Genomic DNA, 56,306 nt, shown 5'->3' with positions numbered 1-56,306 from the left:
TATTTTCTTCAACCATCGTCAATCGGTTGTATCGCTCGAGTCGAGGCATTCCTCGGTTGATCAATATCCTTTGTCACAAGATGTTGTTGCTGGCTTATGGCGAGGGGCGAGTGCAAGTCACCACACGCCAATTCCGGTTGGCAGTCAAAGACACGACTGATGCCGAACAACCGCGATTGTGGCGGGGGGTGTGGTGGATGTTACTGGGGTTAGCTGCGGTGGCTGCTGCCATCGGTTGGTATCAAGGGTGGTGGCATGAGTATTATTAATAAAATGCTCCGCGATTTAGATGCCCGTGGTGAACCGAGCGAAGCAACTGGCGAGTATGGGCCAGTGTTTTATCAAGACCGTGCTTGGTATCAGCGCCCTTGGGTGTGGCTGCTACTAGCACTGTTAATTGCCGCCGGACTGCTGGTTTGGCGACAATGGCCAAGCGCACAACTGCAACCCGTTAAGGCGTCACAGGTCAGTAAAAATTCCGCTGAGGATGTTGCAGCCCCAAACCAACAGGCGTCAGCATCCTCACCCGCAACGGCTAATGAACCACTGGCGGATACCCCAACGGCCGCAAAAGCTGCTATTGAAGCGGAAACGCCAGCGCTGAGGGACCGCACGGAACCCGCGGCGGTAACAGTGTCGGCATCTAAAGCTGAACCAGAACCGAAACCAAAAGCGGAACCAAGAGCGCAAGATAACCCTGCAGTCGATGAACAAGTGTCAAGCAAAAGCACGGAGCTGTCGGTACAGCGGGTGCAACTGACTACGGCAGAGTTACTAGAGAAATCACTACAACAGGCAGAGCAGGCTAAGCAAGCAGGTGACCTCGACAAAGCCCTGCAATACTTGCAGCAAGCGGTCAGCGTTGCCCCTGATAATAGCAAGGCACGCGAGCGCTATGCTGCCTTGTTATATGGTCGCGGCTATGGCATTCAGGCACAGCGCGTGTTGGCTGAAGGCTTGCAACGTCATCCGGATAATATCCGTTGGCGGATGATGTTGGCGCAGTTAGTTGCTGAGAATCAAGGGGAGGGTCCGGCACTGGCGATTCTGAAGCAACAACAACCAGCTATTGCAGAAGAACAAGGCTTCTATCAGTATCGAGCGAAGTTGGCACAAAGCCAACAAGATTTTCAGCAGAGCCTAGCTGACTATCAACAACTCGCCGACTTTCAACCGCAGCAACCGCGTTGGTGGCTGGGGGTGGCGATTAGCGCAGACCGTCTGCAACAGGTGGATACAGCGCGGGCAGCGTATCAGCAAGTGTTGGCGTTGTCGCATCACGCGCCAACCAGAGATTTTGCTAGCAAACGATTAGCGCAATTGCGAGGCAAATAATGCAACGTCCACGTTTAAAAATGCGCTTAGGGGACTTACTGGTTGATGAAGGCATCATCAGCCACGAACAGCTGACTCAGGCGTTACAGGTACAGCAAGACTCTGGGCGTAAACTCGGTGCCACCCTGATTGAATTGGGCTACTTGTCGGAGTCGCAATTGGCCGACTTCTTGGCGCAACAGTTAAAGATCCCGCGGATTGACTTAAGCCAACGAAAGGTCGACAAAGAAAGCCTGCGATTACTGCCAGAAATTCAAGCGCGACGGCATCGTGCCCTAGTGATTGACCATGATCAAGCATCCGCCACCGTAGCAATGAGCGACCCCGCAGATTTATCAACATTGGATGCTGTTGCTCAGTTGTTGGCGCCGCGCGAACTGGTCGTTAATGTGGTGCCTGAGACCGAATTGCTCCAAGCGTTCGATGTGTTATACCGCCGTACCCAAGATATTGAACAGTTTGCCAGCCAGTTAAGTGACGAATACCAAGAGGCGACAGAGTTTGATTTAGGCAGTGAGGTGCTTGCCGATGATGAGGGTGAAGCGACCGTCGCAAAACTGCTGCAATCGATTTTTGAAGATGCTGTACAGGTACGTGCCTCGGATATCCATATCGAGCCAGACGAAAAATTGCTACGAATACGCCAGCGTATTGACGGGGTGTTGCACGAAAACGTGTTAGACGAAACCGCTATTGCTGCAGCGTTGGTACTGCGGCTCAAACTGATGTCCGGTATGGATATTTCAGAAAAGCGTTTGCCACAAGATGGACGCTTCAATATGAGGGTGCGCGGTCACAGTATTGATGTGCGGGTTTCGACCATGCCTGTCCAGTATGGTGAGAGCTGCGTACTGCGTTTGCTCGACCAATCTGCCGGCCTACTGGCGTTGGAACATACCGGGATGCCAGACAATATTGTCGCACGTGTGCGACAGTTGATTAAGCGACCACACGGGATGCTAGTAGTAACAGGCCCTACCGGTTCCGGTAAAACTACGACGCTCTACGGTGCATTAAGTGAGTTGAATACCGAAGGAAAAAAAGTCATTACCGTAGAAGATCCAGTGGAATATCGTCTACCACGAATCTCCCAAGTCCAAGTCAACCCGAAAATCGGCTTGGACTTTTCTCGCGTGTTACGGACGACGTTACGACAAGATCCCGACATTATTATGGTGGGTGAGATGCGTGACAAAGAAACCGTAGAGATTGGTTTGCGTGGATCTATTACCGGTCACTTAGTGTTATCGACTTTGCATACCAACGATGCCATCACCAGCGTATTGCGATTGATCGATATGGGGGCTCAACCTTATCTGGTGGCCGCTGCATTGCGCGGTATGTTGGCGCAACGGTTGGTAAGACGGTTATGTGAACATTGCCGCCAACCGCACCAACCCGATGAATTAGAGACGCAGTGGCTTGAACATATCGATAGCGGCCTTTCAAAGCGCGCGACCTTTTACCATGGCAGTGGCTGTCAACGCTGCAACCATACCGGTTACAAAGGCCGTATCGGGGTGTTCGAACTGTTGGAAATGAATGGCCCCATGACGGACGCTTTGCGGGATGGCAATACCCGAGAATTTGTCGAGTTGGCGCGAGTGAGTAAAGGCTACCGACCCATGGCGATGGTCGCTTTAGATTATGCAGAACAAGGTATTACCAGTTTGGATGAGGTGTTATTCCTTGCTGAGAGTGTTGAAGACCCGTTGGTACAAGCGTCCACTAGTGAGTCGCATTAGTTATGGCCAAGTTTCGCTACAAAGCACGTGACCCGAATGGACGCCTCCGTAACGGTGATATAGACGCAAACGATGCTCGGCAAGCGGCTGAACAATTGGTTCGGCGCGGCTTAGTACCAGTAGATTTAGTGGCGACAAGGGACAAACCCAGCATAACCGCAGAACAGGTTTGGGCTAAGTTGACAGCGCGACCGGTGAAACTCGATGATTTGATCATCTTTTGTCGGCAAATGTATGCACTAACCCGCTCGGGTGTGTCATTACTGCGCGCTATTGAAGGTCTAGCAGATAGTGCCCAGAACAAACAACTGAGTGTGACCCTGCGGGATGTCGCCGACCAGTTAGAGAAGGGGCTATCGCTATCGGCAGCCATGGCACGCCATGCGCGCGTATTTCCGCGGTTAATCATCGCCATCGTTCATGTCGGTGAGAATACTGGTCAACTGGAGCAATCGTTTCAGCAATTGGCCGAGTATTTAGAAAAGGAACAAGACACCCGCAAACGTATTAAGGCAGCAACACGCTACCCCAGCTTTGTGGTTATCGCCCTGGTTATCGCGATGTTTGTGTTGAACCTGTTTGTTATTCCCACCTTTGCCAAAATGTTTGACCAATTCGGTGTCGACTTGCCGTGGGCTACGCGTGTACTGATTGGTACCTCCACGTTTTTCGTCAGTTACTGGCCATTATTGTTGCTGGCGCTCGTTGCCGGAGTGTGGGGTATCCGCAGTTACATTGTCAGTCCGCTGGGACGCGTCGTCTGGGATAGATTGAAGCTTCGAGTACCGGCGGTGGGTAGTATTTTAGAGCGCTCGATGCTGGCGCGTTTTGCCCGCAGCTTTGCCGTTATGGTCGCTGCCGGGGTGCCGCTCACACAAGCATTATCCTTGGTCGCCGAAGCGGTGGATAATGCTTGGATGGAACGCAAGATATTGGATATGCGGCGAGGCATTGAACGCGGCGAAAACCTTTCGCGGGTAAGCAGGCAGTCGGATTTATTCACGCCGTTAGTCATGCAAATGGTTGTCGTTGGTGAGGAAACCGGACGTTTGGACGATTTATTGCTGGAAGTTGCGGGCTATTACGAGCGTGAAGTTGACTATGACTTGAAGACACTGACCGCCAGAATTGAACCTATGCTGATTGCGGGCGTAGCGGTCATGGTGTTGATTTTGGCATTAGGTATTTTTATGCCAATGTGGGATATGATGAGCGCCTATCAGGGGCGCGGGTAAGCGTTAACATGCGCCGCAACGAATCTGCCGAGCGCCGCGACATAACGCTGTTCCAATGGATTGTGCTGGCGCTGGCAATATTAGTTTTAGCCACCTATCTACTGCGGAGCTGGTTACTCGATGATGCGTCGTGGCGTTTGACCGAGCGACAAATGTGGACGGAGCGTATGCAACGCAATGTCATGTTGGCGCATGTACAGTGGTTGGCGCGGGGTCGGCCAGCAACTATCCACTTCAGTGCCGAGCAGGGGAAAATGGCATCGCCGATCATTATGACCAAGCGCGGCTGGCCGATGGCGGACTGCGAAAATCTGTGGCAACGCTTGGTGACTGTAGAGAGTCCCGCCAATATTGCCGTTGCAGCGACTGATGGTGGCTGTATTTGGTCGCTCAAAGGGATAAAGCTGTTTAGTTACACTGAGGCAACGGGGCAGGTGAGTCGCTGAACAGCGGTGGATTTATCTGTTGAGGCAATTGTTTGAAAAGTGTTAACATTATTTAACAAAGATGAGAGGCAACGGTGAATAAAGCGATGATGAATAAGCAGCAACAACGCGGATTTACGCTGATTGAACTAATTATCGTTGTTGTCATTTTGGGGTTGCTGGCGGCATCGGCGTTGCCGCGTTTTACTGATGTTACCAGTGATGCCGAAGACTCTGCCCTCGAAGGGGTCGCTGGTGGGTTTGCCAGCGCGGTCGGTATTGTTCGCGCGCAGTGGGAACTTGCAGGTAGACCACGTGGCGGAGCGCAAGGCGCTGGCGCACAAGTTGAAATGGACGGTGTGCCAGTGATGGTCGATGGCAGTACCGGATATCCGGTTTCTGGCACGGTGGGTAACAATGTCACTGACCAATCGTTGGCGAATGAGGATTGCCGCACCCTAATGGTGGCTATTCTGCAAGGTGCACCAACGGTGACCACAGACTTTTCTGCGTTAGCAGAGAATCGCTATTATGTATACCAAACGGATAATGGCACCAATCGTTTATGTGTGTACTATTTAGCGAATACGATAAAAAATGAAACCAGTGCACCGACAGGCACGCAGTACCAAACGCTTGGTAATGCGTTTGTCTATAACCCACGTACGGGTGGTGTGAGTATTTACAGCAATAACTAAGTTTTAGGTGGAAAATTAATGCGTAAACAACAAGGCTTTACCCTCATCGAATTGATCATCGTTATCGTGATCCTAGGCATTATTGCGGTAACCGCAGCGCCGCAGTTTATCGGTTTTTCAACCGATGCTCGCAAGGCAACGGTTAATGGCTTGCTGGGCAGTGTAAAAGGCGCTTCACAGTTGGTGCATGCACGGGCGTTAGCTGGCGGTGCGGCGGACGTTGCTGATACCTCAACTACGCCAGCGGTACCGACAGTTACCACCGAGACGGGTACCGTAACCTTGAACTATTTATATGCTTCGGCCAGTACCTTGCAACAGGCGTTAGACATTACTGTCGGTACGGACGCTGATTGGAACCTGCTATTACTAGACGGTACGGCAGTTGGCACACTAGGCGCCGAAGCAACAGGCACGGATGCAAGCCAAACCGTGATTTATCCGCAAGGTGTAAACTCACCCATTGCCGCAACCGATGCAGGCACCTGCTACGTGATCTACCAAGAGGCCACTGACACGTCAGCACCAGTGATTCAGGCTAAAACTGACGGTTGTTAATCTTTCTCGCGATTAGCATGAAAAAGCATATGTTAAAGGGTCTCGGAAAGGGGCCCTTTTTTGTCGCGGCAAGCCGCAACCACGGCTTCACGTTAATTGAACTACTGATCATTGTGGTTGTGATCGGTATTTTGGCAGTGAGCGCTGCACCACAGTTTATTGGCGGTCGCACCGTTGACGCTTACGGCGTAGCACAACAGCTGCGTAGCGCACTGGCATTGCAACAGCAGCGTGCGATGCAGGATGCTGGGCAGTGTTATGCACTGCGCATTGAAGCTCAGCGTTTTGCCAGTGTCAGTTGTAATGCCACCACAATAAGTGAACCATTCTCGGGGGCAACGGTGGGTATGAGCAGCACGGAACTAGCAAATGCTGGAATCACATTAACAGCCATAGGCACGCTTAACTTCAATGGCCAAGGCTGTTTTCCCAACACCATCTCGCCCACCACTTACGTAGAGTGCGATAATCAAGACCGTGAAATTGTCATTAGCGATGCTTCCAGCACGGCGAAAGTTTGTATCGAGGGACAGGGGTTAATCCATCTTGGAGCCTGCCAATGAACTCACAACGCGGTTTTACGCTGATAGAGCTCATTATTGGTATTGTGCTGTTGGGCATTGCCGTTGCTGGGTTAGCAAGTCTAGTATTCTCTCAAGCTCGCCCCTCAATAACGCCGCTTTACCAGTTACGCGCATCAGAGCTTGCCACTGCACTAATGGATGAAATTTTAGCAATGTCGTTTGATGAGAATAACCTGACTTTAGCGGCGAATAGCCGGTGTGGCTCAAGCCCATGCACTGCGCCAAACGATTTAGGCTTTGAGGTAGGGGAGAGTCGGCAAAACTATGACGATGTCGACGACTTTAACGACTTTTCGATTAATGGTGCATTGCTTGTGGACGAGCCGTCACTATCGGAAATCTATCGGAATTTCACTTTAACCGTAGAGGTCTGTTACGTCACTGAGCCATGGAACAATTGTAGAACGGATATTGTGACGATGTATAAACGCATCACCATAACGGTTAATGCAGCTGATCAGGGAAATGTGGTAGTCACCAGTATTCGGAGTAATTTGTAATGTTTAGGCTCCGTAGCAACGCGGGTTTTACGCTCATCGAATTGCTCACCGTTGTAGTGATTCTGGCGGTTATTAGCCTAACGGTACTACAGTTCATTTCGTTTGGCGGCAACATCTACCAAGATGTGACGCAGCGCGATGCATTGCTTACGCAAACGCGTTTTACTATGCAGCGGTTGAGCAAAGAACTCAGTTCTGCATTACCCGGTAGCGTCCGAACGAATAATCAGTGCATTGAGTTTGTTCCTGTTAAAGCCGCTGGGTACGTGGTGACCGCACCCACAACGGATAACGATAGCGCGCCATTCACCGTCATCAGCCCCTATGGTTACACACTGGCGACTGGCGATGAGGTGGCAATTTACCCTCGCAATTCAACTCACGTGTACGGCGCTACGCCAAGGCGTAAAACAATTGCGAGCCCTCCTTCAGCGCCAGACACTAACGACCGTGTTACTCTAGATATTGATGCGGGTACGTACCCTGTATTAAGCCCAAGTTCACGCTATTTTGTCGTTCACACGCCGGTCAGTTGGTGTATAGATAATGCACAGCAGGGGTTATGGCGATTTTACGGCTATGGCTGGCAAACAAATCAACCGAGTTATAACACGTTGTTAGGTTTAGTAGCGCCGCAACCTATGGCATTGCAACTTATAGCAAACCCCGCTACGCCAACGTTCTCGTATACGTCAGAACGAAGTCAGCGCTATGGCATAGTGCAAGTGGTTATTACAGCAGCCGATGCGTTATCAAACACACATTTTACCTTGCAGCACGAGGTGCCTCTTGTTTACCAGCCATAAACAACAGCGCGGTAATGTGCTGATTATCGCCGTTACCGTTATTGTGCTAACAGCGCTATTGGCGACAGTGCTAGTGCGGTTATCTGTGAATCAGTCAGCGAGTATTATTGCTGAAGCGATTGGTCAGCGCGCGCATTATGCCGCACGTTCGGGAAGCCAAATAGCGCTCTACGCTATCATTAACAAAGTCGGCTATCGAGCGCGGTGTAGCGATAACTCGCTACAAACAATAGACTCCGATAGCTTCACTGTAACGGGTTTACAAGGCTGTAGTTACCAGGTGAGTTGCCGTTCAGTCGACCTGAATACGAAAATACATTTTCGTACAGTGACAACCGCAAGCTGCACAGTGGATGGCGAAACTGCACAACGTAAAGTTTTAGCCGAGGTAGTGAAATGAAAAACATACTCGCGTTGGTGATGCTACTGCTAAGTTTTGCTAGCCATGCCCGCACCTATTCCTTGCCGGCTGATGCGGGGAGTTTCCGCCTAAGCAGTTGTAGCTTTTCTAGTGGCGTTGTTTATTGTAGCTCCAATGTTATTTTGCAGAACAACGATGTGATTAATATCACTCAACCACTGACATGGGAAATGGCGCAAGACTTTACCTTTGGCAATAACTTGCGGGTAAACGAGTTCGGCAATACTAGCGACCTCGACATTATTGTACAGGCAAATATGAATCCAGGTAATGGTGCGCTTATCAATGCAAACCTTACGGTGAATGGATCAATTAATGCCGCTAATAATGCCAGCTTAACCGGTGATATTCAGATCAGCGGTAATCTTAACTTAGGTAACGGAGCGACCATTGAGGGCAATATTACTGTCGATGGCTCACTAAATATGGGCAATAACAACACTATCAGCGGTGATATTAGTGCTACCAGTATGAACATCGGACAGGGAAACGATATTTACGGAAACCTTGAAGGCACTAATATCAATATTAATGGTAACAACACTACAATTTACGGGAATGTAAACGCGACGGGTACGGTGAACAACAATGGCACGATTACTGGCTATGTGAACGCGCCAAACGTTAACGATAACAGTGGCGGTATAGAGGGTGAGACTTGTGATTTTAATGGTAATGTTGGTCCTTGCGGGAGCGGTGCCGGAGTTGATCACTATGCGTTGAGTTATGATGGCTCTGCACTTACCTGTTTAGCCGAGCCGATTACTGTTCGAGCCTGTGCAAACAGTGATTGTTCCACGTTAGCAGCAACAACCGCGAATTTTTCAGTAATTGCTGGTAGCTTTTCGGTTTCCTCAAATTTTGATGGTAGCGGACTCGCGCAAGTTAACTTGCCCGTTGCGACTGCGGGTACTTATGCTCTAGCCATTAACAGTTCCGCTACGGCAAATTTTGCCGACCAGTGTGTTGTCGCGGGGAGTCCTGCGGTGTGTAACATTACCTTTGTCGATAGTGGCTTTTTAGTCGCGTGGCCGCAATCCGTGGTTGATGCAGGTGATGAATTTAGTGCGCAAATTCAGGCAGTGCGAACCGATACCAACACAGGCGCTTGCGCGGCGGCGTTGACAGGCTCCCAAACTGTCAATGTAACCAGTGACTGTACCAACCCTGGAAGTTGTGCGGTTGCACCAAGCTCGGCAGGGACACCTTTACCAGAGGGCACGGCAACGCCTGTGACGCTATCGTTCGATAACGCAGGAATGGCGACGCTTCCGTTGGTGCATAACGATGTTGGCAAACTCCGTGTCGGCGTAAGTTTTAATGCAGCAACTGGCGCCTCGTTAAATGGGCAAAGTAATGATATAACGGTCAAGCCTGCGGCGTTTGCTGTAACCACAACACCGGCTGCGGCGGTGAATGTTGGAGACTTACCCGGTTCGCCAACCTTTGTTGCCGCTGGCGATATTTTTACCGTGCAAGTGGTGGCGATGACCAGTAACGAAAAGATGGCGCCCAGTTATGGTCAAGAATCACCTCCTCAACAACCACAAATCATCGCGACGCCCAGCGTTGCTAAACCGGCCCCTAGCGGGGTGTTGGCCTCTACAGGTTGGACATATTTGGGGGCTGGTAACGGCGGCTATGAAGATACGCAAGTGAGTTATAACGCAGTCGGTGTTATCAAAATACGTGTTCAACAGAATAACTACCTGGGCTCGGGGCAGGGTAGCGAGGGTACGAGCGGTTGGGTTGGACGGTTCATTCCAGCCTACTTTGCTAACACATCAACGACTACGGCGACGCTTGATAATGCGCAAGACGATTTCACCTATATCGGCCAGCCGCTCGTGTTTGCAGAACCATTTCATTTACAACTAACGCCAAAAACGCGTCAGGGACAGGATATTCAGAATTATCTTGGTGACTACTTTGGTTTTACCGCGTCGCAAAAGTTTGTTAACCGCGAGTACAGTGATAGCGCCTCCACACTCACGCTATCGACGGCAGCAGCGCAGCAGCCGACAACCACGCAAGATGTGGTAGATGCGCTTGATACCGACGCCGCGTTCGATATTGAGATAGAGGATAACGATGTGCGTTATAATAAGCCTCTGACGCCGATTGAACCCTTTGATGCCGCGATAACCTTAACACTGACAGCCGCAGACTTAACCGATAAAGACGGAGTCTGTTTCCAACAAACGGCGGTCGGAAGTTGCGAAGAGTTAGCAATAGATAACGCAACTGGAACAGAGTTACTTTATGGGCGCTTACGATTAGAGCCTGCGTATGCATCAATTAATCAATCCATTATGCTTGAATTTTCTGCAGAATATTTCACGGCCAGTGGCTACTTTGTGCAGAATCTTCGAGACCAAAGTACCGCCTATAGTGACGCATGGTTCAGTGCGGGGGCTGCAAGCGTAACGGGAGATTATGATTTCTCAGACTTCAACGTTACTGCAGTGGCAGCAGAATTGGTCGACGGAACAACAGATACTGCGCAACCGTTGATAGTGACCCCCTCGGTTAGCAGCGCTGGGGAAATCACTTGGAGTGTAAATTTAGACGCGCTGGGGTTACCTTGGTTAAAGTACGATTGGTCACCAGAAGCTATTCCACCAAAGGTTTTTGAGAACCCTTCAAGCGTTATTGAATTGGGCCCTTACCGAGGAAATGATGATATAATCCTGCAATCAGAGATTGCATGGTAGACGATTATCAGACATTCTCTTATAAACTGACTTGCGCTTTGTGTCGCAAGTCAATAGCATAAAGCAGTATTCTTTTCGAAAATCAGCGGCAAGAATCGCGATAAGTTGTGGTGCTGACGAGCACTCAATAACATGATAATAAATACAATGCGTGTCTGGTGATAGTGATCAACACGTTACGTTATTTCAGGCTTGGAATGGAACAATGATGCGATTGGCTCGAATGGCCTTTTTATTGGCCTCAACTTTGACTATCGCTTCAACGATGGCCGCCGAAGAGGCGCAATCGGTTGAAGATATCTCAAAGCAAATCAACTCTCTGCAAACGCAGTACGAGAACTTTTCCGGCAATATTGCTCAACTGGAACAACAAAAACAAAAATTGGAAGACCAGTTGGCAAATCTTCGGAAGCGTAATGATGAGTTGGAAAATGCTCGACAAGCAGCGCTGGACGAAATGAACAAGCGTTACCAGTTGTTGGTTGAAGATCCCACCATTGATATTGTGTCAGCACAAAATGCTTATAAAGAAGCGGTGATGGCGCACCAACAAAATAAAGAAAATATTAAGACGCAAGTCAACTTGCTCGAAGCGAAAAACAAAGAGCTGCAGCAAGCGCGCGTTAGTAAACATAGCTTGATTAATGAAATCGAAGTGCTGAAAGAGCAACGCAACCTTGCACGTGTTGAACGGATTCAACAGCAATTTAATCAGAAAGGCACCATTGAAGTTAGCCAATCCATTGTTTGTGACCGTGAAGAGACATTGAGCCAGTGTGAGACGCGCGGCAAGCTATTGGCTAAGCAAAAAGCGTCGAAACAGTATTTAAGCCAGTTATTCGACCAATTGTCGGAGTCCGAGTTAGCGCGCACAAACCGTGAAAAAGCCAGTCCAAACGTACAAATTTTGGGCTCGCAAGTTGTGAGTAATGGTTTCAGCGGGCAAGGCAACTATGGCGTTAAGCTATCGGTAGAGTTACGCGGACAGCTACAGGAAACGCAAGCCTGCACGTTGCTAGATGTCGATCTGCGCTACTGCGTGGTAGAAGCAAAAAAGGACGAAGGGTCGGCTGATGGTGAAACGGCCGCCTCAATCGACCCGTCTGTAATGCATAAGTTGACCGTTCGTTCGAATGTCTATGATGACGAAGTATTGATTGATGGCGTAAGTTACGGCTCAACACCTCTCGAGGTAATGCTTCCTGCAGGCGAACATGAGGTAGACGTCGTGAAGTTCGGCTATAGCGGCTATAACAACACGATTATCTTGAAAGATGCGAATGTGATTCGGGTTGAGCTAGAAAAAGCCGCCTATTCGTTCACTAAAGGCGAAAAAATCCAAGACGTTTTATACCGTGATGTGCGTGGTCCTGAGTTAGTGGTTGTTCCAGCGGGTCGTTTCAAGATGGGTGACTTGAGCGGTAATGGTTTACCTAACGAACGTCCAGCGCAAACCAAAGAAATTGAACAGTCATTTGGTATTTCAGAAACTGAAATCACGGTTGCCAGTTTTCGCAACTTTGTTGAAGACACGGCTTATGTGACAGATGCCGAAAAATCGGGCACTTGTGCGGTATTATCTGAAGGCAAGCCGATCTTTAATGCCAATATTAACTGGCGCGAGCCAGGCTTCCAACAGAAACCAGAGTCGCCGGTGGTTTGCGTTAGCTACAACGACGCCAAGGCCTATGTTGATTGGTTGTCACAAAAGAGCGGCGCAAAATATCGCTTACCAACTGAAGCTGAGTGGGAATATGCTGCCCGCGCTGGTACCGAAACTGACTATTGGTGGGGGCAGAATGTTGGTGTCGACAAAGCCAACTGTCGTGCTTGTGGTACGCCTTGGTCGAATGTCAGTAGTGCGCCAGTTGCCTCGTTTAAACGCAACCCGTGGGGCTTATTCGACACGGTTGGTAATGTTTGGGAGTGGGCAAGAAATGAAGCTGATGGTACTAGCTCAGTGCGCGGTGGCGCATGGAACTTTGCACCGAGCTTAGCGCGAGTGTCCACACGGATGGAATTACCAAGCGATTTTGCCTCTAATTACATAGGCTTCCGTGTTATTCGTGAACAATAATATCCACTTGTGGAAAAAAGCTGTGCCTTGGCACAGCTTTTTTTTTGTAAAAGGGCTGTCAAAAGCCGTGACGACGCTTGCCGAGCCTATGTTACGTTGGTAAAGTGGCGTTAACGAATAAGAATGTTCTAAGTAGGGATCAACCCACCCATGTTTAAGAAAATCCGTGGTCTGTTTTCAAATGATTTGTCTATCGACTTGGGAACGGCAAATACTTTGATTTATGTCAAAGATGAGGGCATCGTCTTGAACGAGCCTTCCGTCGTCGCTATTCGCCAAGAGCGTTCAGGCGGTCCTAAAGCTGTTGCAGCGGTTGGTACTGCGGCAAAACAAATGCTAGGTCGCACACCAGGCAATATCAAAGCCATTCGCCCGATGAAAGACGGTGTTATCGCCGACTTCTATGTGACTGAGAAAATGCTGCAGCACTTTATCAAGCAAGTGCACGACAGCCATTATTTCCGTCCAAGCCCTCGCGTACTGGTGTGTGTTCCTTGTGGCTCAACCCAAGTCGAACGTCGCGCAATTCGTGAATCGGCCTTAGGCGCTGGCGCACGCGAAGTACACCTTATCGACGAGCCGATGGCGGCAGCAATTGGTGCGGGCTTGCCAGTCTCTGAAGCGACGGGTTCAATGGTGGTAGATATTGGTGGTGGTACTACCGAAGTCGCCATTATCTCTTTGAATGGCGTGGTTTACTCATCGTCAGTACGCATCGGTGGTGACAAATTTGATGAAGCAATCATTAATTATATCCGCCGTAACTTCGGCGCATTGATTGGTGAAGCAACAGCAGAGCGTATTAAGCACGAAATTGGCTCTGCGTTCCCAGGCGATGAGCTGAAAGAAATTGAAGTGCGTGGCCGCAATTTGGCCGAAGGTGTACCGCGTTCATTTACCCTGAATAGCAACGAAATTCTCGAAGCACTACAAGAGCCGCTAATGGGTATCGTTAGCGCTGTTATGGTAGCGCTAGAGCAATCTCCTCCAGAACTTGCCTCCGATATTTCTGAGCGCGGCATGGTGTTAACCGGAGGTGGTGCGTTATTGAAAGATTTGGACCGCTTGTTGATGGAAGAAACCGGCATTCCAGTCATTATTGCCGATGATCCGCTCACTTGTGTGGCGCGTGGTGGGGGTAAAGCATTAGAAATGATTGATATGCATGGTGGTGACTTATTCAGCTATGAATAAGTTAAGTGAAATCATCACGGGAAGACGCTGATGAATTCGCTGTTTACGAGAGGCCCCTCCCTAAGATTCAGGCTAGTGCTTGCACTAGCCTGTTCGTTTTCTTTAATGTTTATTGACCACAGGCTGCAGGCACTGCAAGGTGCTCGGTTATTTCTTAATTCGTTAGTCGCACCTGTTCAGTATCTCGCCATCCTTCCCGAACAGCTCTTGGACCAATTGTCTGAAACGATGCAGACGCGCGAGCAGTTGCAGCGTGAAAACGAAATACTTAATAGGCAGCTATTAGATTTACAGTCAAGATTGCAACGATTTCATTTTTTACAGAACGAAAATGCCCGTTTACGAGCGTTGCTTGGCTCTGATGCCCGCCAAGAAAATCGCCGTATGGCCGCGGAGGTTATTGCTGTTGCCTCAGAACCGTTTAGCCACCAGTTGGTGATCAATAAGGGCACTCTGAACGGCGTTTACGAAGGGCAACCGGTGCTTGATAGTAAGGGTATTATTGGTCAAGTCTTGAATGTCGGCAGCACTACTGCGCGGGTACTGTTAATTTCAGACCAGAGCCATTCCATTCCGTTACGTGCAGAGCGCAATGATATTCGGGTGTTAGCGCAAGGAACGGGCGATTTACAGCGGCTAGAATTAATGTTTATTCCGCATAGTACGGAATTAAGAGAGGGCGACTTACTAATGTCTTCTGGGCTAGGAGGAGTATTCCCTGAAGGCTATCCCGTCGCGGTGATTAAAACCATCAACCGAGATGAGTCATTACCGTTTGCGCAGGTATTCGCGCAACCGGTATCCGCACTCGACCGGGTACGGAATGTTTTGCTGCTGTGGCCACCCAGCGCCGATGAGCAGCCGTTGTACCCTGAACAAGAGCGTGCTGGAGGCGATAGCAATGATTAAACAGGGGTTAATTCCATTGCTACTGATATTCCTCGTCGCTTTGGTACTGATGGTTATCCCGATGCCGGTGGTATTTGACATGTTGCGGCCCGATTGGGTGACGCTGGTGCTACTATATTGGGTGTTGGCACTTCCGCACCGGGTGAACATTGGTACGGCCTTCGTGCTGGGTGTCATGTGTGACGTCCTGCTAGGCTCGGTGATGGGGGTGCATGCCATTGGTTTGTCAGTGGTCACTTACTTCGCCGCCCGCCATTTTCAGAGAATCAGAAACTTCTCTATTCCACAGCAGGCGATCATTGTGGGTGTTCTGGTGTTAGTTAAACGTGCGGTGATTTTCGAGGTGAATGTGGTGCTGCACGCCGCTGATTTCACTTGGGCTTATTTCTGGCCGGTACTGACCTCAATGATTTTTTGGTTGTGGCTGTTTCCGCTGTTGCGCAAGCTACGCAGACAATTGGCGATTTCATAATGGCGTTGTGTTTGGCATCGGGCTCGCCGCGACGTCGCGAGCTGTTAACCGCTTTAGGCTATTCATTTACCGCTATCACCACTGCCATAGCCGAGGTGCCTGCTGCTGGAGAAAGCGCCTTAGACTATGTTAACCGCTTGGCACGAGAAAAGAGCGAGGCGGCGATCGCACAGCAGAAACCCGGGGATTGGATACTTGGCAGTGACACATTAATCGCCCTAGATGATAAGATTTTGGAAAAGCCCAACGACGTTGAACATTTTTGTTGGATGATGCAGCAGCTATCGGGGCGTAAACACTGGGTTCATACCGCGTTAGCGCTAACCGAAGTGAGCGCCGCGCATGATGTTGCTGCGCAACAACAGCGCTGCGTAACCACAGAAGTCAGTTTTAAACGCCTTACCGACGCTGAAATCATGCATTATTGGCATACCGGGGAACCGCAAGGTAAGGCGGGCGGTTATGCTATTCAGGGCTTTGCTGAGCGCTTCGTGACTCGCCTTAACGGCAGCTACAGTGGTGTTATTGGACTACCCTTATACGAAACCGAGCAATTGCTGCGGAGCGTAGGATTTTTGCCAAATTGGGAGCGTGTAGATGAGTGCTGAAATATTGATGAATGTCACCCCTACAGAAACCCGCGTGGCACTCATTGAAAACGGTATTTTGCAGGAAGTGCATATCGAGCGCCAAGCCAAACGTGGATTGGTTGGTAACATCTATATGGGCAAAGTTTCCAGAGTACTGCCTGGCATGCAGGCTGCGTTCATTGATATTGGCCTCGAGAAAGCGGCTTTTTTACACGCCAATGACATTATGACCGAAGTTGAGCAAGTGCAAGAAATCGACCGTAGCCAAGTGCCACAACGTCACATTGCCGAGTTGGTTCGACCGGGGCAATACATTATGGTGCAGGTTGTCAAAGATCCGCTGGGCACTAAAGGTGCTCGACTAACCACAGATATTACTTTGCCTTCGCGCTATATGGTGTTTATGCCGCAGAGCGCACACTTGGGTATCTCGCAGCGTATTGAAGACAGTGAAGAGCGCGAACGCTTGAAGCAACTGGCAGATAATTTTGTTGCTGAGGAAGGCAGCTTCATTGTTCGAACCGCAGCAGAAGGTGCATCCAAGCATGAGTTAGAAACGGACGCGCGATTTTTACGGCGGGTGTGGGATACGGTCAAGCAACGCAAAAAACATCACCGTAAAATCGGCATTCTGTATGAGGACTTAAACCTTTCTTGTCGGGTTTTGCGAGACTTTGTGGGAGAGCCCATCGAGCGCATTCGGGTTGACTCTAAAGTGACCTACGACTTACTCAAAGAATTCACAGAAACCTTTACCCCAGAGCTCAACGACAAAGTCGAAAACTATACCGGTGAGCGGCCAATATTTGATTTATTCGATGTCGAAAATGAAATTCAACGGGCGTTAGATCGTAAAGTCGAATTAAAGTCGGGGGGGAGTTTGATCATCGATCAAACCGAGGCAATGACGACCATCGACATTAATACTGGCGCCTTTGTTGGGCATCGTAATTTGGAAGAGACTATCTTCAATACCAACACCGAAGCCACGCAGGCAATCGCGCGGCAACTGCGACTGCGTAATTTGGGTGGTATTATTATTATCGACTTTATTGATATGCAAAACGCCGAGCACAAGCGCCGTGTCTTGCAAAGTTTAGAGCAAGCACTGGCAAAAGATCGCGCCAAAACCACAATCAACGGATTTACCTCGCTAGGCTTAGTGGAACTCACCCGCAAGCGCACGCGTGAGAGCTTAGAGCATGTATTGTGTTCAGAATGCCCAGTCTGTCAGGGGCGCGGCAGTATGAAGACAGTAGAAACCGTGTGCTATGAAATTATGCGAGAAATTGTCCGTGTTAATCGCGCTTATGAGGCCGATAAATTTGTCGTTTATGCCTCGGCAGCGGTCAATGACGCGCTGCTTAATGAAGAATCACATGCTTTGGCGGAACTCGAAGTGTTTGTTGGGCGTCAAATTACCGTACAAATTGAACCGCTATATAACCAAGAGCAGTTCGATGTGGTAATGATGTAAAAGGAACGTGTGTTGCTCAATTATGTGCTGAAAAAGTTGTGGTTAACGCTAGCCATCGTTCTGGTTATAAGTGCTGCAACACTCACTACTTTACGTTTCGCGCTGCCATATTTTCCGAATTTGGCAGACAACGTCGAGCGCTTTTTCTATCAGCAATATCAGCAGTCGGTCAATATCGAAAGCTTGGCCATGAGTTGGTCTGAACGGGGTCCTTCACTCGTCCTAAATAACGTCGATTTCGCGGCGCCAGAAGACACCCCAGTGGGTATTAGCGTCGATAAAGTTTGGGTCGTGATCGATTTCTGGCAGAGTCTTTTGCAATGGAAGGTGAAGGCCAGTACCTTTATTCTCGATGGCGCAGATATACGCTACGACATGCGACAGTCTTTGGGGGAGAGCTCCGAAGGCTTGTTGGATACTGTGAGCAAGGTATTTTTAGCACAGTTGGAACGTTTTTCTGTTCGCGATAGCCAGCTTACCGTCACCAATTTGCTGGGTGAAAGACGGCGAATTGCTATAGAGCGTTTGGGCTGGTCCAATAAACAGGCGCAACACCAAGGGGTTGGCCAATTCCGTGTTGAAGGCTTTACCACCAACAGCTTGGATTTTATTCTGAAACTCAACGGTAATGACTGGGCGACCATGAACGGTCAGCTCTATATTGATTCGCGCAATATCGATTTAACGCCCTGGTTAGAACAACAAATTACTGATACCCATATCGACTCGGCCGAATTGAATTTCACTGCTTGGTTAGAGCTACGCGATGGCAGCTTGAATGAGGGATTATTACAGCTACGTGATAACCATGTGCGCTGGCAGGCCGACGACGCCCAACACCAGCTAAAGCTTAGTCGTGGAAATATCGTGTTGCGCCCGCAGAGTCAGGGCTGGTTGCTTAACAGTGAACCCATGCAACTGAGTATCGATAACGAGCAGTGGCAAATTCCACCATTATTGTGGCAACAAATCGACGGCAATAACTTCGCCAGCTTGACAGGTCTCAACGTTGCTCCGTTACTGCAACTGACTAACATGTTCGGGTTAACCAGCGAACAAACCCATCGCGCGTTACAACAAGCAGACCCGCAAGGCCAAGTGGATGTGTTTTTGCAAAAGAAAGTGCGCCAACCTTGGCAATGGACGGCGAGAATAAAGCAGCTTACGCTGAGTGCTTACAACAACATTCCCAGCCTTTCCGGTTTATCTGCGCAGTTTTCCGGGCAAGGTTCGCAAGGCCGTTGGCGTATTGCCATTGACGGTAGCATCGAGCAACAGCAATGGCTAACAGATGCTCCGCTGCAATTACGCACGGATTCACTTCAGGGAACCTGGAAAATCCAAGCCGATGGTTGGCTCGTGACACTGCCTCAGGGCCAATTGGTTATCAATGATTGGCCACTGAATATCGCTGGCAAACTTTATCATTCCGGTACAGAGCCCAACCACATTGCTGTAAAAGTGTGGAGTGATAAATCTCTCGCGGCCACCAAGGCGGCTGAGTTATTACCGCGCGCGATGGGTGAGAGCACTCAACAGTACTTGGTCAACGCTCTGGTCGGCGGTGAGCTTGACCATATCACCGCCGCTTGGCGGGGCGATGTTGGGCAATTTCCTGAGCAGTTCGCGGATGGCGTATTTTCTGCGCGCGCCAGTTTTTCCCGTCTCGACTTCAAGTTTCAGCCTGACTGGCCAGCCATTGAAAACGCTCCGATGCAGTTAGACTTCTATCAAGACGGCCTCTATATGCATACCCAAGGTGGCACTATGAGTGCGGTGCGGCTTGATAAGGTGGATGCGCAAATACCTAATCTAGCCGATGCGCAACAGGGGCTTTATGTGCAAGCTAGCGTCAGTGGCGAAGCTCACGATTTTCATCAATTATTCTCACAATCGCCGCTTACCGAAGTCAGTGATACCATGGAGCAAGTGACACCGGCCGGTATGCTAGCGGGACAATTCAGCTTGCAGGTACCATTCGATGAAGCGCTGTTGCCGCATGCGGAGGGTACGGTTCGCTTTGACCAAAATCCTATCGAAATTCAGGCTATCGATGCGCACTTTGATAGCGCTAGTGGAACGTTGCGGTTTAACGACAGCAACATTAGCACTGACGATCTCAGTTTGACGTGGTTTGGCATGCCGATTCCGGTCACCGTCAATGGCTCACAACAGGGCAAGGGCTATCAAGTAAAAGCCGAAGCGCTGATAGACTGGCAAACGGATAAGTTATTCAATGCAATGCCGCAGAATGAATGGCGCTCGTTATTTTATGGCGCGATAAATGGGCGCGGTGATTTAGACCTGATGCTAACGGAAAAGGGTTATAGCGTAGATTGGAACAGCCAGGTTGATTTAACCGGGTTACAAACGCAGCTACCAGCGCCATTGCAGAAGGAATTTGGTGAGGCGTGGCAATGGCAGTTCTCTCTCTCAGGGAATGAACAGCAGTTGCAGGCGAGCAGTGAAATCCCCGATCACCTGCAATGGTTCTCGCAGTGGAAGCCCGGAGCAAAACAATGGGATGTCGCGCGTTTACGCATTGGTGAACCGTTGCTAAATAGTCAAATGACGAAGCAGGATCGTTTTATTGTCAGCGCGGCATTGCCGCTCGTTGATGTGGCATCGTGGTTTACCACTATTAACCAAATTCAACAGTCTATGCCGACTGCAGAAATGCCAGTCGACAACAACTTTAGCCGTCCTGATTTGATTCAAGTCACGACTCCCGATTTGCGCTGGTTAGGGCAGTCGTTAACCGATGCGATGATTCGAATATGGCCACAAAATGGGCTTTGGCATGTGCGGATGGACTCCAATGACGGCGCTATCAAAGCCGAAATTCCGAGCGACTATCAGAGCAAAGGTATTCACGTGGTTGCCAACCGCTTAGTCCTGAACAGTTGGAACGAAAAAACCACATCGTTTGAGCGGTCACCGGAACAATGGCTGCACCAAGTTCCGCCGCTAAATATTGAGTGTCGTTATTGTCGCTATCAAGAACATGAGATTGGCGAACTTCGTTTGATGTTGTCGCCGTTAGATAATGGTCTTTCGTTAGATGACCTGCGCATTAGCAATGGTGACAACAGGTTAGCAATGAGCGGTAAATGGCTATATGACGGCGAGCAACCGAGTACCCATATTAGTGGTACCTTGAAGAGCGATGACCTCGGGCAACTGCTGAACGAATACAAAATGAATACCATTATTAAGGATAGCCCAGCCGATATTCGCTTTGACCTGTCATGGCAGGACCTCCCGTATAAAGTAGATGTCGAAAGTCTGGATGGCGAAGTAAAATGGGATTTAGGTAAAGGCTATCTTGCTGATGTGTCTGATGGTGGAGCGCGGCTGTTTTCTATCTTTAGTTTAGAAAGCATTGTGCGCAAATTAACGTTGGATTTTCGTGATATTTTTTCTCAGGGAATGTTCTATACCGACCTCACCGGGTCGCTCCAAATCAAAGACGGTATCGCCGCCACCAGTGACACTAAAATGCAAGGTTCAGCGGGGGATATGGCGCTAACAGGCACCACCAACCTCACTAACTCGCAATTGGATTACCGCTTAACCTATGTGCCAAAAGTCACTTCAAGTTTACCTGTGATTGTGGCGTGGATGGTAAATCCACCTGCGGGGCTTGCGGCATTATTACTCGATAAGGTTTTGCATGACGCGCAGGTGATCTCGCGGCTTGAATATCGCATAACAGGTACTATTGATGATCCGAAAGTGAGTGAAGTTTCTCGAGACAGCCGTAAAGTTGATTTACCCAATCAAGCGAGCGAACCAGCCAGCAAACAACCCACTTCCGAGCAGCCGGAGGCTTCTAATGAAGGCAGTACAACTAACCGCAATGCAGTTGAACAGCCAGCCACAACCTCAGGAAAATCTGAAAAAGGTTGAGCATTGGCTGCAGCAATTGCCCGACCAGCAGCCACAATTGGTGGTATTACCTGAGGCATTTAGTTGCTTCGGAGCCGGTGATAAAGCACAGTGGCAACAATCACAGAACGCAGAACAAACGCATCAAGCGTTGACAGAGTTAGCGCGAAAATACCGCGTGTACCTCTGCGCCGGTACTGTCCCCACGCCTAACGGCGATAAATTTTATGCTACCAGTTGGTTGTTCGGCCCAGATGGCAAAGAGCTGGGCAATTATCAAAAAATTCATTTGTTTGATGTTGATGTTGCCGACAACACTAAACAGTACCGAGAGTCTGCATGGGCGACACCCGGGCAAAACGTCGTAGTGGTCGATACCGAGTTTGGCCGAGTTGGCTTAGCAGTATGTTATGATGTGCGTTTTCCAGAGCTTTTCCGGCTGCTGAGGCAGCAGGGTGCAGAAATTATTGTGTTGCCGTCCGCCTTTACCCAAGTCACCGGGGCTGCGCATTGGCAAACATTAGTGACCGCCAGGGCTATCGAACAACAGGTTTACGTTGTCGCCGCAGGCCAAGTTGGAACACATGCCAATGGCCGGCAAACCTACGGTCATTCAATGGTGATCGATCCCTGGGGTAGGAACCTTGCTGAATTGGCTGATGGTGAAGGCTTAGCAAGTGCATTTGCTGAACCCGAGCAACTCGCAGAGATTCGTAACAATATTCCGGTGGCGGACCACAATGTATGGAGTATAAAGAGGAAGTATGACAGCAACTAGTGTCAATACACTGTTACAGCAACACCAGTTATCGGAAGCGCATCTACACGACGCTCTGACCCACTTATATCGTGGCTCTATCGATTTTGCCGATGTGTACTTACAAGCGAGCCGGAATGAATCTTGGGTTCTCGAGGACGGTATCATTAAAGATGGCTCATTCCATATCGAGGCTGGCTTGGGTGTGCGTGCCATTCAAGGTGAGCAAACCGGGTTTGCTTACGCCGATGAAATTACTGCAAAAGCGTTGATGCGCAGTGCCGACGCGGCCCGGGGGATCGCGCGCGAAGGTTCTGCGAGTGCCAAAATTGCGTTAAGCCAGCCGCACTGGGACAGTCGTTACTCCAGTCACGATCCTTTAGCGAGTTTAACCGAGTTAGAGAAGATTGCCTTATTGAAAGAGGTCGATGCTTATGCGCGGAGTTTAGATACGCGTATTCAGCAAGTTATCGTTAGCCTCTCTGGCAGTTACGACGAGGTTGTGGTTGCCGCTACCGATAATACCTTAGCTTTTGATGTGCGCCCATTAGTGCGCTTGAATTGTTCTGTGATTGCTGAGCAGGACGGCCGCCGCGAGCGCGGTAGCGCGGGTGGTGGTGCGCGCGTCAGCTACGATTACTTTACCCTAGAACATAACGGCGAACCGCGTTGGAAGCATTTTGCTGAGGAAGCTGTTCGGCAAGCCTTAGTGAATTTAGCCGCACAGCCTGCGCCTGCAGGTACAATGCCGGTGGTTCTTGGCGCAGGCTGGCCGGGCGTGCTATTGCACGAAGCCGTAGGGCATGGGCTCGAGGGCGATTTTAACCGTAAAGGGGCGTCAGCGTACTCGGGTAAAGTCGGACAGCAAGTTGCCTCACCGTTGTGCACTATTGTTGATGATGGCACCCTCAGTGACCGTCGTGGTTCACTGGCAGTGGATGATGAAGGAACGCCAGGCAGCTACAATGTACTGATAGAAAACGGTGTGCTAAAAGGCTATATGCAAGATAAGTTGAACGCCCGTTTAATGGGTGCCAAGGCGACCGGTAATGGTCGCAGAGAATCCTATGCGCACCTGCCGATGCCGCGCATGACCAACACTTACATGTTGGCTGGAGAGAGTGAGCCGAAAGATATCATCGCTTCTGTTGAACGCGGTATCTACGCGCCGCAATTTGCTGGCGGACAGGTGGATATTACCTCGGGTCAGTTCGTATTTTCCGCGTCAGAAGCTTATCTGATCGAGAATGGCGAAATCACCACGCCGATAAAAGGCGCGACACTCATTGGTAATGGACCTGAAGCCATGGCTCAAGTGTCAATGGTCGGAAATGACTTGGCCTTAGATGAAGGCGTCGGTGTGTGTGGTAAAAATGGTCAGAGTGTGCCAGTTGGCGTAGGGCAACCGACACTCAAATTAGATGCCATGACCGTAGGCGGGACAGAATAAGTTACTCGCTGGACGAGTTCTGCATAAGCTCGCGCAAATAGACAAACAGTTTACGTGAAGCCATTGGCGGTTGTTTATTGGCTTTTTGTTGCTCGGCCTGATGGCGCAATTCATGGATACGATGGGCATCGGCTTGGGGGAATTCGCTAAGGAACGCCGTTAACTGCTCGGTTGAGCCAGTGAGCAGCGTCTCACGCCATTGCTCAAGCTGATGAAAGCTATCGGTTTGTTGCTGATGATGAGCGTTGAGTGCATTGATCGCATCGGCTATTGCATTGATATCGCGTTGCCGCATCAGCTTGCCAATAAACTGTAGTTGCCTGCGCAACGCTTCATGTTTATTGGCAATGCGACGGGCAAGGGCAACCGCTTCGGCAAGCTCTTCGTCCATGGGGATGGTGGCTAACTCTTTATCACTGAGTTTCACCAATTGCTCGCCCAAGTTTTGCAGCGCCTGTTGTTCGCGTTTACGCGCGGATTTGCTAAGCGGTTCTTGTGGGTCTTGGTCGAAACTGTCGTGTTGCATGAGCGATACTGTCCATTAAATAGATTTATCATAGTTTACCAGTAGCCCGTGCGCGGGAACAGTCAGTAAAGGAGTTAAGCATTGATTCCACAGTCGAACGATCTTGAACAACAAATGGCCATGGTCAAACAGGCCGTGCAAGATGCGTTGCAGCAAGCGAAGCAAGCCGGTGCAAGCGCCGCGGAATGTTCAATGAGTCAGAGTAGTGGTATTGCCGTGGGTACTCGTATGGGCGAGGTAGAGACGGTTGAATTTACCCAAGACGGCGCCTTAGGGATTAGCGTTTACCGCGACCACTGTAAAGGTTCAGCGTCGACCACCGACCTCTCGCCGCAAGCGATCAAGGCAACCGTAGAAAAGGCCTGTGAAATTGCCCGCTTTACTTCCGCCGACCCCTATAACGGATTGGCACCTGCAGAGTTGATGGCACAGCACTACCCTGATTTAGCCTTGTGCTACCCGGGTGATCAAAGCCCAGACTACGCTATTGCACAGGCATTAGCCTGTGAGCGCCATGCATTGGCCCAAGACCCGCGAATTACGAACTCCGATGGCGCCCATTATGGCTCGCATTGTGGATTTCGAGTGTATGGCAACAGCCATGGATTTCTGGGCGGTTACTTGCAGTCGCGGCATGATTTGAGTTGCGTAGTGATTGCCAGCCAAGATGACAAAATGCAGCGCGATATGAGCTATTCTGTTGCGCGTAAAACGTCAGACTTACTGGCGCCTGAGCAAGTCGCCGAAGAAGCAGTAACGCAAACCCTTGCTCGCCTAGGCAGTCGCAAAGTGAAAACAGCTAAGGTGCCGGTCATTTTCCGCGCCGATGTTGCTGGTAGTTTCTGGGGACATTTGGTCAGCGCGATAAGTGGCGGCAGTTTGTATCGTAAAGCCAGCTTCTTACTGGACCGCCTTGGCGACAAGATATTTCCCGAGTTCCTTACCATTCATGAAGATCCGCACATCGTTGGCGGCCTTGCGAGCTCTCCGTTTGACGCTGAAGGAGTACAAACCCAAGCACGCGAGATCATTAGTGATGGGCAGTTACAGACCTACCTATTGACCAGTTATGCGGCACGGAAGTTGGATCGACAAGTCACCGGTCATGCCGGTGGTATCCACAATTGGCAAATCAGTCACGGCGATGACGATTTAGCGGCGCTCTGCAAGCAAATGGGAACCGGGTTGTTGGTGACTGAACTGATGGGGCAAGGGGTCAATCTTGTCAATGGTGACTACTCTCGAGGTGCAGCAGGATTTTGGGTTGAAAACGGAGAGATTCAGTATCCTGTTGACGAAGTCACTATTGCGGGTAACTTGAAAGATATGTTCGCCAACATGGTAGCCGTGGGTAACGACATCGATCCGCGCCATGCAGTGAAGTCAGGTTCCATTCTGTTAGCCGAAATGAAGGTCGCCGGACAATAGCCGGCGACTTGCAGTGACGCGCGAGTTAGCCCAACAGTAGGGTAGCGGTACCTAAGAACGCAAAAATCCCAACCACATCGGTGACCGTGGTTAAAATCACGCCGCCAGCAAGCGCTGGATCAATTTCAAATTTTTTCAACAGCATCGGCACGGTGACCCCAGCGAGTCCTGCGGCGAGTAAGTTTGCCATCATCGCAAAGGCAATAATCACGCCGACCATCCAACTTTGCTGCCATAACGCGACCACTGCGGCAATCAAACATGCCCAGATAAGACCATTCAGCGCGCCAATGGCAAGCTCTTTACCAATCAACCACCGCGAGTTACTCGGCGTGATGTGGCCTAATGCCATACCACGAATAACCAAGGTTAGGGTTTGGCTACCAGCAATGCCTCCCATGCTGGGGACAATGGTATTGAGAATGGCGAGCACCGCCATCTGCGAAAGGATGTCTTCAAATAGCGAGCTGACTGCAGCCGCTAATAATGCTGTGACCAGATTAACCGCGAGCCAAATCGTGCGTCGCCGGGTACTTTTTAATACTGGCGCAAAGGTATCCTCGTCATCTTCCAAACCCGCCATACTCAACATCGAGTGTTGCGCTTCTTCGCGGATAATATCGACAACGTCATCGATGGTGATACGACCGAGCAAATGTCCTTCGTTATCGACCACCGGTGCGGATACCCAGTCATGCCGTTCAAACAGTTTTGCGACTTCCGTCTCATCAAGGTCGGCGGGAATGCCTTGGACGTCTGGCGTCATGATGTCAGATACCAAGCGAGCGGTATCTACGGTTAGTAACCGTGACAACGCTACTTCTCCGATAAATTGGTCATCGCGATTAACCACATACAGTTTATCCGTTGCTTCGGGTAACTGACCTTTCAAACGCAAGTAACGCATGACAACATCAACGGTAACATCGGGACGAAGGGTAACGGTGTCGGTATTCATGATACCGCCTGCGGTATCTTCATCGTACGACAGCGCCATTTCAGCCCGTTGCCGATCCTGCTCATCCATCGATTTTAAGACTTCTTGATAGACCGGATCAGGTAAACCGCGGAGTACGTAGGCGAGATCGTCGGTATCCATGCCTTCGGTCGCAGCTGCCAGCTTTTCTGGCGCCATCTGCCGAATAATGGATTTTTGCACTTCCTCTGAGAGTTCTTCTAGAATTTCGCCGTGTTCATCGGGGTCGACTAATTGCCAAATGACCGCACGACTTTTCGGCGGGGAAGATTCGAGTAATAGCGCAACGTCGCATGCGGGGAGGTTGTGCAACATACGGCGAGCGGCAACATACATACCGCTAACGAGGGCGTCATTGACTTCTTGAATGCGTTGAATCGCATATTCTTTGTCAGATACTTCTGCAATCACTGCCGCCCCCTAGTGCAAAACCTAATAGGCACCAGTGTAGCGTAACTTTTACAAAGAATCAGTAAGTAATATCAGTGACTTATTCGCTTTCGTCGAAGCGTGACTCAATCAAATCGGTAACTGCGGCTAAGGCGGCTTCGGCATCATCACCCTCAGCGCAAACCTCAATGGATTTACCTTGCTGACTGGCGAGTAGCAGCAAACACATGACGCTAGACGCGTCGACCATTTGCTCTCCCTGTTTGATTTTTATTTCTGAATCAAACTGTTGAGTAAGCTGCGCAAGCTTGGTGGCGGCGCGAGCATGGAGTCCGAGTTTATTGCGAATGACCAGTTGCTTGCAGATCTTTGTCATGCCCCTAGCTCCCTGTGACGCACTTGCACGCCATACTGCTCATTAAAGCGCCCGGCAAGCTGTTCAGCGATGTAGACCGAACGGTGTTGGCCACCGGTACAACCTACGGCAATGGTGAGGTAGCTTCTATTGCTGCGCTGAAAGTGGGGCAGCCAGGTCGCTAAAAATGTTTCGATCTGGTGGATAAATTTGGTTACCAGCGGTTGCTGCTGAAAAAAGTGCTGTACGTCTTTATCTTTCCCAGTGAGACTCTTTAATTCCGGTTGCCAGTGCGGATTAGGCAGAATGCGTGCGTCAAACACAAAATCTACGTCTTTTGGCACGCCGTGCTTAAAACCAAACGACTGGAACACAATAATCAATTTCTTTTCGGCCTTACCCAGTACCCGTTCAGTCACTTGCTCGCTTAGCTGGTGTAGGCTTAGGTCAGTACTATCAATGCGCCAAGTCGCGCGTTCCATTAAGGGTTCGAGCAGTTGGTGTTCCATTTTAAGCGCATCAACTAACGGTAATTCTTTGCGCGATAACGGGTGTAAGCGACGGGTTTCACCAAAGCGGCGGAGCAAAACGCTTTCTTCTGAGTCGATGAACAGAATTGCCGGTTTAATTTTTTTCGGCAAGAAATCGAGCGACTCTACTAAATCGTCAGGATTTTCCGGTAAGTTGCGTACGTCAACGCTGACTGCGATTGACTCAAAGCGGTCCATGACGGCGTGAACCAATGTTGGCAATAAACTAATGGGGAGGTTGTCCACACAGTAAAAGCCGAGATCTTCCAGTACCCGCAGAGCAATGGTCTTGCCCGAACCCGAGCGTCCACTGACGACTATTAACTGCATGAGGCAGCTTGCCCCTTACCGACAAAAATATCGTAAAGTGCTTTGTCACTATCGGCTTCGCGCAGCGCTCTGGTACAGCTTTTATCGTTCATCTTGCGCGCGACTTCAGCGAGCGTTTGTAGGTATTGCTCCTGCTCATTTTCTGGCACTAGTAGAGCGAAAACAATATCTACTGGTTGGTTATCAATGGCATCGAAATCAATGGGTTTGGCCATGGTAAGTAGCACCGCGACAGGCTGGCTAGCGCCAGGTAGGCGGCCATGAGGAATGGCAATGCCCAGTCCAATCCCGGTACTACCTAGGCGTTCGCGACTGAGCAAACTTTCAAATACATCAATACGGGTGATGTTACACAGCTTAGGCGCCGCGATTTGGCTGATGATCTCGAGCAGTTTCTTTTTGCTCGTGCCCTCGACTGCACAGCGAGTGCAGTCGGGGCTTAATAAGTCACTGAAATTCATGAGTTAATGACGTTTCATCTTCTCTTTATGTTTAATCACTTGACGGTCTAATTTATCGATTAGTCCGTCGATGGCTGCGTACATGTCCGTATGTTCTGCGTCGGCGAAAATCTCACCGCCGTTTAGATGAAGCGTAGCTTCCGCTTTTTGCGTTAATTTTTCAACATTGAGGATGACGTGAACGTTATTTATATGGTCGAAATGTCGCTCCAGTTTGGAAAATTTTGTATCCACATACTCCCGTAAAGCGTCGGTAATCTCGATATGATGACCGGTCAAATTGATTTGCATATCGTCTTCCTTCTGTTGTGGGTCAATTGTTACAGGAGACTCTTCCGCTGCGAAGAGGACGGTATATTCAGAGACTCCCGGTACTTCGCAATGGTTCTCCTTGCTACTTGGATTCCCTGTTCAGCCATGAGTTCAGCAATTTTGCTATCACTTAAAGGCTTAGCACGATTTTCCGCACTCACCAACTTCTTAATTAAGGCGCGTATGGCCGTCGATGAACACTCGCCGCCCGATTCGGTCGCAACGTGGCTGGAGAAAAAGTATTTCAGTTCAAATACACCGCGTGGCGAGTGCAGATATTTTTGTGTCGTCACTCGCGAAATTGTCGACTCATGCATTTCTACAGCCTCAGCAACGTCGTTTAAGACCATCGGCTTCATGGCTTCTTCACCGTATTCAAAAAATGCCTGCTGGCGCTGTACGATGCACGTCGCCACTTTAAGCAAGGTCTCGTTTCGGCTCTCCAAGCTTTTGATAAACCACCGCGCCTCTTGTGTATGTTGCTTAATATACTGCGAGTCGTTGGCATTCTTTGCGGTTCGGCTCAGCGCAGCATATTCTTCATTCACCTTCAATTTAGGTACGCTGTCGGGGTTCAGTTCGACCACCCAACGGCCGTCCTTTTTCCGAACTGACACGTCTGGCACCACGTATTCTGCCGCTTGACTCATTATCGCTTCGCCAGGGCGTGGATTAAGGGTGTGAATTAACCGTAATACCTCACGCAATTGGTCTTCGGAAAGTTTCATTTTCCGCTGCAAGGTGCGGTAATCGCGGCTTGCTAATAGCCCCATATGCTCACGCAAAATTTGGCAGGCACGCTGACGATGTTGCGATTCCGGTAATGCCATCAATTGCACCGTTAAGCACTCGGCAACATCGCGGGCGCCGACGCCTAAGGGGTCAAAGTGTTGGATACGCTTCAGTACCATCAACACTTCTTCCAATTCTACGTCATCCATATTTACCGCTTCGACGATATCTTCGGCAGTCACGGTTAGGTATCCGCTGTCGTCGATAGCTTCAATGATTGCGGTAGCGATAGCCGCATCTTCTTCACTAAAATGTGACAGGTTGAGCTGCCAATAAAGGTGGTCGTGCAGCGACTCTGAAGTACTGCCTTGGTAAACATCATCGTCGTCAATGCTGCGTGAACTGCTTGGTGCAGAAGTGCCTTGGGTGGAAGAGGTATAGGTGTCATCCCAGGTGCTATCTACGGGTAAGTCATCCGGTAAGTCGTTTTGCTTTAACGCATCGCCAGTTTCTGTTTGCGAGTGATCTTTACTGTCGGCTTGGTGCAGTGAGGCTTCGCCATCGGCGCCAGATTCGTCAGTTTCGACTTCCAATAACGGGTTACTCTCTAGCGCTTCTTGAATTTCGTTTTGCAAATCCAACGAAGATAACTGCAAAAGCCGAATCGCCTGTTGCAGCTGAGGCGTCATAGTAAGTTGCTGACCAAATTTTAGCTGCAGACTTTGTTTCATTGATCGGTCCCGGTACTGCGTTAAAGGGTGAACTGCTCACCGAGATAAACGTCTTTAACTTTCTGGTTGCTTAAAATACTGTCAGCATCGCCGACAGCTATGAGCTCACCATGACTAACGATGTACGCGCGTTCGCATACCGACAACGTTTCGCGTACGTTGTGGTCGGTAATCAAAACGCCGATACCACGTTGACGTAAATGCTCGATAATTTTCTTTATATCAAGAACTGAAATTGGGTCAACACCTGCGAACGGCTCATCCAGTAAAATAAACTCTGGGTCGGCAGCGAGAGCTCGAGCGATCTCGACTCGGCGCCTTTCGCCCCCCGATAGGCTCATGCCCAGGCTGTTCGAAATATGGCCAATATGAAACTCCTCTAACAACCCGTCTAAACGCTCCTCGCGCTCGGCTGCGCTGAGCGATTTACGTGTCTCCAAAATGGCCATCAGATTGTCGCGAACGGTTAATTTACGGAAAATTGAGGATTCTTGTGGCAAGTAACCAATCCCACGCCGTGCTCGTTCGTGCATCGGCAGGTGAGTAATGTCGTTGCCATCAAGGCTGATTTGGCCTTTATCATTATTCACAAGGCCCACGATCATATAAAAGGTTGTGGTTTTACCAGCACCATTCGGACCAAGCAAACCAATCACTTGTCCGCTTTCTACCTCAATGCTGACGTCTTTTACCACTTGGCGCTTTTTATAACTTTTCGCCAGATGTTGTGCGCTCAATATCGCCATTGGGTCCTCAGTGTTTACTGCTCAGATTGCTTATCGTCATTGTGTTCGGACGATGGTTTTTTCGGTGTAAAGATGGTTGTGACGCGTTCTTGTTGGCTATCTCCCTTCTCGACCAGTACTTTTTGGGCGGCCAAATCGTGGGTGATTCTTTCGCCACGCAAGATTGAGCTACCTTGTTCCACCACCGCATCACCTTCCATTATCACCAATTGCTTACTTTGATAATAGATGATGGTTTCGGCTTGCGCGCGAATGCGACTATTATCTTCAAGTGTTTGCTCGTAAAGCGCAGGTGTTCCTCTTGCGATAAAAGTATCAGCATGCTCAGCATCATCGCTACCAGAAGCTTCTAATTTATCGGCTTTTATAAGCAATGAACCTTGCGTTACGACGACGTTATCGGTAAGCACCAGTGTATTGCTTTTGATATCCAGTTCTTCTTGGTTAGCACTCACATGAATAGGCTTCGTAAAGTCCTGCTTGCCTTGTGCATGGACGGGGGACACGAGTAATGTCGCCAGCAAGGTGCTAGCGGCGAGGTAAAAAGACAGTTTCGACATGTCGCTTAATCTCCATGGTTTGCGCTGCAAGGTCGGCTCTCATACCTTCTCCGCGGATAGTGTATCTTGCACTTTCAACCGTCAGAGGATATTCGGTATTCATTGTCTCGCTCAATAGGTCAATGATTAAGTAGTCAGTATTAATCACTTGCTTGACACCGTCTGGCGATACTGAAGTGATATTGACATTATGCTCCAATACTAAGGTCTTATCGTCGTAGAACGAACCCTGTTCAGCGGTAACCGTCCAACGAATCGCCTCATCTTCTGGATACGCCGTATATCGCGGTGAGCGCAGCTCAGTCAGGCCAATTTGGCTGTAATGTTTCATTAATTTTGCTTGCAATTGATGCGCGAGCCGGCCGTTTGGTTCGTAAATTCGTGATTTCATGCCATGCGCAGTAAAGTCAGGCCGCATGGCTGCGAGGTTTTTTTGCTTGGTCGGCGCGTCAGGCGATGAGAAAGGACGCCAGAACAACAGCGCACCAATCGCAAAAAGAATAATCAGCAGGGCAATGACGCGCTTATTCAAATGCTCGCTCCACTTACGTCATGTAATTTGCCGTGCGCCATTAATAGCAGGTCGCTCACTTCACGCACGGCGCCATGCCCGCCTAAACATCGAGTAACATAATCTGCCCGTTGTTGTACAAGGGGATGTGCATCTTGCACGGCAATACCCACACCAACCTGTTCAATTAGCGCGAGGTCTGGAATATCATCTCCCACGTAAGCGACTTGTTGGAAGGTCAATTGCAATTGTTCTAACAGCTCAACAAACACTTTCTGCTTATTGTTAACACCCTGAAAGATGTGTTCGACGCTCAGGTGTTGCATCCTCTGTTCAACAATTTGCGACTGCCGGCCGGTGATCACCGCTAACGAAAATCCAGCGTCAGCCAAAGCTTTTACACCAAAGCCATCTCGCGTATGAAAAGCTTTCAACTCCTCTCCGTGGTTGCCTAAATAAATGCGTCCATCAGAAAACACGCCGTCAACGTCAAACACCACCAGTTTAATGTCGCTGAAACGGTCGAATAATGGCTGACTGATGTCGCCATACCAAGTATTGACATAGTCCATTATAAGACCCCCGCGCGCAATAGGTCGTGCATATTCAGTGCTCCTTGCGGATGCCCCTGCTCGTCAATCACAATCAGACCATTAATTTTTTTATCTTCCATCAGTTTTAACGCTTCTGCCGCTAACATTTCTGCTTTTGCTGTGACACAAGAACGAGTCATTACCTCAGAAATTGTTGCGGTGTGGATATCGATACGACTATCCAATACGCGGCGTAGGTCGCCGTCAGTAAAAATCCCTAGAAGGCGATTTTGGTGATCGACGATAGCAGTCATTCCCAACCCTTTGCGCGACATTTCTAATAAGGCGTCCCGCATTGGCGCGTCAGCAGTCACTGATGGCATTAATTCACCTTGGTGCATTAGGTCGGCAACTCGAAGCAATAACCGTTTGCCTAAACTGCCGCCGGGGTGTGACAACGCAAAGTCATCAGCGGTAAAGCCGCGCGCATTTAGCAACGCAACCGCAAGAGCATCTCCCAATACTAAGGCGGCGGTGGTAGAAGCCGTCGGAGCCAGGCCCAAAGGACAAGCTTCTTGTGCAACAGCACTGGAAATATGGATGTCGGCTAAACTGGCGAGCGTTGATTGCGGCTTGCCAGTCATCGCGATCAAGGTAACGCCCAAGCGTTTAATTACCGAGATGATGTGCAGTATTTCTGCCGTCTCACCGCTGTTGGACAGGGCTAAAACAACATCATCGGCGGTAATCATACCGAGATCACCGTGGCTGGCTTCTCCAGGATGAACAAAAAATGCGGGCGTGCCAGTTGACGCAAGGGTTGCAGCAATTTTGCCACCAATGTGTCCAGATTTACCCATGCCAGTGACGATCACTCGGCCTTTACAATCATACATTGCTTGACATGCGGCATTAAAAGACTCATCGAGGGATTGGTAAAGACCATCGATTGCCGCGCGTTCAATGTCTAAAACGCGCTCACCTAAAGCGGAAAAATTATCGGTCGTTTGTTTCATCTCAAGCCTGCCTTGCAAGTTGTAGGCTAATCATACGTGATACGCTAGCGAAATTCACCGCTTGTGCAAGCCCGACCGATATTGAAAAATAAGAAAAAGTAGATTACTATACCATCCAGACGGTTTATAAATTGGTTTAAGTATGGTCTGTCAGCGAAAATCGAGTGGCCGCCCAAGTAATCGAGAAGTCATTCTTGATGCTGCAGAAAGGCTGGTGGCAGAACGTGGCGCGGGGCATCTAACCTTTGATGCGTTGGTTGCCTGCACTGGCATTAGTAAGGGTGGATTGCTTTACCATTTCGGCAGTAAAGACGCGTTATTGGAAGCCATGATTGAACGCATGGTCGATAAAAAGCGTGAGCTCCGTGACAGTGCTTTGGCGCAAATCGGGGATGAACCAAACGCAGCGCTGAAAAGTATTCTTTTAGCAACACTCAATGCGCACTCTGACTCCGCAGCGCTTAATAGTGCGATGTTGGCAACAGCGGCCAACAACCCGAAACTTCTCGCGCCCTTGCGTCAGCACGTTGGTGAAATATTTGACGAGTTATCACAGTTTGGTGATGGACAGCTGGCAAAGCTATTGTTGTTCTCTGTTCATGGCGCTCGACTTTTTGAACAACTCGGTTTATGTGAGCACTGCTTAGACGAGAGAGAGCAATTTGCCGAGCGCTTGAAAGCGTTAGTTGATGAGAAGTTTGACGGTAAGCGCTGATGCACTTTGCAACAATTTTACAGTATCTGAGTGAACGGTTAGAGAGTAAAATGACTCGCATCTTAAAGGACAATAATGAATGAGGCACGGCACGTGAAGCCATTGGTTGAACTAAGTGGGGTTCACTTTTCCCACGGCGAGCGAACCATATACCGCGACCTAAACCTGAGCGTTCCGCGCGGTAAAGTTGTTGCTGTTATGGGACCCAGTGGTATCGGTAAAACGACCCTGCTAAAGCTTATCGGTGGTCAGTTACGGCCACAGCAGGGTGACATTCAATTCGACGGTAACAGTATTCCAAAGCTTTCTCGCAGCGAGCTTTATCGCGAACGCGAACGAATGAGTATGCTGTTCCAAAGTGGCGCACTGTTCACCGATATGAGCGTTTACGATAACGTCGCGTTTCCGTTGCGCGAACATAGCGCGCTGTCGGAAGAGCTGATTCGCTCAATCGTGTTGATGAAGTTAGAAGCGGTTGGCTTGCGCGGTGCACGCGATCTAATGCCCGCGGAATTGTCAGGTGGAATGGCACGCAGAGCGGCGCTGGCGAGGGCTATTGCTTTAGATCCTGAACTCATCATGTACGACGAACCGTTTGCCGGCCAAGATCCTATTTCGATGGGCATGATCGTTAAATTGATAAAAGCGCTTAATGATTCGCTCGGGTTGACAAGTATTGTCGTGTCACATGATGTCGATGAAGTCATGTCGATTGCTGACTACGCTTATATCATTGCCGAACAGCAGGTCGTTGCGAAAGGTACGCCAACAGAGTTACGCGAAAATGACAGCGCCATTGTTCAGCAATTTCTTCAAGGCCAAGCGGATGGTCCGGTACCGTTTCATTACCAAGCGTCTGATTTTACCTCAGACTTGCTGGGAGAGTGCTGATGATAGAATTCATTGAACGTATCGGTCGGCAAGTGATAGCAGCGATATCAGGTATCGGTTACGCCTTTTTTATTTTAGTGAACGCATTAATTGGCAAGCCGCAATTCCGTAAATCTTGGCCGCTATTAATTCAACAACTCTACGTCGTGGGCGTGCTGTCGCTGCTCATTATTATTGTTAGCGGACTATTTATTGGCATGGTTTTGGGGCTGCAGGGCTACACTATCTTAGTCGATTATGGTGCGGAACAAAGTCTAGGGCCGATGGTCGCATTGTCATTATTGAGAGAATTAGGCCCAGTGGTTACGGCGCTGTTGTTTGCGGGTCGAGCGGGCTCAGCGTTGACTGCGGAAATCGGTCTGATGAAAGCGACCGAACAGCTATCGAGTTTAGAAATGATGGCAGTCGATCCATTACGGCGGGTTATTGCCCCACGATTCTGGGCGGGCTTTATTAGTATGCCGTTATTGGCACTGATTTTTTCTGCAGTAGGTATCTACGGCGGATACTTGGTTGGCTCGGGCTGGTTGGGGGTCGACAAAGGTGCCTTTTGGTCAGTGATGCAATCAACGGTCGATTGGTACGATGATCTGTTGAACGGTGTCATTAAAAGCGTGATATTTGCCTTCGTTGTAACCTGGATAGCGCTATATAAAGGTTACAACTCAACGCCAACCTCAGCAGGTATTAGCGCTGCAACCACGTCGACCGTAGTAACAGCCTCATTGGCTGTATTGGGTCTGGATTTTATTTTGACAGCATTGATGTTCGGTGGATAACCATGGAATCAAGAAAAACACAATTTTTAGTCGGTATTTTTGTCATCGCTGGGGTTTTAGCCCTGTTGTTTTTGGCGCTAAGGGTGGCCAGTGGCAGTACGGTCACAGCGGGTGACACCTACAAGCTTTATGCAAAATTCGACAATATTGGCAGCTTAAAGGTGCGCTCGCCAGTTAAAGTCGGTGGCGTTGTCGTAGGGCGAGTGACGAATATTTCATTGGACGGTGATTACTACGAACCATTAGTCGAGATGGAAATCAGCGCTGCTTATGACAAATTTTCAGAGAGTAGCTCTCTGTCTGTTTTAACGTCTGGCTTATTGGGTGAACAGTACCTAGGTTTGCAGCCGGGTTTTATCGATGACAGCGTGCGGATGCTGAAGGATGGCGATTACATCACCGACACCAAATCCGCTCTGGTACTAGAACAGTTGATCGGGCAGTTCCTGTTTAGTCAGGGTGAAAAATAAGGAGTAAAAGAATGAAACAGTGGTTGATGGCAGGTGTATTGAGTCTTCTCAGCTTTCACGTGTTGGCTGACGACCTGATTCACAACGACGATCCTCATGCACTGCTGGAGGAAGTCGCAGATAAGACGTTTCAGCGCATTGCCGCTGACCGAGACAAAATTGACGCGGACCCAAACTACTTAAAAACCGTCGTTAAACAGGAATTGATGCCGTATGTGGATGCCATTTACGCATCGAAAAAAGTACTGGGTCGAAATTACAAAGATACCACAGAGGCGCAGCGACAAGAGTTTTATCAAGTGTTTGAAGACTATTTAGTCGCGACCTACGCGCGTGCGTTCACCCAATATAATGAAGAAAAACAGGAAGTGGTATTTGAAGAACCTCAGCCGCTTCGCGACAATGCACGGGTCGCTACTGTGCGAACGTTGGTAAAACAACAAGGTCGTCCAGATATCCATCTGGATTTTAAAATTCGCTATGATGACGACAGTAAACTCTGGAAAGCGTATGACTTGGTAGTAGAGGGCATTAGCCTGTTAAATAGTAAAGCTGCTGAAATCGCCGCGGTTATTCGTTCTCGAGGCATTGACGGTACGATCGATTTGTTACGCGAAAAGGCCGAAGAGCCTATTGTTATGGAGCAAGGTCAAAGCTAATGGATCTTAAGGTCGAACGCTCTGCCGAAGGAATACTGAAATTCCACGGTGACATGCTACGCAGTACAGTACCATCCGTATGGGCAAATAAAGCCCAATGGCTTCACGACGGTGGCATTAAACAGGTTGATGTGTCCCAAGTCGATATGGTTGACTCCAGCGGCTTAGCACTGTTGATTGAAATTTTTAAGGAACTGCATGTGCATAACCGTAGTCTCAAAGTGGAAGGCGCAAACACGCAACTGCGACAATTAGCGCAGTTAAGTGGCGTTGAGTCGCTGCTTTCGTTAAGCTAAGCGGATAAGTTCAACCAGTAGTCAGAGTTTTGGATGGAAGCGAAAGATATTGAAAACGTGTTGCGCGACGCCTTGCAACTGCAGGAAGTGCGCATTAAAACTGATGGCAGCCATGCCGAAATCATTGCGATCGATGCTCAATTTGAAGGGCTCAGTCGAGTAAAACGTCAGCAGCTGATTTATGCCCCCCTAAACGCGTTTATTGCTGACGGCAGCCTTCACGCCGTCAGCATTAAAACCTATACCCCAGAGGTATGGGAACGTGATAAGAAACTGATGAACCTCTCATAAACGGTATTTCAATGGAAAAATTTGTTGTTCGCGGTGGTCGTCAGTTACATGGCTCTGTCACTATTTCTGGTGCCAAAAATGCAGCGTTACCGATTTTGATGGCGGCGCTGCTACCGCAAGAACCCGTCACTATCTCTAATGTTCCAGCATTACAAGATGTTGAAACCACGTTGGCGCTATTGCAGCGCTTGGGTCTGGGTTATCAGCGAGATGATGTGCATAGCGTAGCGATTGATCCGCGCTCATTGAATGATCATAAGGCGCCATACGAACTGGTGAAAACTATGCGGGCATCGGTATTGGTGCTCGGCCCGTTATTGGCGAAGCGTGGTAAAGCCGAAGTATCGTTGCCAGGCGGTTGCGCCATTGGCGCACGCCCCGTTAATCTGCATATCGAGGGTTTACGCCGTATGGGCGCAGAAATCGTGGTCGAGAATGGTTACATTAAAGCGGCGGTTGATGGCCGCCTGCGAGGCGCAGAAATCTTACTCGATACGGTGAGTGTAACTGGAACCGAGAATTTAATGATGGCCGCCACCTTGGCGGAGGGTGTAACGACCATTGAAAATGCAGCACGTGAGCCAGAGATTATTGATTTAGCCAATTTTCTCAACGAGATGGGCGCCAAGGTGTCTGGTGCCGGTACTGATACCATTCGCATTGAAGGCGTAACAGAGCTTCACGGCGGTAGCTACCAAGTGATGTCGGATCGTATAGAAACGGGGACGTTTTTGGTGGCGGCAATGGTCGCGGGGGGCGAAGTCCGCTGCGAAAATACGGACCCACATGCCTTGGACGCGGTGTTGAAGAAGTTGGCAGAAGCTGGCGGTCAAATCAGTAAAGGTAACGATTGGATAACGCTGAAGGCAGATGCTCAACCGAAACCTGTGAATGTGATTACTGCACCGCACCCAGCCTTTCCGACTGACATGCAAGCGCAATTTACCGCGTTAAACAGTGTGGCTAATGGTACAGGCTGGATCCGCGAGACAATTTTTGAAAACCGTTTTATGCACGTGCCAGAATTGCGACGCATGGGTGCGAATATTGAGCTCGAGGGGAATACCGCAATTTGCCACGGGGTAAATCGCCTGACAGGTGCTGAAGTGATGTGTACCGATCTGCGTGCATCAGCGTCTTTGGTCATTGCCGGCTTAGTTGCCGACGGTGAAACCTGCATTGAGCAGATTCATCATATCGACCGTGGTTATGAGCGTATTGAAGAAAAATTGCGGCAGTTGGGTGCCGATATAGAACGGATTGTTTGTCAGTAACTTATTGGCGAGTTAACTCGGTGACCGTAACCGTTGTTTGCATGCGGTGATTGCCGCGATAAAACACTACTGGAATCTCTGTTCCAGGTTGGGAATTGGCAACCAAATCAAGCCCATCGGAAGCGGTTGACACTGGCTTACCATTCATTTCAACAATATAGTCTTTGGCTCGAAGCCCAGCTTTGTCGGCTGGGCCATTGGGTTCGACGCCGCTAATCATTAGTCCTGACTGGGTGCGTTGTTCGTTATAGTTAGGGTCAACACTGATACCGATATAACCACGAGTGACCTTTCCTTTGGCGATAATGGTTTCCATGATTTTTTTCGCTTGGGGATAAGGCGTAGCAAAGTAAATACCTTCGCCGCCATCACCTGTCAGTGAACTGTAACTCGCGTTGTTGATGCCGACCAATTCCCCCGCAGTATTTACAAGGGCGCCGCCGGAGGCACCTTCGTTAATCGTTGCGTCCATTTGAATCAGATCGGAGTAGGAGTTACTGACCCCGGTTCGACCACCAGTAGCACTGATTATTCCTTGGGTGATTGTTTGCCCGAGATTGTAAGGATTACCGATAGCTAAAACGATATCGCCGACGCGAGCCTGACGCTTCTCGTTTACAGGAATAACCGGCAAATTTTCTGCATCAATTTTGAGCACCGCAATATCTGTATAGCGATCGCTTCCTATGAGTTGAGCGCCGTAACGACGACCATCTTGCAGAGCCACTTCAATGAGATCAACATCCACCACAACGTGATATGCGGTAAGAATGTAACCGCGTTGATCCATTATAACGCCAGAGCCTAAACGCCAAATCTTGGATGGCCGCGGATTGTAATATGAACCTTGGATTTCACCCATACTATAGATGTTGACTACTGCGGGTGCCGCGCGGTTGACGGCATTAGCAAAAGATAGAATGCTCTGCCCAGAGTCCGGGTCTGATTCGTGGAGTATATTCTTGAGTGCGGGTAAACCCCAGAGAATGAGAGCGGCGACAATGAGTCCAAGTCCGACTGACTGTGTAAGAAAGGATAAAAGCTTACGCCATCTCATGCTGGTTAGTAGGGCTCCGAAAAATGGTGACTTCAGCATAACACTGAAGCCACCTAATTAGCTAATTTATCGCCACTATTTCATTGCAGGTAAGACAATATAGAGCGATGTCTGGTCACGAATGATATTCAGTGCGACAACACTTTCTGCAGCGTCTATGCGCTCTCTAAGCTCGGAAATCGAGTTAATTGGCGCTCTGTTAACTCCAGCGATGATATCGCCCTCTTTTAGCCCAATGCGAGCAGCAGGGGAATTACTTTCTAACTCACTGATTTTAACACCGTTGTGATCACCGACTGGCACTAACGTTGCGCCCTCTAGAACAGGATGGATTTGGTCAGCGCCAACAGCCGTATCGTCGTCACCCAAAACCACATCGATCGTCATTTTTTCGCCATCGCGGATTAATCCTAACGAGACTGTTTGCCCAGACCCAGCAGTACCGACCATCGCGCCAAGTTCGCGGAATGAGGCAATGGGATTGCCATTGAACTCAGTGATGACATCACCCGATTTCAATCCGGCCTTTTCGGCAGCGCTGTCTGGTAGTACTTGTGCAACGAAGGCACCGCGATTGACATCAATATTCATCGCTTGGGCAATGTCGTGATTAAGATCGTTACCGCGAACACCTAAAACACCTCGGCGAACTTCACCAAATTCTCGTAATTGCTCTACGAGATTACGCATAATGTCAACAGGAATCGCAAAACCGATACCGATGTTACCGCCATTTGGCCCTAAAATAGCGGTGTTGATGCCGACCAGCTTCCCGTTTAAGTCAACCAGTGCTCCACCAGAGTTTCCGCTGTTAATGGCTGCGTCGGTTTGGATAAAGTTTTCGAGATCTTCAATACCTAAGTTGGCACGACCCAGTGCACTGACAATACCTGATGTCACGGTTTGACCTAAGCCAAAGGGGTTGCCAATAGCTACCACAAAATCGCCGACACGCAATTGACTTGAACTGCCTAACTCAATCGCTTTCAAATCTTTGCCGTCTTGAATTTGAAGCAGCGCGATATCCGCACGCTCATCTGTACCAATCAGCTCAGCGTCGAACTCACGCCCATCTTTTAACGTAACAACAATCTCTGACGCATCGTCAATCACATGGTTGTTCGTCACTACATAGCCTTTCTCAGCATCAATAATGACGCCTGAGCCAAGACCTTCAAAGGGGCGTTCTTGAACTTGCTCGCGCGGCACCCGTGGACCGAAGAAGAAGCGCAAGGCGTCTGGTAGGCGCCGATGAACTTCCTTTTTGCCTTTGACGGAAATGTTCACAACTGCTGGCGTTACCTTCTCCAGCATTGGAGCTAAGGTGGGCTTCTCATCGTCATCAAAAAACGGAATCCCCGCATTTGCGGTTTGCATAGTCAGCACCAGAGCGGCGACTACAGCAACAAAAAAATGGGAAAATGACTTTGTCATCGCGTTCAACTCCTCGACAAAGGTTTAAGGGGGATGCGCGGCGCTAACTGTAGTCGCGCACCATACACTCAAAAGACCGTCAAATGTAGAGGTAAGTTCGGCGGGTAAATGTTTCAAGATGTTTATGAACGATCTTTTTTTCCGACAAACAATCCACTGCCATGCTCTGAATAGTCGCGCGGTGCATCTGTTGTAGCGGTACTATCGGTGTCGTTACGGCTACGCGAATCTTGTTGCATGGTGTTGGCAACCCGTAATTGCCGCAGTGTATCCTCAGAAAAGAACGGAAGATCGTCCTGAATCCCACTATTCTGCAATAGCTCAGCACTTTGGTTGAGATATTTTTGCAATTTCTGCTGCGTGTCGGCCAACTGTTCAACGAGGGCAGAAGCGGTGGCAAAATGTTCTGAAACTTCGCGCTGATAGTTCACTAATTGTTGTTGGCTTTGTTGTATTTTTTCTTCTAGCTCGTTAGCTGGTTGACTCTCGTCTCGCCAAAAGCGGGCGCAGAAAAAACCAATAATGGCGCCAACCAGCACTAATAAAATTCCAATGATCCAGCTCATAACGACTCCTTTGCTGCAATCCTAATCGCGCCGACAACCCATCAGTGGATTGCCGCCGAATGGCTTCATGCTAAAATGCGATATCCCTTAGGATAATCCAGAGCAAGGTGAAGTGGTAGTGCCGAACCGACAGAAAACACCATTCAAGAATTATCACAACGATTTGCAACGCCGTGGGTTTGTCCATGATACGGCGCAGGAAAATGCGGTAAACCACCTGCAGCGATTGTTCGACGAGTATGTCGCGTGGCAAACGCACCGACGCTTATCGCCGCTTAAGCGCTGGCTAACGGCAACGCCAAAAAAACCTCAAGGCTTGTATTTTTGGGGGGGCGTTGGTCGTGGCAAGACCTACTTGGTGGATAATTTTTACGACTGCCTGCCGTTCGAGAATAAGTGGCGCATGCACTTTCACCGCTTTATGCAGCGCATTCATAACGAATTGAAAAGTCTGCAAAACCAGTCCGACCCATTAGAAATTATTGCCAAGCGGATTGCTGCTGAGACCAGCATCATCTGTTTTGACGAGTTTTTTGTTCAAGATATTACCGATGCGATGTTGCTCGGCAAGTTGTTCGAATACCTATTCGCCTTTGATGTGGTGCTGGTGGCGACGTCAAATATTGTTCCGGACGAGCTCTATCGCAACGGCTTACAGCGTGAACGATTTATCCCAGCGATTAAGTTAATTAACGCCAATTGCGAGGTGGTGAATGTGGATAGTGGCACCGACTATAGACTTCGCACGCTCACCAAAGCCGATATTTTTCTTACTGAAGTGAACGAACAAACCGATCAGGCGCTATTCGATTACTTTTTTGAATTGGCTCCAGATCATCGTTCTCATTGTCGTGAAGGTACAATCGAAATTGCTGGGCGAAAGATCCCAGTGCGTTGCGAAAGCGACGATGTGGTGTTTTTTGACTTCTCGGCGATTTGTGAAAGTTTCCGCAGTACCTCTGATTATATGGAACTGGCCAGACTCTACCACGCGGTTATCATCCGCGGGGTGAAGCCAATGGGGCAGGGCAACGACGACACTGCAAGGCGTTTCATTGCCTTGGTCGATGAATTTTACGAAAGACGGGTAAAATTGGTGATGTCTAGTCAGGTTAAGCTGCAAGAGATTTATCAAGGCGGGCGCTTAAGCTTTGAGTTTCAGCGTTGTTTAAGTCGGCTGCAAGAAATGCAAAGTCGCGAATATTTAGCCCTTGAGCATTTGGCCTAATGGAATCGGAAAAAGTGCGTGATCTTTAAACGGGTTTTTCGTATAATCCGCGCAGCCCACGTTACAGTCCATTGCATCGGCGCGAGTCGGAGCACTGGTTGCAGCAAATAACTAAATGATTTTATTCATTTTTTTATTGTTGTGATTCGCGGGGAAGCCCGGAATTACTGTCCGTGAACATTTTTTTAAAGGTTTTAGGTAATGAAAACATTTGTAGCAAAGCCAGAAACAGTGAAGCGCGACTGGTACATTGTTGACGCAGAAGGCAAAACGCTAGGTCGTATCGCGACTGAAATCGCGCGTCGCCTGCGTGGTAAGCATAAGCCAGAGTACACGCCTCACGTCGATACCGGTGATTACATCGTAGTCGTCAACGCTGAGAAAGTTGCGGTAACAGGTAACAAAGCGAAAGACAAAATGTACTACGCGCACACCGGTTATCCAGGTGGTATCAAGTCAATCAGCTTCGAAAAGTTGATCGACAAGAAGCCAGAAATGGTCATTCAGAAAGCGGTAAAAGGCATGTTGCCACGCGGTCCTTTAGGTCGCGCAATGTTCCGCAAACTGAAAGTTTACGCTGGTGCAGAGCACAACCATACAGCGCAACAACCTAAACCACTGGATATTTAAGGCGGAGCAAGAATATTATGGCAGATACTCAATACTACGGTACTGGACGCCGCAAAAACTCCACGGCACGCGTGTTCTTGCGCCCTGGTAGCGGTAACATCCAAATCAACAACCGTTCATTGGAAGAATACTTCGGTCGTGAAACGGCACAAATGGTTGTTCGTCAACCACTTGAGTTGGTAGAAATGACAGATAAATTCGACCTGCACATCACCGTTTCTGGTGGTGGTACTACAGGACAAGCTGGCGCAGTTCGTCACGGCATCACTCGCGCATTGATGCAATACGACGAAGCGTTACGCGGCGAATTACGTAAAGCGGGTTACGTTACCCGTGATGCACGTCAAGTTGAACGTAAGAAAATCGGCTTGCACAAAGCTCGTAAGCGTCCTCAATTCTCAAAACGTTAATTTTACCGTTTTGTGCAAAAAGCCCGCGATTCAGCGGGCTTTTTTTATGTCTGTTCACGAACAAATTTACTGTCGGAATGGATTTTGCCTTGTAAAAACTAGGGCTTTTCTTTATCATCTCAAGGCATTTTCTATCACCCTCTTTATGGGGGTTGCAGCAGCAAATTCCCGATCCCGCGGCGACGCACCGCGGGGCGTCCAAAACGGAGAATAAGTGGATGAGCAATGCGCCCGTAGATAAAGGCCGTCGTCGCTTTCTGACCGTCGCTACTTCTGTAGTAGGTGCGGCCGGAGCGGTTGGTGTGGCCGTTCCTTTCATTGCATCTTGGAACCCAAGTGCACGCGCGAAAAATGCCGGTGCCCCGGTAGAAGTTAACATTAGCAAGGCTGAACCTGGTCAAATGCTCCGAGTTAAGTGGCGTGGTCAACCTGTATGGGTTGTTCGCCGCACCGACTCGATGCTTGAAGGTTTGGATGACCATGAGGATCGTCTACGCGATCCACATTCCGAAGAGCCTCAACAACCGCCTTATGCGAAGAACCGCTATCGCTCAATCAAGAAAGAGTATTTAGTTGCAGTGGGTATTTGTACGCATTTAGGTTGTTCACCGTCTTATGTGCCAACCGAGATGGAAGAGCATATTGAAGGCGTTCACGCTGGTTTCTTCTGTCCATGTCACGGTTCAATGTACGATATTGCTGGGCGAGTATTTGAAGGCGTTCCTGCACCATTGAACTTAGTGGTTCCTCCACACTACTATGAAGACGACGAGACCATTCTTGTCGGTAAGGACAAGGGGCAAGCGTAATGTTTAAGCGACTTCAAGAGTGGATGGATGCGCGCATCCCAATGACAAAAACGTGGAATATCCACCTCGCGCAATATCCTGCTCCCAAAAACTTTAACTTTTGGTATTTGTTTGGCGTACTGGCAATGCTAGTGCTCGTTAACCAAATCCTGACCGGTATTTGGTTAACAATGAACTATGTACCGACGTCTGATGGGGCGTTTGCCTCTGTCGAATACATTATGCGTGATGTCGACTATGGTTGGCTATTGCGTTATATGCATTCAACTGGAGCGTCGGCATTCTTTATTGTGGTTTACCTGCATATGTTCCGTGGCATGCTCTACGGTTCTTATCAGAAGCCGCGTGAGTTGTTGTGGTTGTTCGGTATGTTCATCTTCTTGGCATTAATGGCAGAAGCCTTTATGGGCTACTTGCTGCCGTGGGGACAGATGTCATATTGGGGCGCGCAGGTTATTATTTCCTTGTTTGGGGCAATTCCTGGCATTGGTGACGACCTCACGTTGTGGATTCGAGGTGACTACGTCATCTCTGGGGCGACGTTAAACCGTTTCTTTGCCTTGCATGTTATTGCCTTGCCATTAGTGTTGGTTATTTTGGTGTTCTTACACATCATTGCGTTACACGAAGTGGGTTCGAACAACCCAGATGGCGTTCCCATTAAACATCCGAAAGGGTCTATCCCAGACGACGAGAAACCGAAGTTCAAATTCCACGAACGCTTCACTAAGAAGTACGATATTGCCGATGCAATTCCGTTTTATCCGTACTACGTGGTGAAAGACTTAGTGGGTATTGGCATCTTCTTGTTCTTGTTCTGTTATGTCATCTTCTTTAACCCAGAAGTTGGCGGCTTCTTCCTTGAGCCACCTAACTTTGAACCAGCGAACCCGTTGAAGACCCCTCCGCACATTGCTCCGGTATGGTACTTCACACCGTTCTATGCGATTTTGCGTGCGGTTCCAGACAAATTGTTTGGGGTTATCTTGATGTTTGCTTCGATTGTGTTGCTGGCACTACTGCCATGGCTCGATCGTTGCCGTGTTCGCTCGATTCGTTATCGTTCGGCATTACATAAGCTAAATATTGCGATGTTTGCCGTGGCGTTCTTGGTGTTGGGTTATCTCGGTACACAACCGGCGACACCAACGTCAACGATGTTTGCACGAATCTTTACTTTCTTGTATTTCGCGTTCTTCGTGCTGTTGTTCTTTTACAGTAAACGCGAGAAAACCAAGCCGGTACCAGAAAGGGTGACCAAGTGATGAGACAGTTTTTACTAGCATTATTAGCGGTAATTCCCGCTCTGGCGTTCGCGTCAGAGTCGGATATTCCGCTCGACGAAGCAAAGGTCGATTTGCACAACAAGGCCTCCCTGCAGCGTGGTGCGCAATTATTTATGAACTATTGTTTAGGTTGCCACTCACTTAAGTATCAGCGTTATAACCAAACCTTTGAAGACTTAGGTATTCCCGAAGAGTTGGGACAAAAGTATCTTCAATTTACAGGACACAAAAAAGGTGACTTGATAACTAATAACATGCCTGCAGAAGAGGCAGGCAAGTGGTTTGGTAATCCGCCACCTGACTTGACTAACGTGATCCGCGTTCGTGGTAAAGATTGGGTTTATACCTATCTGCGTTCGTTTTACGTCGATGACTCTCGCCCTTGGGGAGTGAACAACGTAGTATTCCCGAACGTTGGTATGCCACACGTATTGCAAGAATTGCAAGGTGTGCCAACTAAGGCGTACGAAGAACGTATGGTCGACGGGGAAATGAAAGACGTTTACGTTGGCTTAAAATCGGATGGCAGTGGCCGTCTAAGTCCAAGCGAATATGATCAAGCGACACTAGATATTACCAACTTCTTGGTTTACATGGCTGAACCAATGAAATTAGAACAGCGTCGCATCGGTTGGTACGTATTCGGCTTCTTGCTGGTATTTACTATCTTGGCTTGGTTACTGAAAAAAGAATTCTGGAAAGACCTGAAATAACAATAGGTTAGTCTGGAAAAGTATATAAGGGGCGATTTTACGCCCCTTTGCTATTGATGAAATCTGGAGAAATGAATGGCGGTTGCAGCGAATAAGCGTTCAGTGATGACACTGTACTCTGGCAAAGATGACTTAAAGAGTCATCAGGTTCGCATCGTCCTTGCTGAAAAAGGCGTTGGCGTTGAGATTAGTTACGTTGACAGTGATAACAAACCGGAAGATTTGTTGCAGCTGAATCCATACTCTGACGCGTCACCAACGCTGGTGGACAGAGAGTTGGTGTTGTACAACGCGCATATCATCATCGAATATTTAGACGAGCGTTTTCCGCATCCACCGTTAATGCCGGTCTACCCAGTTGCCCGTGGTACCTCACGACTCATGATGTATCGTATCGAGCGCGACTGGTACGCACTCGCTGACCGTATAATTGCTGGTGGCTCTGATGCGGCTACAGCGCGGCAAGAATTGCAGGAAGGCTTATTGGCATTGGCGCCTGTATTTGCCGACGCACCGTACTTTATGAGTGAAGAATTTAGCTTGGTAGATTGCTACTTGGCACCTCTGTTATGGCGTTTACCGGCTTACGGCATTAATCTTGAGGGCGCGGGCTCGAAAGAAATCAAAGCTTACATGGTACGTTTGTTCGAGCGTGATTCGTTCCAGCAATCGTTAACCGATGTCGAACGCGAATTGGCGCGCTAAGCGCGCCTGTTAGCTACACTTGGAAGCTATGAAACCAAAACGTCCCTACTTGTTAAGAGCGTTATACGATTGGATTTTAGACAATCAGTTGACGCCACACTTGGTGGTCGATGCCACTATTCCGGGCACCAAGGTGCCGCAAGACTTCGTCTCCGACGGTCAAATCGTATTGAATATCTCCACCTCAGCGGTTGCTGGCTTGCAACTGCTCGACGACGAGGTGCGTTTTAATGCACGCTTTGGCGGCAAGCCGATGCAGGTCATCGTGCCTATGAGTGCAGCGTTAGCAATTTATGCGCGTGAGAATGGTGCTGGAGCAATGTTTGAGGCTGAGCCAGAGCTGGATGGCGCTATTGCTGTCAGCGAAGTGGATGACGCGGACGAGCAACAGCTATCATCGTCGCCTAATTTAGAAACGGTCGATGGCGGCGTCGACGACGAGCGTCCATCGCAAACGTCTTCAGAAGAGCCAAACAAAACGAAAAAGCGACCGAATCTCAAAGTAATTAAGTAACCGCGTTGTTGACTGTCTAGTGGTGGTCAACAATGGTGAATGCGGTAATGACGCGACGCACGCCATCAATATTTCGCGCCATAGCCACCGCTTTGTCGGCTTCGTCCTCAGTAACCTTACCTAATAGAAAAACTTCGCTATTTTCGGTAACCACTTTTACATTGCTGCTATCAAAGTCGTCATCGTTAAATAATGACACTTTAACCTTACTGGTTAGCCAGGCATCATGTGCGGACGTGGTTGCTGACACCTGATTACCGACCCGCAGCTGGTTGAAGACTTTGTCGACATTATCGGTATCGCGAGCAATCTCTTCCGCCTGTCGACTCAGTGAGGCCTCACTGACCTGGCCAACCAGCAGGATGTTACGATTGTAGGCAATAACAGAGATATTCTCCTGAGCTAGCGCAGGCGTTTGGTTATACACTTTGCCGATTGCCATTTCTAAGCCTTGGTCATCGATCTGTGAACCGATGCTACGCGGATCTTGCGCCGCTGACACACCCACCGCAGTAGCACCAACCAATGCCACCGCGCATCCTTGCAATTGTGATAAGGCCACAAGCCCAGCAAACAGCAAAGTCAGTTTATTTTTCATTAGCCTTCGTGCTCCTGTGGGAAAATTCGCGCTTCTACTAATTCAGCTAAACAATGCACAACTAATAGTTGGTTCTCAATAACCCGCGATGGATTCCGAGACGGAATCCGAATTTCTACGTCGTTGGCTCCTAATAGACCAGCGATGGCGTCATCAGTTTCGCAAGTTAACGCAACTATTACCATTTGTCGGCTTAAAGCCGCTTCCATAATGTTGGTCATGAGTTCTGAGTCTGGATGGTTTGCAACCACTAGCAGTACGTCGCCGGCCTGCCCGAGCGCATTGACTTGTCTAGCCTTAGACTGGTCGAGATGGATGGTCGGGAAAGGGGGCCGGTCAAGCTTCATTCCATCAGTCATCAATCGAACGAATTGGCTGGCAACGAATGCACCACCAGCTTCGCCACAGCAGTAGACACGTTGCCCCTGCAAAAGCCGTTCAACGAAGAGTTCGACCGCACGGGAAACCGGCTCTTGGAGGGTTTCTACCGCCGAAATTTGGGTTTGAATGCTTTCCGTAAAAAGCGCTTTCAGTGCATCATTGGTCATGAATTAAAAGGCATCCTTAAACCATTCAATATGTTCTGGCTCTACCGTTACCGTTATAACGTCGAAGCGAATATGACATAGGTGCTCAGCAATACGTTTGTTGAGCAAATAATAGCGCGCGGCTGTTTTTATTCGAGCCAACTGAGCGTGACTAATTTGGCTGAGTACTTCGGCAAAGTCGGCATCTTGGCGAAATTTTACTTCGATAAAAACCCAGGTGTCTTCGTCTCTAGCGATAATATCAATTTCTCCGCGTGGGGTGCGAAAATTGCGCTCAACAATTCGAATAGCTTGACTCTGTAACAACTGGCAAGCTCGTTGCTCGCCAAGGTTACCCCGCTTTTTATTGTGCACTCGGGTTGTCTACTGTTTCAATCATATGTTGTCCGAACTGTCCCCAAGCGAGGGTGCGGCCTACTACGTGGCTATTCCTTTGAGTGCCAATAGCGAGCTCCCCAGTTAGCCCTTGATAGTGGTAGCCAGGCACTTGTTGCATTAATGGTAGTCTTCGCCCTAAAGAGACTGCGTCATAACCCATTGCGGTTAGACGAGCTAAAGCTATTCCAACGCTTGGACGCAAGCGCATAAATGTTTTCAACTGCTCATAGCCATGCGAATTCGGGAGCAACGCGGGAATTTCGGTAAAAGTCACGCCGCGTAAATCGTTTTCGCTGAGCCGGTTAATGGCCGAGTCATGGCTAGCCGACGAGGCGAACACGGGAATCGGTGTCATAAACGGACTTACGTTGACATCAATAAAGGGCTTTAACAAGCGTGTTTGCTCGACCGAAGCAGGCGTGTAAATTGAACCAATATCAGCACGGCTTCGTGGCTGATTAAAAATTTCCTCTTCACCGGCGGCAATTTTTACTTGCTGGATGCGTGCTTGACTGGCACTAATCCCTAGGTGCTTTTGGACTTGTTGCTTCATGTCCTCTGTCGATTGGTAATATGCTGTCTCTGCGGCGTCATCGCCGAATTCCAAGCGAGTGTTTTGAAAGGCGGTGACTAGGCGTTCGCCAAACCCAGTTTTGGGAGCAAAAACCAATGGGTCGGCAAATTGCTGAGTTGCCAGTAACGTGCTCGCCTGGTTTGCTTCATCTTCTGGGTCCAAGGCATAGAACCACTGCGTTTGTGTCGCGGGGCTATCGCTTGGATAGTCATCAAGCTCGTTGAGCATAAGATGAGGTACGCCGACCACTGGCTGTTGCACCCAATGTCCGATTTGTTCTTTCAGTAACGGCCCAATAATGAGTTGTGGTCCTAGCGATTGGATGAGTTCGCGCTGTTGTTCGGTACCTTGTTGCTGGGTATCTACGAATTGCACTTCCACCCGCTCGGCGACGTCCGGATGGTCTGCAAGTGCTGCAACAATACCGTCGCGGATCATTTCTCCTTGGCTTTGGTACCGTCCGCTTAACGGTAGTAGTGCAACCCATTGCTGTTGTTGTACTGTCGGAGTGAGCCAATCGCCAAAACGTTGTTTCACAAAATTGGCCGCCAAGTGGTCGCTATAACTATCCAACCATTGTTGCAATAGCGTTGCGCGCTGTTGCGGCTGTTCAATGGCACGGTGAAGGTTGACCAGTAGCCGCCACCAACCCGCGCTATCGTAGTCGTTGGGTACGATTTCGGGCAGTTGCTTGCGGGTGACTTGACGGGCTATTTGCCAAAGCGTGATGAATTGTTGCTCGGCATCGTTATCTTGATAACGTTGCGCCTGAATTTGCCAGGTGAGTGAACGCCAGTAGTCACCACGATTAAGACTGGCAGAACTCAGCAATGCCAGAACTTCCGCTCGGCTTTGTTTGGTCAGGAACTGTTCCGTGCGCGGCGCTAATTGTTGCACAACCGTATCCCAGTCGCTTTGCGAATAGGCCCAACGCGCATAGGCTAGGTGGTAGCGGCTGGCATCGCTCGGACTCATACCGTTAGGATTAAGCTGTGACAGTACTGCCGCTGCTTGTTGCCATAAACCTTCGCTCTCGAATGCTAAGCTAGCTTCAACAAAGGCGTGATACTGCTGTGGTGAAGTGCTGGCTTGACGAGCTTGCTGCAACCAGTAATCACTGGAATAGTCGCTTGGTTGCTCAGCAACAGTGACCGTCGGAACGTTTTGCGGTGTCGACGTGACAATTGATCTGGGCTGCTGGCTACAGGCAACAATTACCGCAGAGCTCGCCAACAATAAAAGGGAATGTGATAAACGCATGGTCGAATTTAAGTTCCAGTCTCGCAGCCAATGGGTGTTACTATAAACGTCCAATGACAGTTAAACAAACAGGCAATGCTATGTCAGACGCTGGAATCCTCTATCTGGTTCCTACTCCAATTGGAAATATTGATGATATCACCGAGCGTGCCAAGCAGGTATTAGCATCGGTTGACCTGATAGCCGCAGAGGATACACGCCACAGCCAGACGTTGTTGCGGCACTTAGGCATTGAACGGAAATTGGTTTCCATTCACGAGCACAACGAGCAACAAAAGGTGGCGTGGGTATTGGAACAGTTGCAGCAAGGCCACAACATCGCGTTGATCAGTGATGCTGGAACCCCTCTGATCAGTGATCCTGGATTTATCGTTGTGCGTGAATGTCGCGCAAAAGGATTCAACGTAACGGCATTGCCGGGCGCTTGTGCGCTAACAGTGGCGTTATCAGCGAGTGGGTTAGCAACCGACCGGTTTTGTTTCGAGGGCTTTTTGCCTGCAAAGTCTGGACAACGAAGAAAGACCTTACAGAGCCTATTAAACGAACCCCGAACAATGATTTTTTATGAAAGCCCTCACCGTATTGTTGCTAGCTTAGAAGACTTGGCAGCAGAGTTTGGTAATGAGCGACAGATGGTCATGGGGCGTGAATTAACCAAACAGTTTGAGACTTATCTCACTGGCTCGATTGCAGAAGTAATAGCGCAAGTGAACGCGGACAGTAATCAACAACGTGGAGAAATAGTGCTATTGGTTGCTGGGTGCCCCAATAAGTCAGATGACGACGCGCCCAGCGCAGAGGTCATCGCCACGCTGAACGTGCTGCGTGAAGAGTTGCCGCTAAAAAAGGCGGCAGCGCTGACCGCTAAAATACATGGCGCTCGAAAAAATACCCTCTACCAATGGGCAATTGAGCAGCAATAGCGTAGAATGCGCGCTTGGAGTTGGCCAAGCAATCGCCGCCTAATGTATTAGGGGGAGGAAAGTCCGGGCTCCATAGGGCAGGGTGCCAGGTAATACCTGGGCGGTGTGAACCGACGACCAGTGCAACAGAGAGCAAACCGCCGATGGCTGCTTGGCAGCACAGGTAAGGGTGAAAGGGTGCGGTAAGAGCGCACCGCGCGACTGGTAACAGTTCGTGGCACGGTAAACTCCACCCGGAGCAAGGCCAAATAGGAACTCATTGGCGCGGCCCGCGTTGAGTTCGGGTAGGCTGCTTGACAGTTAAGGCGACTTAACTGCTAGACGAATGATTGCTCACGACAGAACCCGGCTTATCGGCCAACTCCAACTTTTCTATTCGCGATGGCTGCGCAGGAACTCAGTAAGTGCAGCAAGCCGCATTGGCTTGGCAAGGTAAAATCCTTGCACGTAATCAGCCCCAAGTTCAACCAAACGTTGATACTGCTCCTTGCGTTCAACGCCTTCGGCAACGGTTTCAATGCCTAAGGCATGAGCTACTCGTAACATAGCATCGATCAGTGCTGTTTGCTGTGTGTTTTCGGGAATTTGTTCAAGGAAGCTACGATCGACTTTAAGAAAATCCACTGGGTAATGTTGTAAGTAATTTAGGCTCGAATAACCAGTGCCAAAATCGTCAATCGCAAAACGGATGCCTGCTTCGCGCATTGAGAGGATCAAGCTTTTTTGCTTGTCTTTGTCGGTCATGAACAACGATTCTGTAATCTCAAAAACAATACGCTTAGGTGCAATGCTGTGCCTCAATAAAATGCTCAGCCAATGGTTACCGTCCTTTTGATGTGTAAATTCGCGCTCAGAGCGGTTTATCGAAATAACTAAACGATCGTCGGCAAGAGTTGTTAAGTCTTCACAAACCTGCTCAAGCACCCAGTCACCTATACGGTTGATTAACCCCGTGCGCTCAGCCACTGGGATAAACGTTGCTGGGGAAATGAGTCCTCTCTCAGGATGTTGCCAACGCAACAGCGCTTCGCATTTAGAGACGGTGCCCGTTTTCGGGTGGATGATCGGTTGGTAAACCAAATGAAACTGCTGCAGATCAAGTCCGAGTTTCATTTCGCTGTGCAATTGAATATGGCGTTCCGCGTCTTCGCGTAGTTGTTGGTTGAAAAACGAAAAGGTGCCTCGACCGGCCGATTTAGCAGAGTACATCGCCAAATCAGCATGCTTAAGGAGCTCGTCAACAGTACTCCCGTCTCGCGGGAAGTCGGCAATACCAATACTTGCTGACACGTACACTTGCTGCTGATGAAAACTAAAAGGGTTTTGCAGTGCTTGAAGAACGTGCTCAGCGCGGCGTTGTGCGCCAACATTGTCAACCTCACGACAGACAATGACAAACTCATCGCCGCCTAACCGAGCGACAATGTCATCGGCACGAATGAGTCGGCTCAAGCGCTCAGCAACACTTTGGATGAGTTGGTCTCCAATGTGATGACCCAAGCTATCGTTAACGTCTTTAAAGTGATCCAAGTCGATAAACATCACGACAAATTGGTCGGTATGTACATCTGCCCGAGCAATTAGTCGGTGTAAGGTATCAACAAAGCGTTGTCGGTTTGGTAGCCCGGTAATCGAGTCGTAATGCGCTTGGTAACTGATCGTTTGCAACGCATCTCGAATTTTTTGATGAGCCCGAAAGAGCGAGAAAAGGATACTAAGGATAATGGTTGTTAAGAATAACCCGGCACTAATAATGGCCCAATAACTAACTCCCCGTTTCGCCCATTGCTGACTCCCCTCAGGAGCATGAGCAAGAACCCAAGAGCCGCCTGGAACGGTAACATCAACGCGAACGGAGTCTTTACTCCAAATATCAGCGTTTCCATAAAACACTTTACCAATTAAACCTTCGCCGTCGGTACCACGAATTGACCATTGGTGCACATCATTGATGTCGGCGAGTTCGAGCAATCGGTTGATATCGATGACTTCGGCAATCACCCCCCACAACTTCTCGTCTGGACTAAAGATTGGCGCCCGAACAATTAACGCCCGTCCACCTTGGACGAGATCTAACGGTCCAGCCATTACAATATCTTTTATCGCAATGGCGCGAGATACCGTGGCAAACTGCGAAGCGGAGGTGCGATAGTCAAAACCGAGCGCATCTTCGTTGCCCGTAAGCGGAAAAATGTATTGCACCACTAAATCGGGTGCAAGCGCTATATGTCGTATCGGCAAGTTGGGTTTAATTAATTCCTTCGCCAATCGTGCAAATCGCCGCTGACTAAGTTCAGGAGTGAGGCTTATTTCAGCTTGGAGGGCCTGTACCACCACCAACGCCGCATTAATGATGCCTTCAATTTTCGCCCGCCGAGTGCTGAGATTCTGAAGCGCAGACTGTTTAGCTTCTGACACAGCGGCTTGGTGTTGACTTTCAGCAACAGTGACTGATGCGGAAATGAGAACGATCCCCAACAGTAATAATGCCCAAAAATGCTTATTTGACAACCGCTTTGCCGCCATGCCGTTCCATATGATTTCTCTACCGAGTTTTGATAGTCAGCCATACCCTTGATGAAATCAAGCATTGTGCAAAATTTATTTATCTGTCAACGGCTTGCTGGTCAGCCGACGATCGCGGTGCAAATTCCCTGCAAATAACGGGGGTTTTTGCTTGACAGTGGGAAGAACACACACCTAGACTGTCACATTGTGGGGATTTGTGGAAAATAGTGGATCACTATCGATCAAGTGGGGATCGTTTCGTATGTTCCGTGGTGCAACAGCAATCAATATGGATGACAAAGGCCGGCTGGCTATTCCAGCACGGTATCGTCAGTCATTGGCGTTAGATTGCGAAGGAAAAATGGTGTGCACCATTGATATTCAGCAACCGTGTCTATTGCTGTACCCTTTGCCTGAGTGGCAAATCATCGAACAAAAGCTCACCACACTGTCTAACATGAACCCCGCCGAACGGCGTCTGCAACGCTTGTTATTGGGCCATGCAGATGACTGTCTAATGGATAAAAACGGACGCTTACTGATTGCTCCAACGCTTCGCCAACATGCTGGACTAGAAAAAAAACTGATGCTGGTTGGTCAGTTAAATAAGTTTGAAATCTGGGATGAACAGGCGTGGCATAACCAAGTCAGCATGGATATGGCTGACGAGCAACAGCAAGACTTTTCCAATAACGAACGACTACAAGACTTCTCGTTATAATGGTAAACGACGCGACACCGCAACATATTTCGGTGCTGCTAGAAGAATCGATTGATGCATTAGCTATTCGACCTGACGGCACCTACCTCGACGCGAC

At 49.2% G+C, this 56,306-nt stretch carries 61 protein-coding genes and 1 other RNA gene (2 of these 62 cut by a window edge); 42 read left to right on the top strand and 20 right to left on the bottom strand.

The genetic code is table 11. The annotated features are described in order from the left end of the window. From CWI84_RS07540 to tldD, 21 genes are all read left to right on the top strand, one after another. A protein-coding gene (locus tag CWI84_RS07540) for an ExeA family protein (protein ID WP_126841980.1) crosses the window boundary here: on the top strand, nucleotides 1-269 show its 3' portion. 643 nt of this gene lie to the left of the window's left edge; 269 of the gene's 912 nt are visible here — the last part of the coding sequence; its start codon lies beyond the left edge, outside the window; its stop codon occupies nucleotides 267-269. Beyond that, a complete protein-coding gene (locus CWI84_RS07535; RefSeq protein ID WP_126841979.1) occupies nucleotides 256-1,335 on the top strand; it encodes a tetratricopeptide repeat protein in 1,080 nt (359 codons plus the stop codon). Before CWI84_RS07540 ends, CWI84_RS07535 begins: the two co-directional genes overlap by 14 nt. After that, the gene (locus CWI84_RS07530) at nucleotides 1,335-3,080 is read left to right on the top strand and encodes a GspE/PulE family protein (RefSeq protein WP_126841978.1); all 1,746 of its coding nucleotides are present in this window, start codon (nucleotides 1,335-1,337) and stop codon (nucleotides 3,078-3,080) included. The genes CWI84_RS07535 and CWI84_RS07530 overlap by 1 nt, the downstream gene beginning before the upstream one ends. 2 nt (nucleotides 3,081-3,082) lie before the next feature. Beyond that, nucleotides 3,083-4,315, top strand: coding sequence for a type II secretion system F family protein (locus tag CWI84_RS07525; protein ID WP_126841977.1), 1,233 nt, complete (start codon nucleotides 3,083-3,085; stop codon nucleotides 4,313-4,315). Nucleotides 4,316-4,323: 8 nt separating this feature from the next. After that, nucleotides 4,324-4,761 (top strand): hypothetical protein, encoded by a 438-nt coding sequence (locus CWI84_RS07520; protein ID WP_126841976.1) that lies wholly within the window; start codon nucleotides 4,324-4,326, stop codon nucleotides 4,759-4,761. Nucleotides 4,762-4,850: 89 nt separating this feature from the next. After that, on the top strand, nucleotides 4,851-5,438 hold the full coding sequence (locus tag CWI84_RS07515; protein WP_126842046.1) for a prepilin-type N-terminal cleavage/methylation domain-containing protein: 588 nt from the start codon (nucleotides 4,851-4,853) through the stop codon (nucleotides 5,436-5,438). Between the two features lie 18 nt (nucleotides 5,439-5,456). Then, entirely contained in the window at nucleotides 5,457-5,996 is a 540-nt protein-coding gene (locus CWI84_RS11850; protein ID WP_126841975.1) for a prepilin-type N-terminal cleavage/methylation domain-containing protein, read from the top strand. Nucleotides 5,997-6,025: 29 nt separating this feature from the next. Next, nucleotides 6,026-6,559, top strand: coding sequence for a type IV pilin protein (locus CWI84_RS07505; protein WP_157981007.1), 534 nt, complete (start codon nucleotides 6,026-6,028; stop codon nucleotides 6,557-6,559). Then, a complete protein-coding gene (locus CWI84_RS07500; protein ID WP_126841973.1) occupies nucleotides 6,556-7,080 on the top strand; it encodes a type II secretion system protein in 525 nt (174 codons plus the stop codon). The genes CWI84_RS07505 and CWI84_RS07500 overlap by 4 nt, the downstream gene beginning before the upstream one ends. Then, on the top strand, nucleotides 7,080-7,886 hold the full coding sequence (locus CWI84_RS07495) for a prepilin-type N-terminal cleavage/methylation domain-containing protein (RefSeq protein ID WP_126841972.1): 807 nt from the start codon (nucleotides 7,080-7,082) through the stop codon (nucleotides 7,884-7,886). Before CWI84_RS07500 ends, CWI84_RS07495 begins: the two co-directional genes overlap by 1 nt. Then, nucleotides 7,870-8,286 (top strand): hypothetical protein, encoded by a 417-nt coding sequence (locus CWI84_RS07490; RefSeq protein ID WP_126841971.1) that lies wholly within the window; start codon nucleotides 7,870-7,872, stop codon nucleotides 8,284-8,286. Before CWI84_RS07495 ends, CWI84_RS07490 begins: the two co-directional genes overlap by 17 nt. Further along, nucleotides 8,283-11,021, top strand: a complete 2,739-nt coding sequence (locus tag CWI84_RS07485) for a polymer-forming cytoskeletal protein (RefSeq protein WP_126841970.1) — start codon at nucleotides 8,283-8,285, stop codon at nucleotides 11,019-11,021. The genes CWI84_RS07490 and CWI84_RS07485 overlap by 4 nt, the downstream gene beginning before the upstream one ends. A gap of 205 nt (nucleotides 11,022-11,226) precedes the next feature. Continuing rightward, complete coding sequence (locus CWI84_RS07480; protein WP_126841969.1) at nucleotides 11,227-13,098, top strand: formylglycine-generating enzyme family protein; 1,872 nt, start codon at nucleotides 11,227-11,229, stop codon at nucleotides 13,096-13,098. 150 nt (nucleotides 13,099-13,248) lie between these two features. Beyond that, complete coding sequence (locus tag CWI84_RS07475; protein WP_126841968.1) at nucleotides 13,249-14,292, top strand: rod shape-determining protein; 1,044 nt, start codon at nucleotides 13,249-13,251, stop codon at nucleotides 14,290-14,292. Nucleotides 14,293-14,322: 30 nt separating this feature from the next. Further along, complete coding sequence (gene mreC / locus CWI84_RS07470) at nucleotides 14,323-15,201, top strand: rod shape-determining protein MreC (RefSeq protein WP_126841967.1); 879 nt, start codon at nucleotides 14,323-14,325, stop codon at nucleotides 15,199-15,201. Beyond that, a complete protein-coding gene (gene mreD / locus CWI84_RS07465; protein WP_241968754.1) occupies nucleotides 15,194-15,673 on the top strand; it encodes a rod shape-determining protein MreD in 480 nt (159 codons plus the stop codon). The genes mreC and mreD overlap by 8 nt, the downstream gene beginning before the upstream one ends. Beyond that, entirely contained in the window at nucleotides 15,673-16,281 is a 609-nt protein-coding gene (locus tag CWI84_RS07460) for a Maf family protein (protein ID WP_198674495.1), read from the top strand. Before mreD ends, CWI84_RS07460 begins: the two co-directional genes overlap by 1 nt. Continuing rightward, nucleotides 16,271-17,740, top strand: coding sequence for a ribonuclease G (gene rng / locus CWI84_RS07455; RefSeq protein ID WP_126841966.1), 1,470 nt, complete (start codon nucleotides 16,271-16,273; stop codon nucleotides 17,738-17,740). The genes CWI84_RS07460 and rng overlap by 11 nt, the downstream gene beginning before the upstream one ends. Before the next feature lie 9 nt (nucleotides 17,741-17,749). Beyond that, entirely contained in the window at nucleotides 17,750-21,649 is a 3,900-nt protein-coding gene (locus CWI84_RS07450; protein WP_126841965.1) for a YhdP family protein, read from the top strand. Further along, a complete protein-coding gene (locus CWI84_RS07445; RefSeq protein WP_198674494.1) occupies nucleotides 21,576-22,406 on the top strand; it encodes a carbon-nitrogen hydrolase family protein in 831 nt (276 codons plus the stop codon). The genes CWI84_RS07450 and CWI84_RS07445 overlap by 74 nt, the downstream gene beginning before the upstream one ends. Continuing rightward, on the top strand, nucleotides 22,393-23,835 hold the full coding sequence (gene tldD, locus CWI84_RS07440) for a metalloprotease TldD (RefSeq protein WP_126841964.1): 1,443 nt from the start codon (nucleotides 22,393-22,395) through the stop codon (nucleotides 23,833-23,835). The genes CWI84_RS07445 and tldD overlap by 14 nt, the downstream gene beginning before the upstream one ends. Nucleotide 23,836: 1 nt before the next feature. On the opposite strand, the gene yjgA is transcribed toward tldD, so the two are convergent. After that, complete coding sequence (gene yjgA, locus CWI84_RS07435; RefSeq protein WP_126841963.1) at nucleotides 23,837-24,361, bottom strand: ribosome biogenesis factor YjgA; 525 nt, start codon at nucleotides 24,359-24,361, stop codon at nucleotides 23,837-23,839. Nucleotides 24,362-24,442: 81 nt separating this feature from the next. On the opposite strand from yjgA, the gene pmbA reads away from it, so the two are divergent. Continuing rightward, nucleotides 24,443-25,789 (top strand): metalloprotease PmbA, encoded by a 1,347-nt coding sequence (pmbA, locus tag CWI84_RS07430; protein ID WP_126841962.1) that lies wholly within the window; start codon nucleotides 24,443-24,445, stop codon nucleotides 25,787-25,789. Between the two features lie 25 nt (nucleotides 25,790-25,814). Here the strand turns inward: pmbA and mgtE are convergent, their stop codons facing one another. The 11 genes from mgtE to CWI84_RS07375 form a co-directional block, all read right to left on the bottom strand. Continuing rightward, nucleotides 25,815-27,176 carry a magnesium transporter gene (gene mgtE, locus CWI84_RS07425; protein WP_126841961.1) on the bottom strand — a complete coding sequence of 454 codons (1,362 nt, stop codon included), beginning with the start codon at nucleotides 27,174-27,176 and terminating at the stop codon, nucleotides 25,815-25,817. A 79-nt stretch (nucleotides 27,177-27,255) separates the two neighbouring features. Then, nucleotides 27,256-27,531, bottom strand: a complete 276-nt coding sequence (locus CWI84_RS07420; RefSeq protein ID WP_126841960.1) for an HPr family phosphocarrier protein — start codon at nucleotides 27,529-27,531, stop codon at nucleotides 27,256-27,258. Next, on the bottom strand, nucleotides 27,528-28,370 hold the full coding sequence (rapZ, locus tag CWI84_RS07415; protein WP_126841959.1) for an RNase adapter RapZ: 843 nt from the start codon (nucleotides 28,368-28,370) through the stop codon (nucleotides 27,528-27,530). Before rapZ ends, CWI84_RS07420 begins: the two co-directional genes overlap by 4 nt. Next, nucleotides 28,361-28,831 carry a PTS IIA-like nitrogen regulatory protein PtsN gene (gene ptsN, locus CWI84_RS07410; RefSeq protein WP_126841958.1) on the bottom strand — a complete coding sequence of 157 codons (471 nt, stop codon included), beginning with the start codon at nucleotides 28,829-28,831 and terminating at the stop codon, nucleotides 28,361-28,363. Before ptsN ends, rapZ begins: the two co-directional genes overlap by 10 nt. 3 nt (nucleotides 28,832-28,834) lie before the next feature. Next, nucleotides 28,835-29,122: a ribosome hibernation promoting factor gene (hpf, locus tag CWI84_RS07405; RefSeq protein ID WP_126841957.1), complete on the bottom strand. Its 288-nt coding sequence runs from the start codon at nucleotides 29,120-29,122 to the stop codon at nucleotides 28,835-28,837. 29 nt (nucleotides 29,123-29,151) lie between these two features. Continuing rightward, nucleotides 29,152-30,606, bottom strand: a complete 1,455-nt coding sequence (locus tag CWI84_RS07400) for an RNA polymerase factor sigma-54 (protein ID WP_126841956.1) — start codon at nucleotides 30,604-30,606, stop codon at nucleotides 29,152-29,154. Between the two features lie 20 nt (nucleotides 30,607-30,626). Then, entirely contained in the window at nucleotides 30,627-31,352 is a 726-nt protein-coding gene (lptB, locus tag CWI84_RS07395) for an LPS export ABC transporter ATP-binding protein (protein WP_126841955.1), read from the bottom strand. Between the two features lie 14 nt (nucleotides 31,353-31,366). After that, complete coding sequence (gene lptA, locus CWI84_RS07390; protein WP_126841954.1) at nucleotides 31,367-31,912, bottom strand: lipopolysaccharide transport periplasmic protein LptA; 546 nt, start codon at nucleotides 31,910-31,912, stop codon at nucleotides 31,367-31,369. Next, nucleotides 31,881-32,444, bottom strand: a complete 564-nt coding sequence (gene lptC / locus CWI84_RS07385; protein ID WP_126841953.1) for an LPS export ABC transporter periplasmic protein LptC — start codon at nucleotides 32,442-32,444, stop codon at nucleotides 31,881-31,883. The genes lptA and lptC overlap by 32 nt, the downstream gene beginning before the upstream one ends. Continuing rightward, a complete protein-coding gene (gene kdsC / locus CWI84_RS07380; protein ID WP_126841952.1) occupies nucleotides 32,441-32,995 on the bottom strand; it encodes a 3-deoxy-manno-octulosonate-8-phosphatase KdsC in 555 nt (184 codons plus the stop codon). Before kdsC ends, lptC begins: the two co-directional genes overlap by 4 nt. Continuing rightward, the gene (locus CWI84_RS07375) at nucleotides 32,995-33,972 is read right to left on the bottom strand and encodes a KpsF/GutQ family sugar-phosphate isomerase (RefSeq protein ID WP_126841951.1); all 978 of its coding nucleotides are present in this window, start codon (nucleotides 33,970-33,972) and stop codon (nucleotides 32,995-32,997) included. Before CWI84_RS07375 ends, kdsC begins: the two co-directional genes overlap by 1 nt. Before the next feature lie 142 nt (nucleotides 33,973-34,114). On the opposite strand from CWI84_RS07375, the gene CWI84_RS07370 reads away from it, so the two are divergent. The 8 genes from CWI84_RS07370 to murA all read left to right on the top strand — a co-directional run bounded on the left by CWI84_RS07370 (nucleotide 34,115) and on the right by murA (nucleotide 39,347). Continuing rightward, nucleotides 34,115-34,687 carry a TetR/AcrR family transcriptional regulator gene (locus CWI84_RS07370; protein WP_126841950.1) on the top strand — a complete coding sequence of 191 codons (573 nt, stop codon included), beginning with the start codon at nucleotides 34,115-34,117 and terminating at the stop codon, nucleotides 34,685-34,687. Between the two features lie 75 nt (nucleotides 34,688-34,762). Further along, a complete protein-coding gene (gene mlaF / locus CWI84_RS07365; protein ID WP_198674493.1) occupies nucleotides 34,763-35,578 on the top strand; it encodes a phospholipid ABC transporter ATP-binding protein MlaF in 816 nt (271 codons plus the stop codon). Further along, nucleotides 35,578-36,357: a lipid asymmetry maintenance ABC transporter permease subunit MlaE gene (mlaE, locus tag CWI84_RS07360; protein ID WP_126841949.1), complete on the top strand. Its 780-nt coding sequence runs from the start codon at nucleotides 35,578-35,580 to the stop codon at nucleotides 36,355-36,357. The genes mlaF and mlaE overlap by 1 nt, the downstream gene beginning before the upstream one ends. A 2-nt stretch (nucleotides 36,358-36,359) precedes the next feature. After that, nucleotides 36,360-36,827, top strand: coding sequence for an outer membrane lipid asymmetry maintenance protein MlaD (mlaD, locus tag CWI84_RS07355; RefSeq protein WP_126841948.1), 468 nt, complete (start codon nucleotides 36,360-36,362; stop codon nucleotides 36,825-36,827). 11 nt (nucleotides 36,828-36,838) lie between these two features. Then, a complete protein-coding gene (locus CWI84_RS07350) occupies nucleotides 36,839-37,486 on the top strand; it encodes an MlaC/ttg2D family ABC transporter substrate-binding protein (protein ID WP_126841947.1) in 648 nt (215 codons plus the stop codon). Beyond that, nucleotides 37,486-37,782, top strand: coding sequence for an STAS domain-containing protein (locus tag CWI84_RS07345; protein ID WP_126841946.1), 297 nt, complete (start codon nucleotides 37,486-37,488; stop codon nucleotides 37,780-37,782). Before CWI84_RS07350 ends, CWI84_RS07345 begins: the two co-directional genes overlap by 1 nt. A gap of 33 nt (nucleotides 37,783-37,815) precedes the next feature. After that, nucleotides 37,816-38,073, top strand: a complete 258-nt coding sequence (locus tag CWI84_RS07340; RefSeq protein WP_126841945.1) for a BolA family protein — start codon at nucleotides 37,816-37,818, stop codon at nucleotides 38,071-38,073. An 11-nt stretch (nucleotides 38,074-38,084) separates the two neighbouring features. Further along, nucleotides 38,085-39,347, top strand: a complete 1,263-nt coding sequence (murA, locus tag CWI84_RS07335; protein WP_126841944.1) for a UDP-N-acetylglucosamine 1-carboxyvinyltransferase — start codon at nucleotides 38,085-38,087, stop codon at nucleotides 39,345-39,347. Between the two features lies 1 nt (nucleotide 39,348). Here the strand turns inward: murA and CWI84_RS07330 are convergent, their stop codons facing one another. From CWI84_RS07330 to CWI84_RS07320, 3 genes are all read right to left on the bottom strand, one after another. Next, nucleotides 39,349-40,404, bottom strand: coding sequence for a trypsin-like peptidase domain-containing protein (locus CWI84_RS07330; protein WP_126841943.1), 1,056 nt, complete (start codon nucleotides 40,402-40,404; stop codon nucleotides 39,349-39,351). A 75-nt stretch (nucleotides 40,405-40,479) separates the two neighbouring features. Next, a complete protein-coding gene (locus CWI84_RS07325) occupies nucleotides 40,480-41,838 on the bottom strand; it encodes a DegQ family serine endoprotease (protein ID WP_126841942.1) in 1,359 nt (452 codons plus the stop codon). A 122-nt stretch (nucleotides 41,839-41,960) separates the two neighbouring features. Continuing rightward, a complete protein-coding gene (locus CWI84_RS07320; RefSeq protein ID WP_126841941.1) occupies nucleotides 41,961-42,404 on the bottom strand; it encodes a Z-ring associated ZapG family protein in 444 nt (147 codons plus the stop codon). Between the two features lie 118 nt (nucleotides 42,405-42,522). Here CWI84_RS07320 and zapE point away from each other — a divergent pair, with 118 nt between their 5' ends. The 8 genes from zapE (at nucleotide 42,523) to CWI84_RS07280 (ending at nucleotide 48,699) form a co-directional block, all read left to right on the top strand. Further along, on the top strand, nucleotides 42,523-43,632 hold the full coding sequence (gene zapE, locus CWI84_RS07315; RefSeq protein ID WP_126841940.1) for a cell division protein ZapE: 1,110 nt from the start codon (nucleotides 42,523-42,525) through the stop codon (nucleotides 43,630-43,632). Between the two features lie 201 nt (nucleotides 43,633-43,833). Then, complete coding sequence (gene rplM / locus CWI84_RS07310; RefSeq protein ID WP_126841939.1) at nucleotides 43,834-44,262, top strand: 50S ribosomal protein L13; 429 nt, start codon at nucleotides 43,834-43,836, stop codon at nucleotides 44,260-44,262. Between the two features lie 17 nt (nucleotides 44,263-44,279). Beyond that, the gene (rpsI, locus tag CWI84_RS07305) at nucleotides 44,280-44,672 is read left to right on the top strand and encodes a 30S ribosomal protein S9 (protein ID WP_126841938.1); all 393 of its coding nucleotides are present in this window, start codon (nucleotides 44,280-44,282) and stop codon (nucleotides 44,670-44,672) included. A gap of 218 nt (nucleotides 44,673-44,890) precedes the next feature. Continuing rightward, entirely contained in the window at nucleotides 44,891-45,481 is a 591-nt protein-coding gene (gene petA, locus CWI84_RS07300) for a ubiquinol-cytochrome c reductase iron-sulfur subunit (protein WP_126841937.1), read from the top strand. Further along, a complete protein-coding gene (locus CWI84_RS07295) occupies nucleotides 45,481-46,746 on the top strand; it encodes a cytochrome b (protein WP_126841936.1) in 1,266 nt (421 codons plus the stop codon). Before petA ends, CWI84_RS07295 begins: the two co-directional genes overlap by 1 nt. Beyond that, a complete protein-coding gene (locus tag CWI84_RS07290) occupies nucleotides 46,746-47,480 on the top strand; it encodes a cytochrome c1 (RefSeq protein ID WP_126841935.1) in 735 nt (244 codons plus the stop codon). Before CWI84_RS07295 ends, CWI84_RS07290 begins: the two co-directional genes overlap by 1 nt. A gap of 75 nt (nucleotides 47,481-47,555) precedes the next feature. Beyond that, nucleotides 47,556-48,185, top strand: a complete 630-nt coding sequence (gene sspA / locus CWI84_RS07285) for a stringent starvation protein SspA (RefSeq protein WP_126841934.1) — start codon at nucleotides 47,556-47,558, stop codon at nucleotides 48,183-48,185. A gap of 28 nt (nucleotides 48,186-48,213) precedes the next feature. After that, complete coding sequence (locus CWI84_RS07280; protein ID WP_126841933.1) at nucleotides 48,214-48,699, top strand: ClpXP protease specificity-enhancing factor; 486 nt, start codon at nucleotides 48,214-48,216, stop codon at nucleotides 48,697-48,699. 16 nt (nucleotides 48,700-48,715) lie between these two features. Here the strand turns inward: CWI84_RS07280 and dolP are convergent, their stop codons facing one another. Genes dolP through CWI84_RS07260 form a run of 4 tightly spaced genes read right to left on the bottom strand, consistent with a single transcriptional unit; the run spans nucleotide 48,716 to nucleotide 52,057 of the window. Continuing rightward, nucleotides 48,716-49,297 (bottom strand): division/outer membrane stress-associated lipid-binding lipoprotein, encoded by a 582-nt coding sequence (dolP, locus tag CWI84_RS07275; protein WP_126841932.1) that lies wholly within the window; start codon nucleotides 49,295-49,297, stop codon nucleotides 48,716-48,718. Continuing rightward, on the bottom strand, nucleotides 49,297-49,845 hold the full coding sequence (locus tag CWI84_RS07270) for an SIS domain-containing protein (protein WP_126841931.1): 549 nt from the start codon (nucleotides 49,843-49,845) through the stop codon (nucleotides 49,297-49,299). Before CWI84_RS07270 ends, dolP begins: the two co-directional genes overlap by 1 nt. A 3-nt stretch (nucleotides 49,846-49,848) precedes the next feature. Beyond that, a complete protein-coding gene (locus CWI84_RS07265; RefSeq protein WP_126841930.1) occupies nucleotides 49,849-50,199 on the bottom strand; it encodes a YraN family protein in 351 nt (116 codons plus the stop codon). Beyond that, on the bottom strand, nucleotides 50,189-52,057 hold the full coding sequence (locus tag CWI84_RS07260) for a penicillin-binding protein activator (RefSeq protein WP_126841929.1): 1,869 nt from the start codon (nucleotides 52,055-52,057) through the stop codon (nucleotides 50,189-50,191). Before CWI84_RS07260 ends, CWI84_RS07265 begins: the two co-directional genes overlap by 11 nt. Nucleotides 52,058-52,137: 80 nt before the next feature. On the opposite strand from CWI84_RS07260, the gene rsmI reads away from it, so the two are divergent. Beyond that, entirely contained in the window at nucleotides 52,138-52,980 is an 843-nt protein-coding gene (gene rsmI / locus CWI84_RS07255; RefSeq protein ID WP_126841928.1) for a 16S rRNA (cytidine(1402)-2'-O)-methyltransferase, read from the top strand. 16 nt (nucleotides 52,981-52,996) lie between these two features. Next, an RNA gene (gene rnpB / locus CWI84_RS07250) (RNase P RNA component class A) lies at nucleotides 52,997-53,349 on the top strand. Between the two features lie 3 nt (nucleotides 53,350-53,352). Here rnpB and CWI84_RS07245 read toward each other — a convergent pair. After that, complete coding sequence (locus CWI84_RS07245; protein WP_126841927.1) at nucleotides 53,353-55,506, bottom strand: putative bifunctional diguanylate cyclase/phosphodiesterase; 2,154 nt, start codon at nucleotides 55,504-55,506, stop codon at nucleotides 53,353-53,355. Nucleotides 55,507-55,750: 244 nt separating this feature from the next. Between CWI84_RS07245 and mraZ the strand changes: the two genes are divergently transcribed. Both mraZ and rsmH read left to right on the top strand, forming a co-directional pair. Continuing rightward, the gene (gene mraZ, locus CWI84_RS07240) at nucleotides 55,751-56,209 is read left to right on the top strand and encodes a division/cell wall cluster transcriptional repressor MraZ (protein WP_126841926.1); all 459 of its coding nucleotides are present in this window, start codon (nucleotides 55,751-55,753) and stop codon (nucleotides 56,207-56,209) included. After that, nucleotides 56,209-56,306 carry the start of a 16S rRNA (cytosine(1402)-N(4))-methyltransferase RsmH gene (gene rsmH, locus CWI84_RS07235; protein ID WP_126841925.1) on the top strand. It continues 853 nt past the right edge of the window, so only the first 98 of its 951 coding nucleotides appear in the window; its start codon is at nucleotides 56,209-56,211; the stop codon falls past the right edge of the window. Before mraZ ends, rsmH begins: the two co-directional genes overlap by 1 nt.

It is taken from the genome of Idiomarina tyrosinivorans, from assembly GCF_003987475.1.
GTDB lineage: Bacteria > Pseudomonadota > Gammaproteobacteria > Enterobacterales > Alteromonadaceae > Idiomarina > Idiomarina tyrosinivorans.
This window is presented reverse-complemented; position numbering and strand designations above follow the sequence as displayed.

Bases quoted from the DNA above. Each gene is read 5' to 3' on its own strand.
- CWI84_RS07535 (WP_126841979.1), top strand. From the start codon at position 256: ATGAGTATTATTAATAAAATGCTCCGCGATTTAGATGCCCGTGGTGAA.
- tldD (WP_126841964.1), top strand. From the start codon at position 22,393: ATGACAGCAACTAGTGTCAATACACTGTTACAGCAACACCAGTTATCG.
- CWI84_RS07400 (WP_126841956.1), bottom strand. From the start codon at position 30,606: ATGAAACAAAGTCTGCAGCTAAAATTTGGTCAGCAACTTACTATGACG.
- mlaE (WP_126841949.1), top strand. From the start codon at position 35,578: ATGATAGAATTCATTGAACGTATCGGTCGGCAAGTGATAGCAGCGATA.
- CWI84_RS07330 (WP_126841943.1), bottom strand. From the start codon at position 40,404: ATGAGATGGCGTAAGCTTTTATCCTTTCTTACACAGTCAGTCGGACTT.
- rplM (WP_126841939.1), top strand. From the start codon at position 43,834: ATGAAAACATTTGTAGCAAAGCCAGAAACAGTGAAGCGCGACTGGTAC.
- CWI84_RS07520 (WP_126841976.1), top strand. From the start codon at position 4,324: ATGCGCCGCAACGAATCTGCCGAGCGCCGCGACATAACGCTGTTCCAA.
- dolP (WP_126841932.1), bottom strand. From the start codon at position 49,297: ATGAAAAATAAACTGACTTTGCTGTTTGCTGGGCTTGTGGCCTTATCA.
- CWI84_RS07295 (WP_126841936.1), top strand. From the start codon at position 45,481: ATGTTTAAGCGACTTCAAGAGTGGATGGATGCGCGCATCCCAATGACA.
- mlaD (WP_126841948.1), top strand. From the start codon at position 36,360: ATGGAATCAAGAAAAACACAATTTTTAGTCGGTATTTTTGTCATCGCT.
- mreC (WP_126841967.1), top strand. From the start codon at position 14,323: ATGAATTCGCTGTTTACGAGAGGCCCCTCCCTAAGATTCAGGCTAGTG.
- CWI84_RS07245 (WP_126841927.1), bottom strand. From the start codon at position 55,506: ATGGCGGCAAAGCGGTTGTCAAATAAGCATTTTTGGGCATTATTACTG.
- CWI84_RS11850 (WP_126841975.1), top strand. From the start codon at position 5,457: ATGCGTAAACAACAAGGCTTTACCCTCATCGAATTGATCATCGTTATC.
- CWI84_RS07445 (WP_198674494.1), top strand. From the start codon at position 21,576: ATGAAGGCAGTACAACTAACCGCAATGCAGTTGAACAGCCAGCCACAA.
- mraZ (WP_126841926.1), top strand. From the start codon at position 55,751: ATGTTCCGTGGTGCAACAGCAATCAATATGGATGACAAAGGCCGGCTG.
- petA (WP_126841937.1), top strand. From the start codon at position 44,891: ATGAGCAATGCGCCCGTAGATAAAGGCCGTCGTCGCTTTCTGACCGTC.
- CWI84_RS07480 (WP_126841969.1), top strand. From the start codon at position 11,227: ATGATGCGATTGGCTCGAATGGCCTTTTTATTGGCCTCAACTTTGACT.
- ptsN (WP_126841958.1), bottom strand. From the start codon at position 28,831: ATGAATTTCAGTGACTTATTAAGCCCCGACTGCACTCGCTGTGCAGTC.
- rsmI (WP_126841928.1), top strand. From the start codon at position 52,138: ATGTCAGACGCTGGAATCCTCTATCTGGTTCCTACTCCAATTGGAAAT.
- CWI84_RS07370 (WP_126841950.1), top strand. From the start codon at position 34,115: ATGGTCTGTCAGCGAAAATCGAGTGGCCGCCCAAGTAATCGAGAAGTC.
- CWI84_RS07290 (WP_126841935.1), top strand. From the start codon at position 46,746: ATGAGACAGTTTTTACTAGCATTATTAGCGGTAATTCCCGCTCTGGCG.
- rpsI (WP_126841938.1), top strand. From the start codon at position 44,280: ATGGCAGATACTCAATACTACGGTACTGGACGCCGCAAAAACTCCACG.
- CWI84_RS07485 (WP_126841970.1), top strand. From the start codon at position 8,283: ATGAAAAACATACTCGCGTTGGTGATGCTACTGCTAAGTTTTGCTAGC.
- CWI84_RS07345 (WP_126841946.1), top strand. From the start codon at position 37,486: ATGGATCTTAAGGTCGAACGCTCTGCCGAAGGAATACTGAAATTCCAC.
- rapZ (WP_126841959.1), bottom strand. From the start codon at position 28,370: ATGCAGTTAATAGTCGTCAGTGGACGCTCGGGTTCGGGCAAGACCATT.
- mlaF (WP_198674493.1), top strand. From the start codon at position 34,763: ATGAATGAGGCACGGCACGTGAAGCCATTGGTTGAACTAAGTGGGGTT.
- CWI84_RS07375 (WP_126841951.1), bottom strand. From the start codon at position 33,972: ATGAAACAAACGACCGATAATTTTTCCGCTTTAGGTGAGCGCGTTTTA.
- CWI84_RS07530 (WP_126841978.1), top strand. From the start codon at position 1,335: ATGCAACGTCCACGTTTAAAAATGCGCTTAGGGGACTTACTGGTTGAT.
- CWI84_RS07500 (WP_126841973.1), top strand. From the start codon at position 6,556: ATGAACTCACAACGCGGTTTTACGCTGATAGAGCTCATTATTGGTATT.
- CWI84_RS07475 (WP_126841968.1), top strand. From the start codon at position 13,249: ATGTTTAAGAAAATCCGTGGTCTGTTTTCAAATGATTTGTCTATCGAC.
- CWI84_RS07320 (WP_126841941.1), bottom strand. From the start codon at position 42,404: ATGAGCTGGATCATTGGAATTTTATTAGTGCTGGTTGGCGCCATTATT.
- CWI84_RS07495 (WP_126841972.1), top strand. From the start codon at position 7,080: ATGTTTAGGCTCCGTAGCAACGCGGGTTTTACGCTCATCGAATTGCTC.
- CWI84_RS07420 (WP_126841960.1), bottom strand. From the start codon at position 27,531: ATGACAAAGATCTGCAAGCAACTGGTCATTCGCAATAAACTCGGACTC.
- CWI84_RS07340 (WP_126841945.1), top strand. From the start codon at position 37,816: ATGGAAGCGAAAGATATTGAAAACGTGTTGCGCGACGCCTTGCAACTG.
- murA (WP_126841944.1), top strand. From the start codon at position 38,085: ATGGAAAAATTTGTTGTTCGCGGTGGTCGTCAGTTACATGGCTCTGTC.
- kdsC (WP_126841952.1), bottom strand. From the start codon at position 32,995: ATGGACTATGTCAATACTTGGTATGGCGACATCAGTCAGCCATTATTC.
- CWI84_RS07350 (WP_126841947.1), top strand. From the start codon at position 36,839: ATGAAACAGTGGTTGATGGCAGGTGTATTGAGTCTTCTCAGCTTTCAC.
- CWI84_RS07525 (WP_126841977.1), top strand. From the start codon at position 3,083: ATGGCCAAGTTTCGCTACAAAGCACGTGACCCGAATGGACGCCTCCGT.
- CWI84_RS07515 (WP_126842046.1), top strand. From the start codon at position 4,851: ATGAATAAGCAGCAACAACGCGGATTTACGCTGATTGAACTAATTATC.
- lptA (WP_126841954.1), bottom strand. From the start codon at position 31,912: ATGTCGAAACTGTCTTTTTACCTCGCCGCTAGCACCTTGCTGGCGACA.
- CWI84_RS07260 (WP_126841929.1), bottom strand. From the start codon at position 52,057: ATGCGTTTATCACATTCCCTTTTATTGTTGGCGAGCTCTGCGGTAATT.
- CWI84_RS07270 (WP_126841931.1), bottom strand. From the start codon at position 49,845: ATGACCAATGATGCACTGAAAGCGCTTTTTACGGAAAGCATTCAAACC.
- sspA (WP_126841934.1), top strand. From the start codon at position 47,556: ATGGCGGTTGCAGCGAATAAGCGTTCAGTGATGACACTGTACTCTGGC.
- CWI84_RS07280 (WP_126841933.1), top strand. From the start codon at position 48,214: ATGAAACCAAAACGTCCCTACTTGTTAAGAGCGTTATACGATTGGATT.
- hpf (WP_126841957.1), bottom strand. From the start codon at position 29,122: ATGCAAATCAATTTGACCGGTCATCATATCGAGATTACCGACGCTTTA.
- rng (WP_126841966.1), top strand. From the start codon at position 16,271: ATGAGTGCTGAAATATTGATGAATGTCACCCCTACAGAAACCCGCGTG.
- CWI84_RS07505 (WP_157981007.1), top strand. From the start codon at position 6,026: ATGTTAAAGGGTCTCGGAAAGGGGCCCTTTTTTGTCGCGGCAAGCCGC.
- yjgA (WP_126841963.1), bottom strand. From the start codon at position 24,361: ATGCAACACGACAGTTTCGACCAAGACCCACAAGAACCGCTTAGCAAA.
- lptB (WP_126841955.1), bottom strand. From the start codon at position 31,352: ATGGCGATATTGAGCGCACAACATCTGGCGAAAAGTTATAAAAAGCGC.
- mreD (WP_241968754.1), top strand. From the start codon at position 15,194: ATGATTAAACAGGGGTTAATTCCATTGCTACTGATATTCCTCGTCGCT.
- CWI84_RS07460 (WP_198674495.1), top strand. From the start codon at position 15,673: ATGGCGTTGTGTTTGGCATCGGGCTCGCCGCGACGTCGCGAGCTGTTA.
- CWI84_RS07325 (WP_126841942.1), bottom strand. From the start codon at position 41,838: ATGACAAAGTCATTTTCCCATTTTTTTGTTGCTGTAGTCGCCGCTCTG.